General features: G+C 54.5%; 50 protein-coding genes and 2 pseudogenes (1 of these 52 cut by a window edge). 12 read left to right on the forward strand and 40 right to left on the reverse strand.

Annotated features, from left to right (window positions below; all coding sequences use genetic code 11):
- Positions 1-826, forward strand: partial view of a Rid family hydrolase gene (locus OS189_RS14055; RefSeq protein WP_267167959.1) — the 3' portion only. It extends 89 nt beyond the left edge of the window; the window shows 826 of its 915 coding nt (coding positions 90-915); its start codon lies off the left edge, out of view; its stop codon occupies positions 824-826.
- A 414-nt stretch (positions 827-1,240) separates the two neighbouring features.
- Here the strand turns inward: OS189_RS14055 and OS189_RS14060 are convergent, their stop codons facing one another.
- From OS189_RS14060 to OS189_RS14095, 8 genes are all read right to left on the reverse strand, one after another.
- Positions 1,241-2,197 carry a DUF5996 family protein gene (locus OS189_RS14060; RefSeq protein WP_267167960.1) on the reverse strand — a complete coding sequence of 319 codons (957 nt, stop codon included), beginning with the start codon at positions 2,195-2,197 and terminating at the stop codon, positions 1,241-1,243.
- A complete protein-coding gene (locus tag OS189_RS14065; RefSeq protein ID WP_267167961.1) occupies positions 2,197-2,823 on the reverse strand; it encodes a glutathione S-transferase family protein in 627 nt (208 codons plus the stop codon). The genes OS189_RS14060 and OS189_RS14065 overlap by 1 nt, the downstream gene beginning before the upstream one ends.
- A gap of 115 nt (positions 2,824-2,938) precedes the next feature.
- The gene (locus OS189_RS14070) at positions 2,939-3,499 is read right to left on the reverse strand and encodes an NADPH-dependent FMN reductase (RefSeq protein ID WP_267167962.1); all 561 of its coding nucleotides are present in this window, start codon (positions 3,497-3,499) and stop codon (positions 2,939-2,941) included.
- Positions 3,500-4,015: 516 nt separating this feature from the next.
- Complete coding sequence (locus tag OS189_RS14075) at positions 4,016-5,608, reverse strand: MFS transporter (RefSeq protein WP_267167963.1); 1,593 nt, start codon at positions 5,606-5,608, stop codon at positions 4,016-4,018.
- The gene (locus tag OS189_RS14080; RefSeq protein ID WP_267167964.1) at positions 5,595-6,716 is read right to left on the reverse strand and encodes an amidohydrolase family protein; all 1,122 of its coding nucleotides are present in this window, start codon (positions 6,714-6,716) and stop codon (positions 5,595-5,597) included. The genes OS189_RS14075 and OS189_RS14080 overlap by 14 nt, the downstream gene beginning before the upstream one ends.
- On the reverse strand, positions 6,713-6,910 hold the full coding sequence (locus OS189_RS14085; RefSeq protein WP_267167965.1) for a hypothetical protein: 198 nt from the start codon (positions 6,908-6,910) through the stop codon (positions 6,713-6,715). The genes OS189_RS14080 and OS189_RS14085 overlap by 4 nt, the downstream gene beginning before the upstream one ends.
- 272 nt (positions 6,911-7,182) lie before the next feature.
- Positions 7,183-7,314: a hypothetical protein gene (locus OS189_RS14090; RefSeq protein ID WP_267167966.1), complete on the reverse strand. Its 132-nt coding sequence runs from the start codon at positions 7,312-7,314 to the stop codon at positions 7,183-7,185.
- A gap of 12 nt (positions 7,315-7,326) precedes the next feature.
- Positions 7,327-8,259: a VOC family protein gene (locus OS189_RS14095; RefSeq protein ID WP_267167967.1), complete on the reverse strand. Its 933-nt coding sequence runs from the start codon at positions 8,257-8,259 to the stop codon at positions 7,327-7,329.
- 113 nt (positions 8,260-8,372) lie between these two features.
- Here OS189_RS14095 and OS189_RS14100 point away from each other — a divergent pair, with 113 nt between their 5' ends.
- Positions 8,373-9,281, forward strand: a complete 909-nt coding sequence (locus tag OS189_RS14100; protein WP_267167968.1) for a LysR family transcriptional regulator — start codon at positions 8,373-8,375, stop codon at positions 9,279-9,281.
- A 19-nt stretch (positions 9,282-9,300) separates the two neighbouring features.
- On the opposite strand, the gene OS189_RS14105 is transcribed toward OS189_RS14100, so the two are convergent.
- From OS189_RS14105 to wrbA, 8 genes are all read right to left on the reverse strand, one after another.
- The gene (locus OS189_RS14105; RefSeq protein WP_267167969.1) at positions 9,301-10,605 is read right to left on the reverse strand and encodes an NAD(P)/FAD-dependent oxidoreductase; all 1,305 of its coding nucleotides are present in this window, start codon (positions 10,603-10,605) and stop codon (positions 9,301-9,303) included.
- Between the two features lie 34 nt (positions 10,606-10,639).
- Positions 10,640-11,209, reverse strand: coding sequence for a cytochrome b (locus OS189_RS14110; RefSeq protein WP_267167970.1), 570 nt, complete (start codon positions 11,207-11,209; stop codon positions 10,640-10,642).
- A 6-nt stretch (positions 11,210-11,215) separates the two neighbouring features.
- Positions 11,216-11,401: an SDR family oxidoreductase gene (locus OS189_RS14115; RefSeq protein WP_323380232.1), complete on the reverse strand. Its 186-nt coding sequence runs from the start codon at positions 11,399-11,401 to the stop codon at positions 11,216-11,218.
- The gene (locus OS189_RS14120; RefSeq protein WP_267167971.1) at positions 11,398-11,619 is read right to left on the reverse strand and encodes a Rossmann-fold NAD(P)-binding domain-containing protein; all 222 of its coding nucleotides are present in this window, start codon (positions 11,617-11,619) and stop codon (positions 11,398-11,400) included. The genes OS189_RS14115 and OS189_RS14120 overlap by 4 nt, the downstream gene beginning before the upstream one ends.
- A gap of 137 nt (positions 11,620-11,756) precedes the next feature.
- Positions 11,757-11,888 (reverse strand): hypothetical protein, encoded by a 132-nt coding sequence (locus tag OS189_RS14125; RefSeq protein ID WP_267167972.1) that lies wholly within the window; start codon positions 11,886-11,888, stop codon positions 11,757-11,759.
- A gap of 123 nt (positions 11,889-12,011) precedes the next feature.
- Positions 12,012-13,823: an amidohydrolase gene (locus OS189_RS14130; protein WP_267167973.1), complete on the reverse strand. Its 1,812-nt coding sequence runs from the start codon at positions 13,821-13,823 to the stop codon at positions 12,012-12,014.
- A gap of 84 nt (positions 13,824-13,907) precedes the next feature.
- Positions 13,908-14,690 (reverse strand): isochorismatase family protein, encoded by a 783-nt coding sequence (locus OS189_RS14135; RefSeq protein ID WP_267167974.1) that lies wholly within the window; start codon positions 14,688-14,690, stop codon positions 13,908-13,910.
- 88 nt (positions 14,691-14,778) lie between these two features.
- Complete coding sequence (wrbA, locus tag OS189_RS14140; protein WP_267167975.1) at positions 14,779-15,369, reverse strand: NAD(P)H:quinone oxidoreductase type IV; 591 nt, start codon at positions 15,367-15,369, stop codon at positions 14,779-14,781.
- Positions 15,370-15,712: 343 nt separating this feature from the next.
- Between wrbA and OS189_RS14145 the strand changes: the two genes are divergently transcribed.
- Positions 15,713-16,177, forward strand: coding sequence for an alpha-hydroxy-acid oxidizing protein (locus OS189_RS14145; protein ID WP_267167976.1), 465 nt, complete (start codon positions 15,713-15,715; stop codon positions 16,175-16,177).
- On the opposite strand, the gene OS189_RS14150 is transcribed toward OS189_RS14145, so the two are convergent.
- On the reverse strand, positions 16,107-16,739 hold the full coding sequence (locus OS189_RS14150; protein WP_416237483.1) for an AAA family ATPase: 633 nt from the start codon (positions 16,737-16,739) through the stop codon (positions 16,107-16,109). The genes OS189_RS14145 and OS189_RS14150 overlap by 71 nt on opposite strands.
- Positions 16,740-17,364: 625 nt before the next feature.
- On the opposite strand from OS189_RS14150, the gene OS189_RS14155 reads away from it, so the two are divergent.
- Genes OS189_RS14155 through OS189_RS14165 form a run of 3 tightly spaced genes read left to right on the forward strand, consistent with a single transcriptional unit; the run spans position 17,365 to position 20,577 of the window.
- The gene (locus tag OS189_RS14155; protein ID WP_267167977.1) at positions 17,365-18,429 is read left to right on the forward strand and encodes a glycosyltransferase family 4 protein; all 1,065 of its coding nucleotides are present in this window, start codon (positions 17,365-17,367) and stop codon (positions 18,427-18,429) included.
- Positions 18,416-19,600 carry a carboxylate--amine ligase gene (locus OS189_RS14160; protein ID WP_267167978.1) on the forward strand — a complete coding sequence of 395 codons (1,185 nt, stop codon included), beginning with the start codon at positions 18,416-18,418 and terminating at the stop codon, positions 19,598-19,600. Before OS189_RS14155 ends, OS189_RS14160 begins: the two co-directional genes overlap by 14 nt.
- Complete coding sequence (locus OS189_RS14165; protein WP_267167979.1) at positions 19,597-20,577, forward strand: polysaccharide deacetylase family protein; 981 nt, start codon at positions 19,597-19,599, stop codon at positions 20,575-20,577. Before OS189_RS14160 ends, OS189_RS14165 begins: the two co-directional genes overlap by 4 nt.
- 28 nt (positions 20,578-20,605) lie before the next feature.
- Here OS189_RS14165 and OS189_RS14170 read toward each other — a convergent pair whose 3' ends face one another.
- Both OS189_RS14170 and OS189_RS14175 read right to left on the reverse strand, forming a co-directional pair.
- Positions 20,606-21,856: a glycosyltransferase gene (locus OS189_RS14170; RefSeq protein WP_267167980.1), complete on the reverse strand. Its 1,251-nt coding sequence runs from the start codon at positions 21,854-21,856 to the stop codon at positions 20,606-20,608.
- A 99-nt stretch (positions 21,857-21,955) separates the two neighbouring features.
- Positions 21,956-22,786: a VPLPA-CTERM sorting domain-containing protein gene (locus tag OS189_RS14175; RefSeq protein WP_267167981.1), complete on the reverse strand. Its 831-nt coding sequence runs from the start codon at positions 22,784-22,786 to the stop codon at positions 21,956-21,958.
- 28 nt (positions 22,787-22,814) lie between these two features.
- On the opposite strand from OS189_RS14175, the gene OS189_RS14180 reads away from it, so the two are divergent.
- Positions 22,815-24,404: a hypothetical protein gene (locus OS189_RS14180; protein ID WP_267167982.1), complete on the forward strand. Its 1,590-nt coding sequence runs from the start codon at positions 22,815-22,817 to the stop codon at positions 24,402-24,404.
- Between the two features lie 163 nt (positions 24,405-24,567).
- Here OS189_RS14180 and OS189_RS14185 read toward each other — a convergent pair whose 3' ends face one another.
- Together OS189_RS14185 and OS189_RS14190 are read right to left on the reverse strand one after the other, a co-directional pair.
- On the reverse strand, positions 24,568-27,216 hold the full coding sequence (locus OS189_RS14185) for an aminotransferase class III-fold pyridoxal phosphate-dependent enzyme (protein WP_267167983.1): 2,649 nt from the start codon (positions 27,214-27,216) through the stop codon (positions 24,568-24,570).
- Positions 27,217-27,788: 572 nt separating this feature from the next.
- Complete coding sequence (locus OS189_RS14190) at positions 27,789-28,499, reverse strand: VPLPA-CTERM sorting domain-containing protein (RefSeq protein WP_267167984.1); 711 nt, start codon at positions 28,497-28,499, stop codon at positions 27,789-27,791.
- 312 nt (positions 28,500-28,811) lie between these two features.
- Between OS189_RS14190 and OS189_RS14195 the strand changes: the two genes are divergently transcribed.
- From OS189_RS14195 to OS189_RS14205, 3 genes are all read left to right on the forward strand, one after another.
- On the forward strand, positions 28,812-29,438 hold the full coding sequence (locus OS189_RS14195) for a rhomboid family intramembrane serine protease (RefSeq protein WP_267167985.1): 627 nt from the start codon (positions 28,812-28,814) through the stop codon (positions 29,436-29,438).
- A gap of 259 nt (positions 29,439-29,697) precedes the next feature.
- Positions 29,698-32,166 (forward strand): tetratricopeptide repeat protein, encoded by a 2,469-nt coding sequence (locus OS189_RS14200; protein ID WP_267167986.1) that lies wholly within the window; start codon positions 29,698-29,700, stop codon positions 32,164-32,166.
- Between the two features lie 268 nt (positions 32,167-32,434).
- Positions 32,435-33,559, forward strand: coding sequence for a polysaccharide biosynthesis/export family protein (locus OS189_RS14205; RefSeq protein ID WP_267167987.1), 1,125 nt, complete (start codon positions 32,435-32,437; stop codon positions 33,557-33,559).
- Between the two features lie 463 nt (positions 33,560-34,022).
- On the opposite strand, the gene xrtD is transcribed toward OS189_RS14205, so the two are convergent.
- The 5 genes from xrtD to OS189_RS14230 all read right to left on the reverse strand — a co-directional run bounded on the left by xrtD (position 34,023) and on the right by OS189_RS14230 (position 40,738).
- Positions 34,023-35,627 carry a VPLPA-CTERM-specific exosortase XrtD gene (gene xrtD, locus OS189_RS14210; RefSeq protein WP_267167988.1) on the reverse strand — a complete coding sequence of 535 codons (1,605 nt, stop codon included), beginning with the start codon at positions 35,625-35,627 and terminating at the stop codon, positions 34,023-34,025.
- 260 nt (positions 35,628-35,887) lie between these two features.
- Entirely contained in the window at positions 35,888-36,577 is a 690-nt protein-coding gene (locus tag OS189_RS14215; RefSeq protein WP_267167989.1) for a VPLPA-CTERM sorting domain-containing protein, read from the reverse strand.
- Positions 36,578-37,090: 513 nt separating this feature from the next.
- The gene (locus OS189_RS14220; RefSeq protein ID WP_267167990.1) at positions 37,091-38,194 is read right to left on the reverse strand and encodes a hypothetical protein; all 1,104 of its coding nucleotides are present in this window, start codon (positions 38,192-38,194) and stop codon (positions 37,091-37,093) included.
- A gap of 123 nt (positions 38,195-38,317) precedes the next feature.
- The gene (locus OS189_RS14225) at positions 38,318-39,331 is read right to left on the reverse strand and encodes an EpsG family protein (RefSeq protein ID WP_267167991.1); all 1,014 of its coding nucleotides are present in this window, start codon (positions 39,329-39,331) and stop codon (positions 38,318-38,320) included.
- Positions 39,332-39,592: 261 nt separating this feature from the next.
- On the reverse strand, positions 39,593-40,738 hold the full coding sequence (locus OS189_RS14230) for a glycosyltransferase family 4 protein (RefSeq protein ID WP_323380233.1): 1,146 nt from the start codon (positions 40,736-40,738) through the stop codon (positions 39,593-39,595).
- Between the two features lie 274 nt (positions 40,739-41,012).
- On the opposite strand from OS189_RS14230, the gene OS189_RS14235 reads away from it, so the two are divergent.
- Positions 41,013-41,564 (forward strand): ElyC/SanA/YdcF family protein, encoded by a 552-nt coding sequence (locus OS189_RS14235; RefSeq protein WP_267168016.1) that lies wholly within the window; start codon positions 41,013-41,015, stop codon positions 41,562-41,564.
- A 108-nt stretch (positions 41,565-41,672) separates the two neighbouring features.
- Here OS189_RS14235 and OS189_RS14240 read toward each other — a convergent pair whose 3' ends face one another.
- The 5 genes from OS189_RS14240 to OS189_RS14260 form a co-directional block, all read right to left on the reverse strand.
- Positions 41,673-42,470 carry a sugar transferase gene (locus OS189_RS14240; RefSeq protein ID WP_267167993.1) on the reverse strand — a complete coding sequence of 266 codons (798 nt, stop codon included), beginning with the start codon at positions 42,468-42,470 and terminating at the stop codon, positions 41,673-41,675.
- A 295-nt stretch (positions 42,471-42,765) separates the two neighbouring features.
- Positions 42,766-43,584, reverse strand: a complete 819-nt coding sequence (locus tag OS189_RS14245) for a tyrosine-protein kinase family protein (RefSeq protein WP_267167994.1) — start codon at positions 43,582-43,584, stop codon at positions 42,766-42,768.
- Between the two features lie 28 nt (positions 43,585-43,612).
- Positions 43,613-45,154 (reverse strand): GumC family protein, encoded by a 1,542-nt coding sequence (locus OS189_RS14250; RefSeq protein ID WP_267167995.1) that lies wholly within the window; start codon positions 45,152-45,154, stop codon positions 43,613-43,615.
- Positions 45,151-46,032: an ExeA family protein gene (locus OS189_RS14255; protein ID WP_267167996.1), complete on the reverse strand. Its 882-nt coding sequence runs from the start codon at positions 46,030-46,032 to the stop codon at positions 45,151-45,153. The genes OS189_RS14250 and OS189_RS14255 overlap by 4 nt, the downstream gene beginning before the upstream one ends.
- 314 nt (positions 46,033-46,346) lie before the next feature.
- Positions 46,347-47,075: a hypothetical protein gene (locus OS189_RS14260; protein WP_267167997.1), complete on the reverse strand. Its 729-nt coding sequence runs from the start codon at positions 47,073-47,075 to the stop codon at positions 46,347-46,349.
- A 423-nt stretch (positions 47,076-47,498) separates the two neighbouring features.
- Here OS189_RS14260 and OS189_RS14265 point away from each other — a divergent pair, with 423 nt between their 5' ends.
- On the forward strand, positions 47,499-47,834 hold the full coding sequence (locus OS189_RS14265; RefSeq protein WP_267167998.1) for a hypothetical protein: 336 nt from the start codon (positions 47,499-47,501) through the stop codon (positions 47,832-47,834).
- 61 nt (positions 47,835-47,895) lie between these two features.
- Here the strand turns inward: OS189_RS14265 and tviB are convergent, their stop codons facing one another.
- The 9 genes and pseudogenes from tviB to OS189_RS14310 form a co-directional block, all read right to left on the reverse strand.
- Complete coding sequence (gene tviB / locus OS189_RS14270) at positions 47,896-49,164, reverse strand: Vi polysaccharide biosynthesis UDP-N-acetylglucosamine C-6 dehydrogenase TviB (protein ID WP_416237484.1); 1,269 nt, start codon at positions 49,162-49,164, stop codon at positions 47,896-47,898.
- Positions 49,165-49,416: 252 nt separating this feature from the next.
- Positions 49,417-49,866, reverse strand: coding sequence for a hypothetical protein (locus OS189_RS14275; RefSeq protein WP_267168000.1), 450 nt, complete (start codon positions 49,864-49,866; stop codon positions 49,417-49,419).
- Positions 49,841-50,613 (reverse strand): annotated as a pseudogene (locus tag OS189_RS14280) (NAD-dependent epimerase/dehydratase family protein); the annotation flags it as partial. The gene OS189_RS14275 and the pseudogene OS189_RS14280, both read right to left, overlap by 26 nt.
- A 170-nt stretch (positions 50,614-50,783) precedes the next feature.
- Complete coding sequence (locus OS189_RS14285) at positions 50,784-51,905, reverse strand: glycosyltransferase (RefSeq protein ID WP_267168001.1); 1,122 nt, start codon at positions 51,903-51,905, stop codon at positions 50,784-50,786.
- A 371-nt stretch (positions 51,906-52,276) separates the two neighbouring features.
- Positions 52,277-52,849, reverse strand: a pseudogene (locus OS189_RS14290) (transposase); the annotation flags it as partial.
- 302 nt (positions 52,850-53,151) lie between these two features.
- Positions 53,152-53,886: an SDR family oxidoreductase gene (locus OS189_RS14295; protein WP_267168002.1), complete on the reverse strand. Its 735-nt coding sequence runs from the start codon at positions 53,884-53,886 to the stop codon at positions 53,152-53,154.
- The gene (locus tag OS189_RS14300; protein ID WP_267168003.1) at positions 53,886-55,211 is read right to left on the reverse strand and encodes an FAD-binding oxidoreductase; all 1,326 of its coding nucleotides are present in this window, start codon (positions 55,209-55,211) and stop codon (positions 53,886-53,888) included. Before OS189_RS14300 ends, OS189_RS14295 begins: the two co-directional genes overlap by 1 nt.
- Positions 55,208-55,630, reverse strand: coding sequence for a GtrA family protein (locus tag OS189_RS14305; protein WP_267168004.1), 423 nt, complete (start codon positions 55,628-55,630; stop codon positions 55,208-55,210). The genes OS189_RS14300 and OS189_RS14305 overlap by 4 nt, the downstream gene beginning before the upstream one ends.
- Positions 55,627-57,045 carry a UbiA family prenyltransferase gene (locus tag OS189_RS14310; protein WP_267168005.1) on the reverse strand — a complete coding sequence of 473 codons (1,419 nt, stop codon included), beginning with the start codon at positions 57,043-57,045 and terminating at the stop codon, positions 55,627-55,629. The genes OS189_RS14305 and OS189_RS14310 overlap by 4 nt, the downstream gene beginning before the upstream one ends.
- Between the last annotated feature and the right edge of the window lie 626 nt (positions 57,046-57,671).

A 57,671-nucleotide genomic window follows, 5' to 3' on the forward strand; every position in this document is an offset into this window, starting at 1 on the left:
GCTTGCCTATAGCGACGAATTCGAAACTTCCGCATATGCTACCACCGACGGTGAGCGGCTGTACCGGACGCATTGTGCCGGATGTCACATGCCTGACGGAAGCGGCGCACAGGGTGCAGGGAAATACCCGGCACTTCGTGAAAATCCAAACCTAGAGTATGCCGCCTATCCGGTTTCTCTGATCGTTAATGGTCAGCAAGCGATGCCCGCGTTTGGAAGCATGTTGAACGACGAGCAGATCGTGGCGCTGACCGCCTACATTCAGGAGAATCTCGGCAACGGCTATGAGCCGGACGTAACACCGCAGTTGGTAGCCGACACGCGCCCTTACGAGGAAGCGGAGGAGAGTGCGGAGCATCAGACCGAAGTGGCAGAGGATGTCACGGCTCAGGGCAACGGCGGCGTAATACGCCACCCCATTCCCAATTCTGATTTTCCAATTCTTCAGGCCGTCGAAATCCCCGCCGACGCTGATCTCGTCTATCTCAGCGGTACAGTTCCGCAGGTGATCGACGAGAGTGCAGCCGCAGACGCGCCCGCGCGCTTTGGCGACACCGCTGCGCAGACGGTCTCAACATTCGAGTCAATTACGGCCAAGCTCGAAATGCTCGGTCTTGACATGGGCGACGTTGTTAAGCTGCAGGTTTATCTAGTTGCCCCAGATGGAAGCGACGCGATGGATTTCGCTGGCTTTATGGATGGTTACGTCCAGTTTTTCGGAACAGAAAAACAGCCAAATTTGCCAACCCGTTCTGTGTTCGAAGTTGCAGGTCTGGCCAACCCGTCATGGCTGGTCGAGATTGAAGCCATCGCCGTGCGCGAGTAACCAGCATCTCGGCGGGTGGTTCGCGCCGCCCGCCGTCGGCGCGCAAAAAATTTCAACGGCACGGACTCTGGTCCGTGCCGTTTGTGATCGCAGGCTTTAGTTGTGGTCCAAGCTTGCGGAGCATACCATCGCCGCATTTCACGGGAGCGAGCGATGCTTTGCCTGTGAGGGCACTCCATTGGCCGTTGTGGCGCTACCGTTTTGAAAGGCCGCTATCCGTTAATATAGATTCAGTCTGTTTCTAAATACCCATACTGCTCTGTCACGGGTTCCGCAGTTGGGGTGCGGATAACCTTTACGATTAGAAGGGAAGATTATTTTTGTTAGAAACGGTGGGTGCTACCCCAAACGTCGTGAAAACCGTAACGGATTGCCAGGCCTGCTGATTACAGGAACCGGCGCTCGACAGGTCCCCTAAGGCGGTGACATCTTCCGCGGCACACGCGGTTTTCCCAACCCACATTCCAGCGCGGGACGGTCCCAATCACCGGTGTTTGCTGCTGCGGCATATGTTGATTGAAGAAATGCCATTAACATCGCTTCGGGATCGTCGCTGGCCGCTACGTCATCGTATGACAGAATAAACTCGCCGAGTTTGCTATCAAACCGAGCCTCAGGCGGATCGACGGGCTGATCGGCGAAGGCTTCCGGCGCGGGATAGGCGTAGGAGTAGAACATCGCCCTATCCGCACCCGCGCCGCCCGGCCAGAAACCCGCCGACGATACCTCGTGACTGTAGGCTTCCTGTGCGACATCATCGGGCAGGTTCGGGATGCCCGCGGGATGCAGGGGTGCGCGCCTGCCGGAAAACCGCGTCACAGCCAGGTCAAAAGACCCCCAAAAGAAATGCGTGGGTGATACCTTACCGATAAACCCGCTGCGGAATTTTTCGAAGACCGGCACGATCCGCAGAAGCGCACCGTGAAACCTCTCGACCGCATCTGCGTCGTATGGACGGGCCTGCGTATCGTCCGCAAACGGCAATGCGTCGGGCACCTCGTTCGGAACACCGTGTATTTCGAAAGTACCACCAGCGTCTTCGACCGCAGTACGCGTGCGGTCGAAAAACTCTGCAATGCTCATGCTAGTTAGCGCAAACCCTTCCCGCGCGCCGCCATCCGCCTCGACCACCAGCCGGTGATCCACAAAATCGAGTGTCACGGTCAAGCAGCCGCCCGTTTCGTGAACCGCACCCGTTGTCATGCCGCGTGGCGTAACGTGCAACGTCGAGTGCCACGCGTGATTAACCCAAGGTGTATGAGCCACGCGGTACTTCCCGAGGATCTGCGTCCAAAGGTGAAGCGCCGCGCAGGTTTCAGCCCAGTCGCCATAAGGCAGGGAGGGCCAGCGATTAGCGTCCGGATTAGCCATCAGCCCAATGGTTCCATATTCTGACGTTTGAGGGCCAGTTTCACGCCGTCGTCCGCCTCCATCCGCTCCATGTGCTCCTTGAGCGTAGGATAGTCGTCGTAGGATAGGGGGGTCTGGTCCACCCAACGCATCAGGACATAAAGAAACGTATCCGCAAAAGACCGTCTGCCCAGATACCACTCGCCACCATTCTCGGTTAGCACTTCGTTCATACGGGCGTAGTGGCCGCCAAGCTTTTCGTAGGTTTTCTTCTTAACCTCTTCGACGGCCGCATCTGTAGCGGCGAAGTTTTGGGGGCCGAAATGGCCGCCGTAGGCCGCGTGAACCTCCGATGTCATGTATGACAGCGCCTCGGCCTCCTTGCGGCCCAATACGGTGTCGCGGCCAAAGCCTTCGGAGCCGTGGGTAGCGCCAAGCCAGGCCAAAATCGCTGAGGCTTCGGTCAAAACATCGCCATCCTCGAACTTAACTGCAGGGACCTTGCCCTTGGGGTTGATCGACAGGTAGTCGTCTTTTTTGTGATCGCCATAAGCCATCGTATGCACGTCAACTGGCGCATTGAGCCACGCAATTGCAATATTGGGCGAAAGCGAACAAGTTCCAGGCATGGTGTAGAGCGTTGGCATATCTGTGTTTCCTTGTGTGAAGTTCAACCAGTAAGACGGCCGGATTGCAGGCCACCGTTTGGTCATCTGAAGAAAAACCGCTGGCGCGCCGTGGAGTTCCGGACGCGCCCGACATTTATTCGGTTTTCTTTCCGGTAAACGCTGCAAAACCTGCGAGGAAGTCCTTCAGCCGGTCGCGCATCGTGTCATCCGTCATCCCGCCTTCGTCATCGAACACGCTGCCCGCACGCGATACCATGAGCCGACCCTCGAACCATGGGCGTGTACCCAAGGTCCGCAACACCGAAAGCCATGCATCCTGCGCAAGGATCGTTCCGAACCCGCCGGGTGACGCCCCGATCACCGCCACAGGCTTGCCGCCATAAACCCTGCCGATGTCGCTTGCAGGGCGCGTTGTCCAGTCGATCGCATTTTTGAAAACGCCTGGAATGGAATTGTTATATTCCGGCGTTATCAGCAACAGGCCATCGGCCTCCGCGATCTGCGTCTTCAATTTTTCGACGGCCGGGGGTAGACCGGACGCTGCTTCGTCGTCAGCATTGTAAAGGGGAATGCCGTCAATGCTGCCCACATGAAGCTCGGATTCCTCCGGCATCAAATCCTGAGCGGCGCGCAGCAAAGCGGTGTTAAGAGAACCCGTTCGCAGGCTTCCCGATATTCCCAAAAGTCGTGTCATCTCATCTTTCCTTTCATACGTTGAATTGTGCACCCTCAGACGCACGCATAGGCGGACGCACCACAAGACCGCCCGTCTTTCGCGTTATCCGTTGGCGTCACACCGGATCATCCCTGCAACGCCCAGCGTATTTTCCGGCGCCGCGATACCACTCTTGGTTGACCAAACATAACTGCCAAAAACCTACCGCGTGCCCGAGCCTGAAGCAACGTTCACGAACAGGCGTCGGGCGTCGTCGACTGCACAGGTATAAGTCGACGCGGTGACGCCATCCTTCCTGTTCCAATTCGACTGCGACCGACGAAGCCGTATCGGCAATGGCGCAGGTGCTGACCGCGATCGGCACGGTGCTGCTGGTCAAAGAGAGCTGCATAGCTGTCGCCATCCCTTTCGGCTTGTACGATCCAGATCGCGGGCGGGAGGGATGATCAGCGTCTCTAGGCCGCTTTCGTCCGCGTCAGGACATTCGGGGTTTTGCGTTGGCTGCCAGCTCAAGATCGGGGTCTCCTGATTTTTTCAGTCTGGTTTAAGGTAGTGTCGCACCACGGGTCCGCCATCGTGGCGGTCCAGTTTTTTGATCCGGTCCTGCAGATCAATGTCGGATTTCGTCGCGCGTGCATGTTGTTCCAGATGCTCCGCCCAGCTCGGCAGGTGGAACACTTCCGTCCACATCTCCGGCTCTTCGACGCATTGGGTGATGTCCCATCGCATTGCGCCATCGCGCATCCGCTCCTTCGAGAAGTCTTGCAGAAGGGCAACAAATTCATCTCGGTCAGAGGGCTCAATTTTGTAGGTCACCAAAACCATTGCCGCGCGGTCGCTGCTTTGCCCCTCAGCCAGCGGCGGTGCCTTCGGCCATGCGGAGGCTGGATCAAGATCCATACCTTCGCCCTGACCGACAGTGAATTTTCGGGTGACGACCATACCCAGCAGCAAGCCCGCTGAAGCCATAATCAACGCCGCCGTGATCGACAGGATCGTCGCAATCTGACCCCAGACAACGGAGCCCAGAGACATCGATCCGAAAAACACCATCAGGAAGACCGCCAGTCCGCGGGCACGTACCCAGTTCGGCAGGGCCGTCTGTGCCGAAACGTTGAAAGAGGTCAGCACAGCAATCCACGACAGCCCACCGGCAAAGGCCGCCAGCATAAGGGCGAAGGGGGCGTCGGACAGGGCCATGGCGAGGAGCGCCGCCATTGTGCCAACGGTCCCGATGCGCACGGTCATATCGGCATCAAACCGTCTGGACAGGCGCGGCAGAAGCAACGCTCCGATCACTGCACCGGTGCCGATTAGCGCCATCAGGATGCCGTAAAGTTCGGATCCGCCACCATTGGCATTGCGCGCAATCAGTGGCAGCAGCGACCAATAGGCAGAGGCAAACAGAAAGAATGCCAGCGCGCGGACCGCCGTGGCCAGCATCGCCGGATTATGGCGTACGTGGCGCAGGCCGGTGCGCATTTCCGATAGCAGGCTGCCGTGGGTTTTTCTGCTGGGCAGGTCCGATGGTTTCCACAGAATAAGAGCCGCAAGGATCACCATATAGCTGGCCGCATTCAGCGCGAAAGGCGAGGCAAGCCCGACACTCGCGATCAGGACGCCGGCAACAGCGGGGCCGATGGCACGGCTGATATTGATACCCATCGAGTTCAGGGCAATGGCGGGCTTGAGCTTGTCACGGGGGATCAGGCCGGGAACCACCGCCTGCCACGCAGGCGCCATAAACGCGGCACCGGTGCCGATGGCGAGGGTGAAGAGGATCAGCAGGATCGGCGTCATGCGTTCTTGCCACACAAGTATTGCCAACGCAGATACCACCACGGCCATAACCAGATTGATGATGATCAGCATGCGCCGTTTGTCGAACCGGTCGGCCAGCGTACCGGCCAGTAGGGCAAACAGGAAAACGGGCAGGGTGGTCGCGGCCTGCACCAACGTCACAACGGCGGGCGTGGGATCGAGCGTGGTCATCAGCCAGCCCGCGCCCACATCGTGCATCCAGGTCCCGATATTGGAGATCAGTGTTGCCGTCCACAACAGTGCAAAGGCCGTGTGCGCGAACGGCGAGAACGCCCCTACGATTCTGGTTTCATCACTGGATGACATTTGCCACGTCCTCGGAATGCTTCTTGGCGAAGGCCTTGATGTAGGGAGCGCCCGGCACAATGCGCCGACCAACCGCACGGGCGGCGGCGTGACCATCGATGCTGTCAGTGGCTGTCAGGATAACCTTGTCTGCGACACCGTCGACCCCACCAGGAGTGCCGCGATATCGGCCATTCGATTTTGTTTCGGCAAGCGCAATCTTTAGATCAGGCATTGTATGTTCCTTCAGTTCATTCGACAAAACATCAACAGCCCGACGCGCCCGGGAGCGCGCCCTTTTCGGGCACAGGGATCGGGTTGGCCCATGCGATGCTGTGTTCGTGACGGCGTTTTTGGTACCCCGATGCGCCGCCGTCGTGACAAGCGCGCATATCGGTGGAAGCCGGGGCAAGTGGTGCAGCGGGAAGATGGCGGCTATGGCCCAATCGTGGCTTTGCGCGGCGGATTCTGCATCATCGAAAGCAATCTTCCCACCTGGGATGGTCAGCACCGAGGTGATCGACCGGATATGGTCATACGGCACCGACATCAGATTATCAGAGAGAACGGCAAGATCAGCGATCGTGCCGAGCCTGAGAATGCCGTCCATACCCTGTTCGTTCGAGAACCACGCCGAACCTGTGGTCCAAATTGCCAGCGTTTCTTCGCGGATGAGATGGTTTTTCCCGCCGATGAGCGTCAGGCTCTGCACGATCCTGCCTGTTGTCGGCCAGTGCAACGCGACACAAGGGCCAGAGCCGGCCACACGGGTCGCATCCGTGCCTTTTTTCACGGGTTGACCGCCTCCTAGCGCCTTGAAGCGCTTGATGTTGCAGGGGCTGAGAGTTTCGTCAAAGGTTGCGCGGGTGGGTTTAACGCCTGACGCCGCAGCATCGTCAGCGCCAAAGAGCGCGTATTCCCAGCGCGACTCCATATCGTAGCTCATGTTATTGCGGACCTCGTGCGCGTGGCTGCTATTCGGCCCCAAAACAACACATAGGCTGTTGAGACTGGTCACCTGTTCAGCCTCGCTGTTCCGCCCTATGATAACGGTGGACAAGCCGGTCGCCAGCACCTTGCCATGGGCCATGGCTGTCACCTCCGGTCGGCCACTGTCGGTCAACTTCATGTCGCACCCTCCGGTCCGCAGGCCCAAAACCTCCATTTTCTTGCTCCTGTTGGCAGCCCCATTAGCCAGCGCACCAGACGCTTTCCGGTCGCGCCGCCACTTACCGGCATCGGCTGCGCCTCGTCCGAAGAAATCAGGGCGACATTGCCCTGACCGTCCTCATGAGGCAGCGTAACCTCAGCGCCGTAATTCAAGATATCTATATCCTCTAATTGCCTGTCGCAAATCCGGATTTTTGGGTGATGGTATCGCCGTTCAATATCTGCAGGGTTGCGGACTCTATCCGGTTGGGGATCTCAAGTGTGCTTAAGGAGAACGCAAGATTGCTGTTCAGCCAACTTAACGGGTTATGGCCCTTAACGGCGTTTTGATGGATGAGAATTATGCCAGCCTCCTTTGGCCGAGGTATGTGCCAACGCCGCGATCAGGCGGCGTTGAGCAGTTTTTGCAGTGTGATCAGTTCAGCCTAGCGCAGGTCATAGCCACCGCCATGAACTTCGGTCGCGACTTGTGCTCCTTGTTCACTCACGTCGCCGCGTCGCGAAACGACGCCCGCGTCGGGTGCCATGGTCAGTGCCTGATAGCTATCGGTCGACATGTCACCTTTCCTTTATGCATTCAGCGGTGGCAGCAGCGCCTCGATTTTGGCGCGGTGCGGCTCGTAGCGATCAGGCAACTTCAGCGCCTCACCCAGATGTTTGGTGTCTTCATCGCGGTCAAAGCCGGGCTCGTTTGTGGCCACCTCGAAAAGGATGCCACCCGGTGTACGGAAGTAGATCGCCCAGAAATAGTCGCGATCGATCACCGGCGTGACCTGATAGCCCGTGTCCATCAGCGCACGACGCACCTCAAGTTGCTTCTCGCGGTTTTCGACCGCAAAGGCGATGTGGTGCACCGAGCCTGCGCCCTGACCGGCGGTCTTGGCGCCTGATAGCTCCTCAAGGTCGATGATGTCGGCGGCATTGCCTCCCTCGATCCGGTAGCGTGTGATGCCGTCGGCGGACTCGTCCTTTTGATAACCCATAAAGCCCAGCAGTTCGCCCGTGGCTGCCGCATCGCGTAGCGAAAAACGCGCACCGTGAAAACCCAGGATGCCCGCATCCTCGGGGACGTCGGTTCCGGTCCATGGGGTGCGGCCGCGAACCTCGGACTCGACCAGCGCAAAGCCGTCGCCATCGGGGCCGTCAAACTGCAAGCGGTTCTCGCCGAGAAAATTGTTCTCTTGCAGGCCGGTAACGCCATAGTTGCCCAAGCGCTCTTTCCAGAACGGCAGCGCACCCTCGGGCACGGCAAATTCAGTCGTGCCAACCTCGCCAGTGCCACGACGGCCCTTCGGCATGTTGCCGAAGGGGAAATAGGTCATGACCGAGCCGGGAGTGCCGACCTCGTCGCCGTAGTAAAGGTGATAGACCTCGGGCGCGTCGAAATTGACTGTTTTCTTAACACGGCGCAGGCCGAGCGTGTTGGTAAAGAATGCGTTGTTCTCGGATGCATCCCCCGCCATGGATGTGACGTGATGCAGACCTTTGATGTCCTTGATCATGATAGTGCCTTCCCATTCAGCAATCTGTGTTGCTCAAGAGGTAAGGCAAGAACTGATTGTTCAGAATAGAAAGAGGATTGCATTCACTGTTGTTCACAGTGCAATAAAGCCAAATGCAGGATATCAAACCCGTTCGCGTTTTTCTCAAGGTAGCAGAGCTTAGCAGCTTTGCAGCGGCAGCGCGCAGCATGAATATGACGCCCGCGTCTGTCACACGGATTGTTGCAAAACTCGAAGAGGAGTTGGGCCAGCAGTTGCTTGTTCGCACAACGCGACAGGTATCACTGACAAGTGCCGGTGCGCTTGTGGCCGCCCGGTTCGGCCCCGTCGTCAAGGATTTCGACTTGGTGACCGATGAAATCACCCGCGCGGCACGCCCCGACAAGGGGCGGCTGGCGATCAACGCACCGATGTCACTTGGTTTGCGGCTGCTGCCGCCGCTCATCCAGAGTTTCCGACTAGCCTATCCGAATATATCGCTCGACATCACCTTAACGGACGAGCTGATCGACATTGTCGAGGCGGATTGCGATCTGGCCATCCGTGTTTCGGCGCCACCCCCTGACAAGTCGACGATCTGGCGCAAGGTATGCGAGGTTCCGCGGAAAATCGTGGCTGCCCCTTACCTGTTCGAGCAAACGCAAAAACCGTCAGACCCGGATGGATTGGAGCGGCGCTTTTGTATGTCTTACGCCTCGGACGGTAACGCCGAGACATGGGCGCTGAGCAAGGACGGGTCAAAACGCACGGTTCACGCAGGCTCTGACATCATCTCGAACAACGGGGATTTTCTGTATTCTTTGGCCAAATCCGGCAACGGGATGGCACTGCTGCCGGATTTCATCGTTAACGACGGTATCGCTGCGGGCGAGGTCGTGACGGTGTTGGAGGACTGGTCTGTCGCGCCGCTTTGGCTGACACTGTTCTACCCACCCTACGAGGTCCTGCCGCCACTGGTCGCCACCTTCACCGATTTTTTCGAAGCGCATCTGCGCGAAGTGTCGGAAATGAAGTTCGAATAGGAGAAACAGCCGCTGGCTGTTACAAGCGACCGTCGGGCGCATCCTTTCGATCGGCACTGCTCTCCGACTGCGTGATCAGTCGTGAGCCGCGCCGGTTGAGCGTATGTGTCCAAAGCCAGTTCACGGCTATTAACACACGTGCGCGCATTTCGATCAGGAAAAAGATATGCGCTACACCCCAAATCCACCATGCTAGCCAGCCTTTCAGCTGGACCTTGTCGAACTCGATGATCGCGCTGCGTTTACCGATCTGGGCCAGACTGCCCTTGTGACGGTAGATAAAGGGCTTGGTGTCCTGCCCGCGCAGACGCTTCTTGATCGTGCGTGCTACATACTGTCCCTGTTGTTTGGCCGCCGGGGCGATACCCGGTACAGGTCTGCCACCCGGCCCCGCGACATTGACGGTATCACCGATGGCAAACACGTCCGGGTGCCCTTGCAGAGTCAGGTGATCGGTCACCAGAACGCGACCCGCACGGTCGGCATCGGCCTGCATCCAATCAGCGGCGGGCGAAGCTTTGACCCCCGCAGCCCAAATAATCGTTTCGCATTCGATCCGTTCCGCGCCAACGGTAACGCCTGCTGCGTCGATCTCCGTTACAGCCTCCCCCAGCTGCACCTCGACACCAAGGCCTTCCAGCGATGTCTTGGCATAGTGCGACAGGTTCTTCGCAAAGCCGGAAAGAACTTGTTGCCCTGCTTCGAGAAGGATGATCCGCGCCTCGCGGGTGTCGATCCTGCGAAACTCTTTTGGAAGCGTGCTGCGCGATAGTTCTGCAATCGTGCCCGCAAGTTCGACACCCGTCGGTCCTGCACCGATGACGACAAATGTCATCAGGCTGGCGCGCTCTGCCGGGTCATGGCTCATCTCGGCCCTTTCGAATGCCGACAGAATCCGGCGGCGCAGGGTGGTCGCGTCCTCAATCGTTTTGAGGCCGGGTGCGTGTGGTGCCCAATCATCACGGCCGAAATAGGCGTGGGTCGCACCAGTGGCCAGAACCAGCGTGTCATAGGGCACGCGCATCCCGTTCATCAGCAGCACCTGGCGCGCATCAGCATCAACCCCCGTCACCGTGCCCAACATCGTTGTGACATCTTTCTTGCGCGCCAGAATGGAGCGGATGGGCCAGGCGATCTCGGAGGTCGCTAAAGAGGCCGTTGCTACCTGATACAACAATGGCTGAAAGATGTGGTGATTGCGTTGATCTATGACGCTGATCTCCAACCCGCTGCCGCTGAGGTTCTTGGCGGTCTCCAGTCCGCCGAAACCACCCCCCACGATCACGACCCGGTGTCCTGTATTTGTGCGATCTGTGTTTCTCATGGGAGATGGTCCTTCGACTGTTTGGGAGTGAGGGTCAGCGCGTCATGCGCTGCAATGATCCATCACGCTTGATGAGGTGGTGCCAGCCGACCGCCATCGTGATATGCCCGACGATCAAGAGAGCGAGGATCCAGCCCAACTCACCGTGCCACTCCGAAAAAGACGTGAGCCAGGTGATTTCGGGCTGTTGCGCCGGAAAAATCCGAAGCCCAAAAAAACTCAACCCCCGGTCGCTGCCCGCGGCTGCGATGACACGGATGAGGGGAACAACCACCATCAGCGCATAAATCGCCAGATGCCCGACGGTCGCAAGCCTGCCGATCAATCCGTCATGGACCGAAGGGCGGTTTTTGATATTCATCAGTCCCCAAGCACCTCGGAGCAGAACCAAAAGCAAAAGCGCGACGCCCAGATCCGTGTGATAGCTCCAGAAGAAGTCCCGCACGGCGTGATCCCGTGGTAGCCACCAACGTAAAGCGGCAGAAACAAACTGTGCCGCGAACAGTAGTGCCATCCCCCAATGCAGCCATTTGCTGATCGGGCCATAGCGGGCGGGTGTGTCTGATAAGGTCGACATTTCGGACTCCGTTTTCTGGTCTGCCATGGGAATTTACGCGCAACATAGCGTTCCGGCATTTGAGTATCCACCGTCCGCCGCGATCATGGCGCCAGTTACGGCACTGGCTGCGTCAGACGAAAGGAAGGCGATAAGGTTTGCGATTTTCTCTGGTTGGAGGTTGGAGAATGTGTTTGATCGGCATGGCCCCAACCCGTTCATTGAACATATCGGGATCATCCATTTTTTATTCCATCCGGAATGGATCTATCGACACAGGCGAAAACCATGGCATCCACACGGGTATTTCTGGTTACCCTTTCCACCCCGATTTGCGCCGCCTTGTGTACAACGGCGGCCTTGGACGCGCCGTAAGCGATATGCCGTACCGGATGCGCAATGGAAATTTCCGCAACGAAGGGTGTGAACACAATCGCGCCGCCGCCGCTCTTTTCCACGCGCCGCGCGGCCTGTTAGGCGGTCAGGAAAACGCCGGTCTGGTCGATGTCGATACCCTTGTCCCAAGTCTCCTTCAGGTAATTTGTCGTCGGCGCCGGTTACGTCCATCGCATAGAAGCTGACACGTTCGCCCAGATCATTTGCCGCTATCGTGAAGACTGGGTAAAGCGGCCTTTGCACCTAAATCCGCCAATACCTTGCCGGTCGTTGGGCCGGTTTCGCCGGCGGCACCGATCACGAAAGAGATTTTGTCGGTGAGAGAGATCATACCACACTCCTTTTGTGTCTCGCTGTGGCTGGTTCTTTCGTCTGGATGTTCGGCGTTTCTGTGTCTGCGGTGTTGATCTGCACCAGCCGCCCCTGCCGAAAGCATGAGGCGGCTGGTATTGCTTCAACGCGCGTTCAGACTTTCCTGATACGTAACGACCGGCGACCATTCTGGGCTCACCGCAGGCAAAGGCTCCGGCGCGTGATCGGCAAATGCGTCTGACGCATATACCACATTGCCTCCAGTCACGGTCAGTACCGCCTCCAGCGATTTGATCTCCTCCGCGGGAACCGAGAAGTAGTCGTCGGACAGGATAGCGAAGTCGGCGTACATGCCGTCCGCGATGCTGCCTTTCACGTCTTCCTCCTGCGAGAACCATGCGCTGCCTTGCGTGAAGATGCGCAACGCTTCTTCACGGCTCAGCGTGTTCGCTTCGTCCCAAAGCTGAAGGCCGCCCACCGTCTTGCCCGTCACAAGCCAGTACAGCGAGGGCCATGGATTGTAGCTGCTGACGCGGGTACCATCGGTACCGGCACCGACCGGAATACCCATATCCAGCATCTTGCGGATGGGAGGTGCGGCACTTGCCGCTTCGGCCCCGTAGCGTTCGACAAAGTACTCCCCCGCGAAGGCCATACGATTCTGAATGGCGATCCCGCCACCCAGTGCCTTGATCCGCTCAAGCTCTGTATCGCGGACGGTTTCGGCATGATCGATAGCCCAGCGAGGGGCGAATTTCCCCTGCTCCTCTGCGACCTGTTCGAAGACATCCATGATCAGCGCGATGCTGTCGCCATAGGTCGCGTGTTGGCGTAGGGGCCAACCGGCCTCGACCAGCATGGTGGTCACCTCATGCAGATCGCCCCGTGGATCCTGACCGTTGGCAGCACGTTCGGCGAGGTCGGGAGCGGGGGCGAGAAAATTCTCCCAGTCTCCGACGCTGTGGACAAGAAACTCGCCCGCGCCATCCAGTTCATAGCCGTGATCCAGATGCACATCCGCGTTCTCACCCACTTCGTTGTTCGCAATCCACTCGGAAAAATCCTCGGCTTCTTTGCCGGCTTCTTGCGCGAAGAGGTACGTTGTGATGCGCAGAGGCAGGCCATCATTTTCCGCGATGTTTTTCGTGGCGATGTAATCCTTAGGGAAGACATGCCCGCCGCCGCCTGCGTCAGTCGCGGATGTCAGCCCGAACCGGTTGAGGTCGCGGTAAAACTGGCGGGTGGAATTCACCATATCGTCTTCGGACATCTGGGGTAGGGTGCCGATGGTTTTATAAAGGATCGCGGGGTTCGGTTCCGCGTGCAGGATAGCGCCGCCGTTGTCGAGGATCTCGATGCGCGAGCCGTCTGCTGTTTCCGTTTCGGCCGTATAACCCAAAGCCTCGACACCCGCCTTGTTCAGGAACCCCTTACTATACAGGTACAGGACGAACACTGGCGTGTCCGGCGCCGCCTTGTTCAGCTCATCCACCGTCGGCATTCGACTTTCGGCAAACTGAAACGGTGACCAGCCGCCGATCACGCGAACCCATTCACCTTCCGGCACGCGATCTGCTTCGGTGCGGATCAGGTCCAGCGCGGCCTCAAGGGTAGGAATTCCGTCCCACCGCGTTTCGAGATTGAAGAAACGGCCGCCGCGCACCTGATGCGAGTGCGAGTCGTTCAGGCCGGGAATGATGGTGCGTCCGTCGGCATCGATGATCTGCGTGTCTTCGCCCCGAAAGGCTTCGACGTCCGCGTCGGTGCCGATTTCGACAAAGACGCCGTCGCGCACGGCAAAGGCTGTGGCGTTCTGTTCGTCGTCTGTAAATACCTGACCTGCGTTCAACACGATCATGTCTGCCGGTTGTTGGTCCTGTGCAAGGGCGGGGAGGGCCGCAATCATGGCCGCCGCAGCCACCGATTGAAGTCCGAATTTTCTAAATTGAAACATGCTCTTTCCTTCTGATGACCGTAGGGGTGGCCGCGAGGGGTCGCGGCCACATTTTCATTTAGGTAATCTTAGGCCGCGCCTGTATTACTCCGACGCCTGTGCGGCCTGCTGTGCGCGGCCATAGCTTTCGTTCACCGCGAAATAGCCGGGTGACACCTTGCCATAGAGCTTGGCCCATTCGCCCGCATCGGGACGGTTCCAGGTGCGGTGTGTCTCGCTCAGGATCGTGTTGGTGGTCATGGGCACGATGCCTTCGTTTGCCATACGGGTCATCGCAGCATCCGACGCCATCTTGCTGACGTCGCCCGACGCGTCCATCACGACAAAGACGTCGTAGCCTTCGGCTTTGGCCTGCAGCGCGGGAAAGGCTACGCAGACACTGGTCCAGACACCTGCAATGACGAGGGTCTTGCGTCCTGTCGCCTCGACCGCTTCAACGAAGTCGGCGTTGTCCCACGAGCTGACCTCGCCCTGACGCGCGACGTATTGCGCACTCTCGTCATTCTCGAGCAACTCTTCCAGTTCCACCATCAGCGGGCCGTTGGGACCGTTTGGTTCGGAGGCGGTGTAGATGATCGGAATGTCGGCCTGTTGCGCAATATTGGCAAGCGCCATCGTGTTGCGGCGCAGGTCGTCAACCGCGATGTCGTTCACGGTCTGGAACAGGCCCGTCTGGTGGTCAAGCAGCAGCAGAACCGCATCGGTCGGATCGAACAGCGCGTTGTTCGCGGCCTCCGTTGGGGTCTTGCTGAGCCCTTCGAGGTGCAGCGGCTTACCTGTTTCCTGTGCGTAGGCAGGCTGGAGCATCATGGCCGCACTTGCTGTCACAGCAAGCATTGCATTTTTCAAATTCTTAAGAGTTTTCATGGTCTTTTCCTTTGCCATATTGGGGTTTATCGATGTTTTCCCCGCCGACCTGCGATGCGGGGCAGGCGGGAGCGTTAAGGGAGATGGATCAGGCAAGCTTTGCCGCGGTCTCGACAAGGCGTCTGACCTGATGTCCGATGGCTGCCTTGGCATTGTCGTCAAACTCGGCGCCCTGCGTGTGGCTATAGCCGTAAGGGTTGCCGCCGGTTTTAAAGATCACCTCGTCGGTATAGCCGGGCGCGACAACGAAACCGCCCCAGTGCATTGCGGTGATGTAAAAGGATTGCAGCGTGGATTCCTGCCCGCCGTGGGGATTTTGCGCGGAGGTCATGGCTGATACGGGTTTATTCGCCAGCCCACCCTTGCCCCAGAGGCCGCCAAGCGTGTCAATGAACGCGCGCATCTGGCTGGCCATGACCCCGAACCGTGTCCCCGACGAAATCAGATAGGCGTCCGCCCATTCCATATCCTCGGCGGTTGCTTCCGGAATATCGGCGGTCGCTTCGAGGTGATTTTTCCACGCATCCTGACTGTTGACGGCTTCGGCGGGCGCGGTTTCGCGGGCCTTAAGTAAACGCACTTCAGCGCCGGCGGCCTTTGCTGCATCGGCGGCGATGGTGGCCATCTGATGGTTTGTGCCATAGCTGGAGTAATAGACGATTGCGAGTTTGACGGACATTTGTAGCTCCTCTTTGCTGTTTTCCACCTTCGAAGGGGATGCGCGATTGCGGCTGAAAAAAGGACCTCGGTCCGGTCTTTCACAGCACCGAAAGGAGCGCGTTCCCAACGATGATTTCTCATGTGCAACTACATCTAGGGCGCAAAACTGTTGTTCAAGTGGTCATTTATTTGCATATACTATTGCATAAATCGCAATTCTGGGATTGCGACCAACGAGAGCCCCAGAGAATTGCTCGGGCAAAGCGACGAAATAAATATTACTGACTGGAATCTGATTGTTGTCCTTTAATATCTGAGATCTACTTTTTTGTTGTCAAAAACAGCAATGGGAAGGATACGTCATGCAAAGCACAAGACGTGGATTTCTCGGAGCGACAGCTCTGGGATTGGGTAGCTTGCCATTTTCCGGCGCGGCACTTGCGCAAACAGCAACACAGGATGCCGGTACTGCTACTACTGCTACGGCAACGGTTCAGCCAACAGCCTATGGTGCGTCAGTTGCCGACAAACCTGTCGATATCATCAGCCTCGAACGTGTGAAGGAGGCAGCGCGGGACGTTATTCCGGAAGCCGGCTACGAATTCGTATCCGGCGCTGCGGGAGATGAATGGGCGTGGCGCGAAAACCGCCGCGCGTTCGACGATTTCCGTATCGAACCCAAGCGATTGCGCGGTGTATCCCCTGATGTAGATCTGTCTATCGATCTGCTGGGCAGCAAGCTGCCGTTCCCGTTTTTCACTGCGCCGATGGGCGCACACGGCATGGTTTACGAAGAGGCGGAAGTTGCCACAGCACGCGGCTCGTAGCGCGTGATGACATAACGCCGCCGGCATTGGCCACGACGCGCAAGAGGTTCGACATCATCAAAAGGAACTGACACATCGACATCACGTCAAGCTTTTGCGGATGCGCCGTCACAAGTACGGCAGTTGCGGCTGAGAGAGCAGACATGGTCAGATATCCCAAGGTAGGGGGGCAATCTCTTATCACCACGTCATAGTGATCCGGCACCTGCGCCAAACTATCTCCAACCCGTGCGAAAAACAGGTTGGCGTGCCGCTGCATAAGCGCGCGCGGCGTGTCATGCTCGACTTTCATAAGGTTCAGATTGCCAGTAATGGTGTCAATATTGATGGGATAGGTCTGCTGTATCACATCACGCGGCGGCACGGGGTCATCGTACCGGATCGCATTATAGAGTGTCCCACCGTCCAGCAGGTCAAACTCGGGCTGAAAACCGTGCAAGGCTGACAGGCTCGCCTGCGGATCCAGGTCGATTCCCACCACCCGATACCCGTCCAGCGCGATTTTCTGTAACAGGTGTGCCGCGATTGTGGTCTTCCCGCTGCCGCCCTTGAAGTTGATCACGCAGATTACCTTCACGCCGCCACGGCAGCTAGGTTCCCGGCTGTTTGGTGCCGGTCCCCAGCATTTCCCTTAAGGATTGGATGTCAGCCGGAGAGCAATAGCGCCGTCCACCAGAGGTGAATTTCCGCAGTTCCCGTTTTGCATTCGGGAGAAAAGCTCAGCACGATGCGCCTGTAGACGCTCGCTCAGTTTTAGAGCATGATCCCCAACAAGAAAGTCAATTCGGCCTAGCTGGTTCGCCATTGTGCCTCACGTCAATACCGTTAGTTACGGTTTTTTTGTTAACTGCTTTTTACCATGTGTTGGATTACCCACAGAAGACATTCGATCAGTTCCTTTATGTAAATCTTGTGCCTGCGAAAAGCTTCGCCACAAGCAGCGGAGTGCCGCAATATATGTATTTGCGCTTTGATGTCTCGCCATGCCGATTTTATCGGCACGAAACAAAGGAAATATGCCTGTCAAAGCCAAATTCTGACCCGCAAAAGCGGGCAAAATACCTCTTTTTAGCCCTGAAAAATTACCAATTGCGTTGCAGAATCATAGCCGAAGTCCGATCTATGCGCAGGGCCATGCCCCACGGTCTAATCCTCTTTCCAGGAACGAAATTTTGAAAATCCTGTTTTTGACAAAGTACCCAGAGCAGGGAGCGTCCAGCCGCTACCGCGTGTATCAGTATCTGGACCACTACAGGGAACTTGGAACCGACGTCGCCGTTCAAAGCTTCATGGATGCACCTCTTTACCGATTGAGCATTTCGCGCGGCAGTCAGGCCAAAAAATTCTGGATGGCAGCCAAGGCAACTGTGCGCCGATTGGCCGTTGTGTGGAAGAACCGGGATGCCGATGCGCTCTACTTGCAGCGCGAGCTTTTGCCCTTCGGCCCGCCAGTCATCGAACGGCTGTTGAAGCGCAGGGGGATGCGGCTCATCTTCGATTATGACGATGCTCTGTTCATCAAGAAGGCTAGCCGTTACAATCGGATCGCATCCTTCTTTCGGTCGCCGCAAAAGATTGCCGATATCATTCGAATGGCAAATTTGACAATAGCGGGCAACGACTGGCTTCGGGATCAGGCCAATTCTCTTGGCGGACGGGCGATCACGGTGGAAGTGGCCGAAGACACCAATCGCTACTTGTCAAAAACGTATGGCGACGGGCAGGTGACGATCGGCTGGTTGGGCTCGCCCTCAACCTCCAAATACCTGCACCTGATTTCCGATCAGCTGCGCGAGGTGGCCGAGGCGCAGCCGCTTGTGAAGTGGGTCATGGTGGGCGGGGGGGACTTTGAGATGGACGGGGTGCCTTGGGAAACACGGGATTGGTCTTTTGAGACAGAAAAGAAATCGCTGCACGAATTTGACATCGGCCTGATGCCTCTGCCGAACGAGCAATGGTCATTGGGCAAATCCGGTGGCAAAGCGCGCACCTACATGGCCGCCAGCGTTGTGCCGGTTGTCTCGGCCATGGGCTATAATCTGCAACTTGTCGATCACGGGCGCACAGGCATTTTGATCGACAATGAACACTCTTGGGCCGATGAATTGACCAAACTTATCCAGTCGCCCGACAAACGCCAACGCATGGCTGAGGCTGCGCTGCAAGATGTCAAAAACCGGTTTTCCATTGACGGTCAGGCAGCTAAAATCCATGATGCGGTGAAAGCACTGGTTAATGATGCCCCGTCCTGATCTTCCTACAGCAGTCGTGATGGGCCTGTCGCCCACCGGCCTGCATATCGCGCGCACTGTCAAACGCTTGGGCGCTTGTGTGATCGGCATTGGACGGCCGGGGGAGGTGGGGCTCTCGTCTTCTGTCCTGTCGCAGAAAATTGTGGACGACGGATCTTTTGACGTCTTTGAGCGTCTGCATCAGATTCTCGGCGAGCAATCCGCGGTCCTGCTGCCCTCCTCAGACGAATATGTCGAACTGATCGCGGCGACCCCGCGGCCGGACTTTCTGGCCCAGAAAAGCTATCATTCCGGTGCAGCCGATCTCTTGCTGACGAAATCTGCATTTTACGAAAAATGCGATGAACTCGGCCTGAAATACCCGCGCACCCTGACGCTTGCGCCCGGAGCACCGCGCGAGACGCTGAGCAAGATCAATCTTCCCATCCTGCTCAAACCCTCCCGCATGCATGAACACAAAGCGATGATGCGGGGCAAAAAAGGTTGGGTGATCAATGATGACGCTGAATTGACAGCGCTGTGGCCCCTGATTGCGTCTTTTCCGGGCGAACTGGTCGCGCAAGAATTCATTCCAGGCCCAGAAAGCGAAATCCGCCTTGTCTGCGGAAGCCTCAGGGCAGGGGGGGAGGTCACCTCGCTCTTTACCTGTCGCAAGCTGCGCCAGTATCCTCGCGGGATAGGCTCGGCTTCGGTTGTGCAAAGCAATGAGGAGCCGGACGCCGCCGAGATGGCTTTGACCTTCCTCAAATCTATCGATTATCAGGGAATATTCGGGGCTGAGATGAAAAAACACGCCGTCACCGGCGAGCTCTACTTCATCGAAATCAACCCACGCACATCGCTCTGGTTTTCGGTATCCGAAGCGGCGGGATGCCCTGTCGTACAACAATCCTACCTTGATGTAGCCGACCCTGACGGCCCCCCGCTGGGATGCGCCCAGCAGCCCGGTGTGCGTTGGCGCTATTGGCTCAAAGACAAGGTGACACAAGCCGGATATGTCTTCAAACCGCATCCGGTCTTCCCCAAACCCCGGATGAGCGACGCAGGCCCCGTGCGGAAAAGATGCTGGGCGGTGTACGAGCCGGCCGATCCATGGCCTGCAATCGTGGAACCATTGGGGCTCGGTCGCAAATTCCTGCGCCGCGTGTTCAAAAGACCGAGTTCAAAATGACATCCAGTTTCACCATTTCTCTAGATTTTGAGCTACGCTGGGGCATACGCGACAATCCGAATGAAGAAGCCTACGCGCATGCGATCCTCGGAGGGCGTCGCGCCATACCGCAGATGCTCCGTGCGTTCGAAGACTATGGCGTAGCCGCCACTTGGGCCACGGTCGGATTTCTCTTCGCCGAAACCCGCGAGGACCTGCTCAGCCACTTGCCCGCGACACTGCCAGACTATGCCAATCCTCACTTGTCACCGTACGCCGATGTGCAGAACAGGGTCGGGCAGGAGGAGGCAGATGACCCGTTGCATTTCGGGCTGTCTCTGATCCGTCAGATCGAGGGCACGCCCAGACAGGAAATCGGATCGCACAGCTTTTCCCATTTCTATTGCCTTGAAGACGGAAGCACCGCAGAGGCTTTTGGTGCCGATATGGCCGCAGCACAGAACATTGCGCGGTCCAAGGGTATCACAACACAAAGTCTTGTCTTGCCACGCAATCAGCAAAGCGAAAGCCACCTAATCGCTGCCCAGAGGGCAGGTATCACTGTGTTTCGCGGCCATCCCAAAGTGGCGTTCTATCAACCGCGTGCGCGCACGGATGAACGCCCCCATTGGCGGGCCTTGCGGCTTTTGGATAGTGCTATACCACTGACATCGACGCTGGCAACGCCGACGCATGATTTGACCTCAGACCTCATCAACACACCTGCCTCACGGTTTTTGCGCCCCGTGCGTTCAACGTCCTCTTTCTTGGCCAAGGCGCAACTGCGCCGGATAAAAAGTGAGATGACTGAGGCGGCCCGGCAAGGAAAGAACTATCACCTCTGGTGGCACCCGCATAACTTTGGATGCGCGACCGAGGCCAATATGGAAAACCTGCGCGCCATTTTGCGCCACTTCGTTTCCCTGCGGGACAGTCACGGGATGCAAGCGATGACCATGCTTGACTTGGCCCAGAACGTTTCCGCCTCCAAAGGGTGATGCCCCCTGAGACTTCGGGCACGATTTGTTACCGGTTTTTAGCGACAGCCCGGTAAACAGCGTCATACCGCGCAACGGCCTCGGTCAATGAATAGTGCTTGCGCCCCTGCGCCTTGATGTCCGCGCGTTTACCAGATTGCGCCAAACCAACCAGCACGCGCGCAACGCGGTTCACCTCATCCTGACTGTCATTCTGCAGCACAGCACCAAATTGACCATCCTGCACAATCCTCTCAATGTCACCCACCCCATGATTAGAGGCCACAGGCAGCCCACAGGCCATGTACTCGCCCACCTTGGTGGCAGACACGCCAAGGCTCGACGGGGTGGAGACCTGAAAGGACAGTCCGATATCCGCCGCGTTGAGGTAGTTCGGCACCTCCGCATGGGGAACGCGGCAGGTAATAACCTCACTCTCCTCCAATGTCACACCGTGTGCAGTTGCAGCCCGAACGTGTTCGGCACTTTGGTGATTGCCCATGAGCAGCAGTCTGGCCTGAGGGACAAGCCGACGGGCCGCCTCATAGACACGGTTCACAAGGTCCATTCGATAAACACCACTGCTGGACCCCAGATAACACACCACCATCGCATCATCCGAAATACCGAGGCTTGACCGGACCCGCGTCCGCGCCTCTGCTGAGATATCAAATGCTTCTTGATCCACCGAACAGGGCACAACCGTGATGGGGCAACCGCCATAGCTTGAGGCGGCCGCGATGACGCCCTTGGCATCTTCGGTAAGGGTCACGATCTGCGCGGCCTCAGTGTAGGCACGGGCCTCAAGCTTGCGGAAGTAAGCGATCTTGGCACGGTCCAGGGGGTTACTCCTCGACCACGCGCCACCCTCAATCCTTTGGTCAATCCAGAACCCGCGCACATCGCACATCAAGGCGGCGCCGTGGTCCCTGGCCGCAGCGAGGCTGGGGCCAAGCGGCATGTAGCTTCGGCAGTGTATCAGATCGGTCGCGCGCGTTGTCATTTCCCGCCGCAGCCGTTTGAGCATTTGCATGGGCACGAAAAACCGTTGCGCCCGACCCACCATACCGCTGCGGCGAAACACCGGAGAAAATCGCAATGCGCCTGCACAGGAAGGGTCATTTTCAGCCGAGAGCGGGGCAGGGGGGGTGACCGCCCATTTCGCCGGATCTTCAACCGAAATCACCGTGATGTCGTGCCCGTTCCGCGCGAGCCCCTGAAGATACGGCAAAACCTGCGCTACTCCGATGTGATCCGAGAGGCCGTTGTTGGTGATGAAGATGCTCGTCGCTTTGGTCATGGAACCTACAGTTTGAATGTGAAGCCGATACTACGGTGTATTGTATAACAAAAGCCGCCCACAGAATGGGCGGCTGTACTTAAAGTCAGATGTGGGTTTTTAGGCTTTGCGCCGCTTTACGAGAGCAAAGGCTCCAAGCCCCGCCAGCAGCAGTGGGAGACCAGCCGGCAGCGGGACCGGTGTGGTAGGGTTGCCGCCCGGTATGACAGCACCCGCGCCCGCGACGTTGCTGAAGCCCGCTTGTCCGAAGATAATCGAACCATGTTCTACGTTGAGAAAAGCATAGACGCTATCGGGGACATTGATAAACCCACGGGGAAGATAACCGTCCAAATTTTCGTAGATCGACGTACCGATATCTAAACGGAAGCCCAAGTAACCGCTGTCGCCTACAGTAGGGATTGCGTTATTTGCGGTAGAACCAAACAGGTCTTCGAACCCGCTATCGTCACCGAACGAACTAGCGCCAACCACGTCACCAGCCTCGAACAGATCCGCGACACCATTCGTCGAAGAAATATACACCTCTTGATACGCAGCCTCGAAAGAACCTTGATACGCACCGTCCGAAATACGGGCTGAAGTTATTCCAACGGGCCGTGGAGGACCATCCATAAAACGGTAGTCAAGGAGTGCGTTTACAAAACCACCGACGTCAAAATAGCCACCGATGCCCAGCTGGATATCATCAACACCATCTTGGTTAAGATCCAGATTAGTGAAAGTCGAAAATCCGAAATCTGAGATCGTATCAGCGCCGGCTTGGCCTGGATCGAACACAATTGTATCCGCGCTTGCTCCAAAAGTTCCAGCAAAAGACAGCAAAATCGCGTAAATGGACGGTTTCTTCATAAAGTTTTCCCAACTATAAGTCTCTAGTTCGTAAGATTCTTGCCAATTTGTCAATCGAATTCTTGTGAGGATGGACATCCCGGATAGGTTTTGCCAATCTAATGACATGCATCGATGGCTTTCCCTGTTCAGTCTCACACTTGCCGCCGTTTGGCTTGCGCCGCCGACCTATGCTGATGAAATAACTATTACCAAACAGGGGCTTACACGAATAAACCAAGGCATTTGGGCTGCGACAGGCCTCACCCTGCCCGAAACTGATACAAACCTGCCGATCCTCGGGCCTGCAAACAAGCAAGACGGCGTGCGTCTACTGAGATTCTTGATGAGCAAAAACGCCATCAATGGGTTCAATCAGATCATCTACGACAACAGGGATCGGGGTCATTCCAGCCTCAAGCTTGCAGATTATCCCGCCCTTGCGCATCTTAAATATGGCCCGGAGCTAAAATCCGACAATTTGGATGCTGGCCTGGCCGGACGGATTGTCTTTCCGGCGGTGGTATTCGGAAATTCTTCGACAGCGGTCACCAATGGGCCTGCGCCGCGAAGCCTGCCGCGTCTTGCCATGACTAATCCGTTTTGGCGGCAAATCACGCCCATGCTTTATGCGAACAATCACATCTATGTTTATCCCGAACATCGCGATCACGACGATGCGGACCTCTATCCTATCAACTGGCCATACACGATTATCAGTCAGGGGTCGTCGGGGTCTGACAAGGTCTTTCTCAATGCCATTGCTTTGACTCTTGCAGCTCTGCCTGCCGACACGTTTGTGTTCCTGCGTGAAACCGGTCTGATTGCGCCAACCGTGCAGATGATCCTGCGCCGCAATCTAAAGTCAGTTTCGTCGCGCGAAGATTACCTGACAGGCACTGCCCATCCCGCAGCATTCCAGGGCCGGCTTGTTCAGGCAGGCCGGATGGTTGAGCAGGCATCTAAACTGCGCCCCGAAGATGTTCCGCCACTTGTCCAGTTGCGGGTCATCCAAGAGGATTTTCTACCGTCTGCGGGGCTAGCAGGGCTGGATGAGCGCTTTTTAGACACGCCCGCCGCGATCGGGCGGATATGGCGCAGCTTCGCTTCGAAAAGAGAGCTTTTGGTGACCGCCGAGGACACAAAAGCGCATACAGACAAACCGCTGACCTTCGAGTGGCGACTGTTGCGGGGAGACCCAGAGCGGGTGTCGATTGAGCCGCAGGGGCCGGGTGGCCGCGAGGCGAAAATTCGTATCGACTGGCATGATCCATGGACGGAACCCGACCCGCTTGGGGATCAGAGTAAAACACGCCGCATGTCGCGCGTCGACGTTGGAGTTTTCGCAAATAACGGTGTCCATGACAGCGCCCCGGCAATGATCTCGATCGATTTTCCCGAACATCAGCTTCGCCAGTATGAAGGTCATGAAGATGGTCAGATGCGGCTCTCAAAAATTGATTATGATGCAAAGGGGCGCGGCGCTTATTTTGACCCGCTGATTTATTGGACGGCCGCATGGGCTGATACGGCACGCTACGACGAAAGCGGAACCAAGCTGCTGGGATGGGATCGGGTTTCTGCGGATGGTGTCAGCGCTGACTTTGTTTCCCACATTCCGCAATATAAATCAAAAGACTACGAGCTTGACGTCAGCGACATCAGTGCGCCCATATTACGCGCTCTGAAAGACGTGGCACCGGTTGAAACGGAATGACCTCTTGAGCTGTTAAGCCTAAACAGGCTTTTATAAATGCCTTTTGCGTTTCGCCTTTCTTGTGAGACATATCACGAAGGGCGAAACGCTTTGGCGCATCTATTTCAAATACCGCTCAGCTCCGGATGGGCACAAGGGCGCCTGGTTCCGGCATTAGACACAGTCAATGTGCGGCCAGACTGACTTCGACAGCGTTGTTAGATGCTTCTTCTTTCTGGCGCCGCGCATAGGCTTTGGCCACGCGTTTGAAGTCATCATCGACAAGCATGGTACCGTACCATTGAGGCTCGGCAGGCTCGAACCCGTGTCGGCGGGCCATTTCAGACATACGATCCGCCTGTGTCAAGCTTAGATCACGACCAATGCTGTAATCATCAGTTTCTCCTTCCAGCGCCAGCAGCATCGTCTCTCCAAGACATCCCCAGCACAGGTTATCCGGCAGGTTTTGGAAGGGCCCAAGGTTTACCGGGAAAGGTGGGTTCACCAGTCCACCATCAAACACTAGCACACCATTGTCTGACAAATCTGCATGAGCCACGTTGGCAGGCCGCGCAACATCACACACAACCGTACCCGGGCGAAGCTGGGTTGGGTCGAGGAACGTGACATCTGCGCTGGTGGCGACCAGAACCATATCGGCAGTCTCCAGAGCATCTCTGAGATCTGTTGTTACCTGAATTGGTGCGCCTTGCCCCATTCGCGTACAGGCTTGCTCAAATTCTTTCGCCGCGCCTTTAACGGTATCCGCGTTTTTCCCAGACATCAGGTGTCGCACGGTTTTGCTCAGACCACCGCAGCGGTGGGTAGGCTGCTCCGAAGCCAGGGCATGTACGACTTCATCAGCAACCTTGTCCAAGAACTTGTGCGCCTGTACATTTCCGCCATTGCCAACCAAGGTCAGGCGCTTTGCCTGCCTGGACAGCATCAAACTAGCCAAACGACCGATCGCTCCTGTCGCACCGACCACCACAATATGCGCATTGGCTGGATCCATCCCGACACGGCGTGCGGCGCGGGTGAGCGCAGTTACACCCGACACTGTAGTGAGTGTGTTGCCACTGGTGACAGGCACGCCCTCACCCGTAACGGCTGCGCCGCCACTAGTGACAATGGATGTGAACGCACCGAGGCCAAAACGGCTCGCTCCATATTCGGCTGCCATACCGGCCGAGGCTTTGATCATGTGGCGCGCGGCTTTGCGGTTTTTACCCATCATATCCTTGGGCAGCAGAGGCACCGACATGATCATCCCTTCCGCTGAGGCCCCGGCTCGCGAGGTCCCGCCTTTTACCGGCCAGGCAAAGCCCGGACCGACACGCTTGACCCATTCCATCCAGTTGGCCCTTTCCTCTTCGCTGAAGCCAGCGAAGGACGGATCGGAACGCAGCACATCCTCTTCTTCAGTGTAGTGGATTAGGAAACAAAAACGCCCCGGAGTCGGTTCGGGCAAGCCTCGCGCTGGCCCTTGCTGAGGCAAGAAAGGTGCCTTGTCCTTAAGCTGCTCAGTGCGCTTGGATGACACCAAATGCTGCATAAGTCTGCGATAATCTCCACGGTCGAGCACATCACAAACGGATTCAAGTGCGTCAACGCAGCGGTCTATGTCAGATTTATCTGCGATCAATGGCGGCTGCAGGCGCATTACACTGGTATCGTTAAACACCGGCGCGGTCAAAACGGCCTCAACATTGAGCAGATACGAGCTTAGAAGTCCGACAAACCCGCCATTCAAGCCACAAAACGCCATCGCCGCCGAATCGCCCCGTTCAAAAGGCTTGTGAAACTCGATCGCCCGCATATAGCCGCTACCACGAACCGAACTCACAACACCCGGATAACGCATCATGAGCGACTGCAGACGGCTGGAAAAATGGGTTCCGTTTTCAGCAACCTGCTTGATGAAGGCCTGATCGTCTTTCAATAGCAAATCAATTGTCGCATTCGCCGCTGCGCAGGCCAAATTATTGTTGGCGAACGTTGAGCTGTGTAGCAGACCAAACCGGTCATCCCAGACTTCTGGGCGCACAATGACCGCTGAGATTGGCATCAAGCCACCGCCCAATGCCTTGCCAAGAAGCAGCATATCGGGGGCTTCACTGCAATCTTCGCAGGCGAAAAGCTTCCCGGTTCGTCCCAGGCCGGTTTGAATTTCGTCAATGATGCTGAGCACACCGTATTTTCGGCAAAGGCGGATCACCGCGTCAATGTAGTTATCCTCGGCGGGGCAAACTACGCCGGCTTCGCCTTGGATCGGTTCGACAATAAAGGCCGCGATGTCATTGCCCGATTCAGCGAGCTTGCTTTCGAGGGCGTTGAGATCACCGAAAGGGATGTATTCGAACCCACGCGCTGGTCCGCCAAAGTCCTTTTGATACAAAGACTTACCGGTAGCTGACAGGGCGCCCATTGTTTTACCATGAAAACCATTGTGGGTGGAGAGAATATTGTCGCGTCCACTGCGTGCGCGAGCAAGCTTAATAGAGGCTTCAACAGCTTCTGCGCCTGTATTGGCCAGCGTTACGATCTCAAGATCGTGCGGTGTGATGCGCGCCAGTGTTTCGGCTAATTTCTCTGCTTCCGAGGCACGAAGAGGTTGCACCATCACGGGGGTTAGCAAATTTTGTTGGCGGTTTAACGCATTCCAGATTTCTGTTGGATTGTGACCAAAGGGCAAAGCACCATATTGAGAAAGAAAATCCAGATAGCGGCGACCGCCCGCATCGATAAGAGTGCTGTCCACTCCATGTGCTAGGTCTAGATCTAAGCCGAATGTTTCAAGCAGGTGCCCACGTGTCGGGTTCAATTTGTTCATAGTGCTCTCCATCAATTGCCCACGTTCACAAGAAGGCATTCATCTTAAGTGACTATGAAATCAGGGCGCAAATTGGGCGGAAACAGATTGTTAACATGACTGAAGGTGTCAAAAGCTTGGTATTTTTGTCAAATTGATCCATTTAGTGCTCCGTCGTCTAGGTTTGAGGGTGATCCGAAAGGCACTACACACAACATGAGTCGTGCCTCCGAAAAGGGTCTTTGATTGATTTTCAGATGAAGAATATTACGTGATACCCGTCCATGACGGTAATTTCACTTAATGTACTGCCCACATCCGCCGCTGACGAAGTAACTCAGCAAACTGGTGAGGCCAAGGATAACACTTCCTATGCGGCGAAGATTCGCGCAATGTACAGTGGTTCTCCGCCGGTTGGTACAAGTAGGCGGTGCGGAGATCAGTAGAGTTTGGCGCTGCCTTGCTGCGAAAGCAGGGCTTGAAAGCAATCCAGCAAGAGAATGAGCCGACAGTCAGACGCAAAAAGCCGCGACTACTGTCGCGGCTTTTCAATTTATCACTATCAGGAGCCTGTGGTCCCTGTAGTCGCTAAGTTACGACTTGCGACGACGGCGTCTGCCGACCGCTGCCAAACCACCCAGACCGCCAAGCAGCAGGAGACCTGCCGCAGGAACCGGCACTGCAGAGACTGAACCAATCGCACCGTCAAAGGCCTCGACACCATTGGAGTCCAGCGTAAACGTCAAAGACGCCACGGATGACAAATCAACACCGACAAAGTCAGAAAACGCCTGGAAAGGAGAAAATCCTGGGACTAGAAGTTCTGTAACCGTGTGCGAATTCGCCAAGGTATCTTCTACAGTAGCTGTGTAGACGGTCCCTGGCAAATCCCCGCTGACAACTTCGAAGAAGAACTTATCGTTAAGGCCGCCATCGGTCAAATCACCCAGCGCTACGCCACCAGCGGCCAGACCATAAACTACAGTCGCCAAACCTCGCTGAAAAGTGTCGTTGGCAAATTTCAGAACACTGGGGGCAGGAAAGCCTGCAGCACCAGTGCTTTCCAGTGTTGAGCCAGCTATAGGGTTCGTACCATTGTTCGGGGAAGTCGATACGCTCATCGTACGCGACCCACCCAGGACGGTCGCAGTCGCCAAGGTACTAATGTTGGTTTCGGTAGCCCTCGGTACATCTTCGACGTACTGCTGGGCATTAAAATCGTCGATCATAACTGTTGCTGCTGTCGCCGCGGATGCGGAGAACGCGACGATCCCTGCAGCTAGAGCACTATTAAAGAACTTCATAATATATCTCCCCCTTTGTGTAGAGTATAAACACGCAAACACCACATGGGTTCCGTGCTAGCAATAATATTAACTATTACGCCTAGCACTCCGGTGAGTCAACTGAATTAGCCTCAGAACTAAGTTCTTCTGGTTTCTCATGAAAATACACAAACTGACTGTTTCCCAGATGGAAACAAAGCTCGGATTCTGCCAAGCTTATCCGTGATGAAAAAGAAATCGTTGCAAATTCCGGTTTTTTTGGCGAGAAGCCCCGGACCCTGCGGGCGGCTCCGTCACAAAGCGACATGCTCAATGCTGAACAGAGATCATATGTTCCTTTATGCACTCGTGACGGTGTGTTGCACCTTTGAAGGTGTGCTCACGCTCAGCGACATTGACATGATTCTTCCAGAGCATCTGAGATCGTTTGTCTACTACTATGGAGCATTCTGGCCTGGTTTGCTCGACAACTGGAAGCCAAACTATGCCGCTCAGCCTTACTTAATGTTTATCACACATGTTTTTTTGCATACCGGATTGGTGCATCTTACTGTGAACATGATCACGCTCTGTTCTCTAGGCTCGGTGGTGCTGAACCGTGTGGGGCAGGGCAGGTTCATATTTCTTTATACAATTTCCGCTTTAGGGGGTGGAATCGGGTTTGCCTATCTGGCGGAGAACCTGCAGCCGATGGTGGGTGCTTCGGGCGCGTTGTTCGGCTTGCTGGGCGCTATTTTGGCATGGGAATTTCAGGACAGTCGGGAAGATCGCGAGGCCCTTCGATATCTTGCAGTGGCAATCTTCCTCCTAATAGTGCTGAATTTGGTTTATTGGTGGGCCATGAAAGGCCAGCTCGCCTGGCAAGCTCACCTTGGGGGATTTCTTTTTGGCGGGATCGCGGCAATTGCCATCGGCCGGCGGACACCGGATGACGAAAACCCGACAAAAACTTCGTAGGTCAGGGTGACAGGACACACCATATGCACCGAATCGATCTGCCCGTATCTAGCAGCGCACAGTTTCGGTATGAAAGAAAATCACTTAGGATATTGCCCTTTGTGCACGGCTCAGCCGCGGCTGATGCCTGAATTAGTAAAAAAGCCCTCGGTTCGTGCGCGTTGACTTGCTGTCGACGGCAATTTCCGCGAACATTGAGTACCTGCTCTAAGTGCCTTTTGGCACCGGCGGATTTTGCATCTGAATAGGGAACGTAACTGTGCGGATTTATAAACGACTTTTTCCAGCCGTAATTTTGCTTTCAGGCACGTTACTTCTCGCGGCCTGCGATTCTCCCGAAGAACGTGCCGAGAAACACTTTCAAAACGCGATCGCCTTGATTCAGGACAACGATGTCGATCGCGCCATCGTGGAATTGCGTAACGTGTTTGAGCTCAATAGCGGACATATTAAGGCGCGCCAGGCTTTGGCTGAACTGCATATGCAGCAAGGCAATGAGCGTGCCGCTTTCGCCCAATATTCAATTTTGGCAGAGCGCGACCCGGACGATTACGAAAGCAGAATTCAACTTGCGCAGTTGGCGTTCAACTTCGGGAGCTGGGACGAGATGGATCGGCTTGGCACGCAGGCGATGGAACTGGCCCCTGACGACCCGCGCGTAAAGGCAATTGCCCTGACCCTCGCCTACAGGGAGGCTGCTAATGACGGCGAAGCGTCAGACCGTCGTGAAATGGGCAATCAAGCTATCAAAATGCTTGAGCAAAACCCTGAAAGTCTGCTCTTGCGCAGTCTAATTATGGATCATTCGATCCGTGAGCAGGACTTTGCCCGAGCCCTTGCCGAAATCGACTGGTTGATTGGCAACGATCGCAAGAGAGCCCGATATTACCAAGAGCGTCTCCGTATTCTGGCGATGATGCAAGATAGCGAAGGTATCGAGACCCAACTTCGTGAAATGGTTAAGATTTTTCCAGAAGATTCCGGGCAGAAAGCCACGCTTATACGCTATCTTGTCTCTCAGAATGATCTGGATGGTGCGGAAGCCTTCCTCCGTGAACTGGTGGACGAAGCCGCACCCGACGAGACAGGCGCGAAAGTCGATCTCATTCGCTTTTTGGCAGAGACCGGCGACCTTGAGAAAGCCCGCAAAGAAACAGCGAAAGCCATTTCCGAAAGTAATGATCCGCTCCCATTCCAAATAATCGGAGCAGGGTTTGATTTCACTGAGGGCAAACGCACAGAGGCGATTGCAGCTTTGCAAAATGTGCTAGAAACATCCAAGGCTTCTGGGGAGGGCGTGACCTCCGAACAAACGGACAGCGTTAAAGTGCTTTTGGCGGAGATGCTGCTGAAAACTGGCAATGAAGTTGGCGCACGCACCCATGTTGAGGAATTGCTGGCCGAAAATTCGACACATCCCAAGGCGCTGAAGATGCAGGCGGCCTGGCAGATCGACGCTGATGAAACAGGGCCCGCCATCGCGGCGCTGCGTCTGGTGCTTGACCAAAATCCGGATGACGCGGATGCGATGACCCTGATGGCAAACGCGTACAGTCGCACAGGCGAGGCCGACTTAGCCAAAGACTTTCTGGCTCAAGCCGTGCAGGCATCCGGCAATGCGCCTAGTGAATCTCTGCGCTACGCGAGCGTCTTGATCGATGATGAAAGGTATCTTCCCGCTGAGGATGTTTTGATCCCGGCTCTGCGTCTAGATCGGACAAACACGCGCTTATTATCGATGCTGGGCCAGCTTTATCTCCGCATGGAAGATTATGGCCGCGCGACTGGTGTGATCGACTCGTTGCGCCGAATTGGTGGGGAACAGGCCATCCAGGTGGCTAATGGGCTGGAGGCAGAGCAGCTGAATCTGCAGAAGGGACCGTCCGAGGCGATGGCCCATCTTGAAGGTCTTGCCAATGAGACCGATGCGACTGTCGGAACTCGAATCGCGCTGGTTCGCGCCCGGATCAGCACAGGCGATCTTAACGGTGCTTTAGCCTTGGCGAAGGAATTGAGAGAAGCGGACCCCGATAGCAAGGCGCTGCTGGTCGTTTTGGCAGTGGCCCACACTGCCGCTAGAGATTACGATGCCGCAGCTTCACTTTATAAAGAGCTTATCGATGATGCGCCTCGTAACGCAGGCGCTTGGCTGAGATTGTCGCAGGTTGGTCTGTTGAAGGGTGACCGTGAAGCGGCAAAATCAGCCATTGATGGCGGACTCACACACGCGCCCGAAGACCCTGACCTGTTGTGGGCAAGGGCCTCGATTGCGGAAAGTGACGGAGATATTGAAACGGCCATCAAAATATACGAGATTCTCTACGAGCAAAATTCTAGCTCCACCGTCGTTGCAAACAATCTAGCAAGTTTGCTCTCCACCTACCGTACCGACGAAGCAAGCCAAGCGCGCGCATGGACAATTGGGCGCCGTCTTCGCGGTTCCGACTTTCCTGCCCTGCAAGACACTTACGCCTGGCTTTTACACCAGCGAGGCGACAGCGCAGAAGCCTTGCCAATTCTCGAGAGCGCTGCTGAAGGCCTGCCAGCAGATCCGATTGTACAATATCATTTGGGACAGGTTTATCTCGCAGTGGACCGTTCGGAGGAGGCACTTGAACAATTTCGAAAATCGATCGAGATCGCCGGGCCAGCCGATTCACGGCCGCAGATTGAGGAGGCCCGAAAGCTGATGCAGAGTCTTCAGAACCCTGACCCCGCTCAAGAATAGTATAAAGCAGCGTTTTGCGAAAAATTCCAGTTTCAGGGGTTCGCAAAGCGCCCTATAAGCATACCGAGCCGGCGCATTTTTTGTGCATTATCCGTTTTCCGCTATGATCCACTAATGCAACAGGTTTTCTTAAGTGTGACAGAAATGTCGAATAACGTTTCTTTAATCTTCCATGCCCCATTAGATTTTCGCAAAATGGCGCAGCGGTGTGTTAACGGTCACGCCTAGTGCTAAAGAAACAAAACATACACGCTCGTGAGGTCGCAAGATGGGAAATCCAAAGCTTACAGTACTGAAAGTGGTTGGGATCACCTTTATTCTGGGCGCTTGCACTATCGCTCGACCAGGTCCAAGCAAAAATGAGCTGTTGAATGTTAAATTTGACGAAGCGGAGCAAACCCAAATCGTCTTTGTCGATAAGCGCATCACCTCGTTGACCGCTGCCAGGACTGGGTCGTCATTTCCAAATGAACTTCTGTCGGCATCGGGTCCGTCTTCTGATGTGATCAGACCAGGCGACACGTTGTCACTCACTATCTTTGAAAATATAGAAGACGGCGTTTTGGCGCGTGGCAATGCGGGTTCAACCAATCTGAATTCCATTCAAGTTGACGGTGCAGGGTTTATTTTCATTCCATATGCAGGACGTGTTAGAGCAGCAGGAAACTCCCCTAATCGCCTTCGTGAGATCATCACAAACAAATTGAGTGCGCTGACACCTGAACCTCAGGTTGTCGTGACGCGCGCACCAGGCGACGGTGCCACTGTATCCGTTCTGGGAGACGGCGTGGCCACTCAGGGCGTCTACCCGATCCAGCGATCCAACGACACCCTAACCGAACTTTTGGCGGTTGCAGGCGGAATGACGGCACCGTCCGAAGTGGTGCGTATCTCGCTGTTGAGAAACCACAAAACCGGGGATTTCTGGTTCGAAGATATTTACAAGAACCCGAGGTTGAACTTTACATTGCGGTCTGGGGATCAGGTGCTCGTGGAGCGTGATCCGCGTACCTTCACCATATTGGGCGCAATTGGCGAGCAAACCAACCAACCGTTTCAAAGTCGGCAACCCTCCGCACTTGAGGCCGTTGCACAAGTCGGTGGTCTGGACAGTGAAAGAGCGGATCCAACCGGAATTTTCGTCGTTCGTGAACATTCGGCCGGATTTGTGAACACGTTGTTGCAGCGCACCGATATCGTTACCGAGCAAAGCGTGATTTATGTGATGGATTTGACCAAACCAAACGGGATCCCGCTGGCACGGCAATTTGATATCCATGACGGTGACACGATCTATGTGACGGAAGCTCCGTCAATTAAGTGGCGCAAAACGTTCGAAACGATTAGTGCACCAGTGAGCAATCTCTTAATCATCGACCGGCTAACCCAATAGAGCGTCTCACCTTGAGACTGCTCGACTAAGAACAGTATGCGCGGCTTTGTACATTTGCTCGCACTCATAGATTGGTACAGCCGCAAAGCTCTCGCTTGGCGGCTGTCTAACAGCATAAAAGCGGGCCGCTCCGTCGAGGCGCTACATCCGAGCGCCCGCATTCGGCCCACGGCATATTGGCCCCCCGATGAGGTTTTGACAGCAAAAAAGAGCCAATGAGGTTAGCAGACCAAACGAACCTATAATTCATTCAAAACGTCTGCATACTGGTGGTCTGGAAGCTAGGACCAGTTCTTTCTATGGCGCGTAGGAGTAGACAGGCCAGACGCTTAGACTTGTCGATTCTTAATCGGCAAGGCGCTGATTTCGAATACGGCTTTGGGCACTCGTCGTCGCAGATCAAACCGAGTACGCTTGATAGCCCGCGGAGATTTAGCAGGCCGCACAAAGCACTTGGTTCAGATCAGGACGGGACGAATCGAGGCAAATCCGTGAGCATCTCTCTGAGAAGATCATTCATCTTTTCTTCGGCCACCGCTTCCGGCTCGTCTTTGCCGATCGGACTGATAATTCGCACGATTGCACCGTCATAACGCCCAGCCATGACACCGCCCGTAAGCACATTAAATTTAGCCCTGGTGTTGCGTGGAATGGCCACGCCCATATGCTTGAACCAGTAATAGACTAGACGTCGTTGCTCGCCTTTCTGAATAATCACGCGGTTGACTTCATAGGGTTCACTGAGGCCAAGTGCCCCAGAGATATCAACGCGTTCGACTTTCGCAATCTCCCAGCCCGCGCCGGGGAGACAGATCTCGGGCGTATGCACCACGCCATCTTCGGCCAGATCCCGATACCAGGCTGAAAAGAAATCAACAGTGGGTTCGCCGGGCGAGCGACCGTACTGGACGTTTATGTAATCATCCGCAGCAAGGATCCGCTCTACTAGTGGTGAGAACCGCTGCTCATCCCCGTATTGGCGCCAATCACCGATCTGTTTCGGAAAGGCCGTGAAATCCAAGCGGTCCGGTGCCTGCGACTCGCGGGACGGCATAAACGGCCACGCGGCTGCGACAGCGATGACAAACACTGACGCGGTGATCAGCGCGCGCGACGGGTAAACATACTGCAGGCGGGCCAGCTGCGCCATGAGCCCATCTGTTTCGAGATCAAGCGCCTCGGTCAGCGACATCTTGCGGGGGTTAAGCTTGAGCATCACCCAAGCAAGAACGAAAAGAAGAAAAACACTAGCCATGAAAATGACCCAGCCTTCGAAGAAATGCGTGAAGCCTTCCAGCCATTCGGGGCCAAAGTACTGCATCAGAATTCCGGCCATCGCGATCCGGACCGAGTTCATCAATATCGCGATAGGTGCGGCCGCCAGTAGGAGAACCATCTTGTGCCATTTCGGTCCTTGGTACAGCACTGCGAAAATGTATGAAAAACTCATGATCGGGAACATGTACCGAAGGCCAGAGCATGCCTCGGCGACATGCAACTTGAGGACACCCAGATCAATAATGTTACCGTCCAGATATACAGGTACGCTAGCCAGCCTAAGAAACCAGACGCCTAATTCGGATGAAACGAGCTGCAGGATGGTCGAGACCTCGTAATAGACCATCCCGGGCAATGGCAGCATAAAGACCAGATGAAGCACAGAGGGCCAGAAGAACTTGCCAGTCTGCCATCCAAAACTGATGAGGATGATGCCTGCCACCCATACAATGATGGCATAGGCCTCGAAGGAGTCGATTTTCAGCAATTTGCCCATTGCAGCCAGCAAAATCGCCAATACGACAACAAGAACACCCTGCCAGCGATCATTCTTAGGGCCCGGCTGCGGCGGAAACAGCTTCATCTCGCGCAAGAACATGAGCGCAGACAGCACAGGGATCAAAGGACCATGGCTGTATTCCGGTTCACTCCACGCATCGAGCAAGATGACGAAGCCATGACTGAAAAAAACACCTGCCGCGATCGACATAGCCAGAAGCCAGAACAGACCCCAGGTCATGAACCCCTCGGCGAACTTGCCTAGATGGCTTTCATCAGCTTTCGTTGTCATAATAATATGTCCTCAAGACATTCTTTGATTACCCGCGGCACAATACATGCTGAGCGGTTCGAGGCAATTCACAAACACCATACCGAAAGTTAAGCAGTTTGTCACTCTATAGCGATACTGCCTTGGCGGGTTGCAACTCAATCGTCCTGAAATCGATTGCGCCGTGACGTCCTGTAGATAGGTTGCGGATAATTAGCTGTTGGGCAGGCAATGTTTAAACGGACGGCACGGACTGTCGGTTTCGCTTCGGATGTTGCGGATCAGCGAAGTGACGGCCGGGTTTTGCGGCGCCGGGCAAAGCCGAGGGCACCAATACCGGCCATCATCAACCAACCAGTTGCAGGCAGGGGCGTTGGTATTATCTCATACTCAAGAGCCTGAAGCTTCCAGTCATCGTTTTTGTGATACGCTCCGAATGCAAAGGATGAGTCTGACCCCACGCTGAAATTGGAGACAGTGCAGGTCCAACAATTGTTGGGCAAAGACATCCCAAGATTATATCCGCCGCCGTTTCCCATAAAGACTTCGTAGTCGTCATTCCTACTGACATAGGCAAACGTCGCACTGAGCAGATTCACCTGCCGACCGACGAAGTTTAGGATAACAGCCTCGTTGGAGCCTTTACCGTCGACTTGGTGATTGTCATTACAGCTCGAGATGCTGTTTGTGTTTGTCTTTACTTTCTTGTCACCGCTGCAAATGCCGATACCGCCAAACGATCCGGCCCAACTCGAAATGTATGGATCACCATAAAACAGTGGATCCGTCCGCTTGTCATCGTAAAGCGAGCCTTGCGCCGTCACGGTGGTGCCGTCTGACCCGGTGAAGGATAGAGCGCCTTTAGTCCAATTGTTGTTTTCGTTGAACGACACAACCGCAGCATTCGCCCCGGCTGCAAATGCAGCCAACGAAAGCGCTAAAACCGCGTTAAAAATGGATTTATGGATCATCTAAGCCTCACTAATATATCGATAATATATCGATCGACGAGTACCATCGTTTCGTTAACTTCTCTAGTCCTACAGCGCGGCGAAAAATGCCATGCGACCGTTATCATTCATGAATACCAGTTTTTTGCGTAGATAATTACGGGGAAAAATATTCTTTCGGCTGCAAACACTTTTAACCTCCATAGAAGTCAATTGATTGATTACATGTCAAATTATTAACATTTATTGTTTGAAAAGTAAGGATCGCTTTTGGATGTCACGACATCCAAAAGCGAAAGTAGTCGAATGGCTAGCTCAGCAAAGAAAGAGCGTTGACCGCGCGGACAAAGGGGCTGAATGCGTCTTAACTGTCTCCAAATAGTGCAAAATGGCGCCAAATGGCAGACATTGTTGATTTCACTAAAGATTTTCTAGCCTTGTGATTCGAACCCTCATCAACAGCTCACTCCTCTTTTTCGCATGTCATGCGTTTAAAGCGAAACGATTTGAAACAGAGGGAGAGACCCGTCTGGCTTATGAAGGCCACAGGCTTTCGACCACAAAGGAATGAAGTGGAAACGGTCGTTCCAGTTCGGCGGCCCCGAAAGGGGCCAAAAGGCAACAAAATGCCAAAATCAAATTCCATTTTGATGTCTCGTCACCCTCACGCACTGCCAGACGCAACGTCAGCAGCAGAGCCATGTTTGCCCCCATGCCACCCCATCTATGGAAATCATTTGCTAGGAATGACGCCATCAAGGGCGCAACAACAGCCGCGATCACCAACATAATTTCGCCATTGCCCCTCACATATTGCAAAGCCCTGAGTGTCAGAAGTCCGACATAAAGTAGAACAGGCAGTAGAAAAACGATCCGACCTTCTTTCACCGCGAGGAAAAGATGATGCGATTCACTTATGCTCCGCGCGACCTCGGACCCAACTTCAAAATACCCGCTCCAAAGTGGGTGTTGTTCATTCGCATTGGGCAGGTGCGCGCGCATCAACTCCTCAAACTCGGCTTCCGGGATTCCGACCTGACCAAAAAGGACAACAAACAGCGTCGATAACAGGACCGTTAGGGCAGGTACCCAATATGCGAGGTCAAGAGCTGGCGCTTTAGACCGATAGTTCAGGTGAAGCGCCAAGAACTGAGCTGGCAACGTGAAGATGAAGAGTTCGTGCGTGAGAACACCAATCAGGATCAACACACTGAAAACCGCGTAATGACGAACATACAAGATATTGGCGAGCACAATGAGCAGCACAAAAACGTCAAGCGTGCCAGTGGCATATCCGGAATGCGTCAGAAAGGCGGGGGAAAATGCAATTCCAAAGAGAAAAAGAGGGTTTTTAAGGCCGTTTGTAATACAGTACATCGCTGTGAGCAGAGCCAGCGCAGCTATCGCGAGAAACTGTATGAGATGGGCAAACACATACTCATTGGGAAAAAGCGTATTGACACCTGTTTCAGAAAGAAGTGTTCCGATAAACCCACGGCGCATGAACCCGAAATCAGCATAGGAGATATAGAGCTGCCAGACCCGACCAAATGAAAGAAGCCCTAAATCGGACACAATCCATCTGTTTAAAATAAGCGTCGCGAACACTGTCGCTGCCGCAAAAATCACCCAAGTCATTATGTGAGATTTTGCGCCATGTGTCCTGCTCATACCTTACCCAATCAACGATTTATTGTGGCATCACAGGCGCATGATACACGCCTTGGCCGAGCAAATTAGCTGCGGTTATATAGGCCAAAGTCAAAAAACGCTCCAAAAATTCTGATACGGGATATAGCAGTATTGCGCATGGAACGAAGTGAGAAACCAGATTACTGTATAAAATCCGTAAACCAGCACCGGAAGAGTAAGAACAAATGTTCGGTTCAGCTTTGGAAAGGCGACGTGAGCAAGAGCGACGAATGTCATAATGCTCAATGGCATGACGTAGTAAATTACCCGGTGCAAAAGAATAGACGAGAATATCGCGACCGGAAGCAAAGAGAAGGTCACTGCTGTCGTCACGCGCATGAGTTCGAATGATTCAGGGAATTCTGTTTTCAATTTCTCTTTGTATTTTAAGTAAAAGACCGCCGGAAACAGCATTAGAGTGTATCTGATAAGCGCGCCATTTGATGTGATATCGGAGTTGTCGAGATACCTGTCACTGTAGGTTTCGACCCGATCGCCCATGAGAAACACAACCACCGGGCTCAACACAGCGGCCGCACCAAAAAGCCATTTGGTCGTGACCTTTCGCCCTGCCAGAGGCACGAGCGGCAAGAACATTATGACACTGGCATGGAACATTGATCCGGCAAATAACCATACCCCCGTCCAGATTCTGTAGCCACGCATCCAGGCCACCGTCGCTACCATAAGAAACCCGACAGCCAGGCCTTGCCGAATTCCTGACATCGCAAGTTGAACGATGACCACTGGAAACAGCAATGCGAGGATCAGCAGGCTGTTGCGATGCGCCCGGCAAAACACAACAAAGCACACGACCATAATGGCCGAAGCAATGAAATTCAGCCACATATAGTGCAATTCGTTGTCACGCACGAACTTCATGAGAAACCAGAAACCAGGTTCATCAAAATCAGCAAAGATCGCCGAAAACGGCTGATCAAGCCCTATGACTTGAAAACGATGGAGATATCCCCACCAATCACAGCCGACTGTATTTCGAGCGCCCATGTACCACAGCAAGAAGACCCCGAAAAAGACGACAAATTGCTTTTGGGCGCGGTCGTTAGCAATCAGGGCTGTCATGGACATCCATAAGTAAACTCCGACGTATGCTAGCATGACATGTTTCCCAAGCGATTATAGTTCCTGTAAGTTCTGTCGAGGTAACGTTCATCTTTTCTTTGGGGCGCCGCTGACAGACCAAGACGCTTGTTACTGTGCAAAAAAGTTATCAAGCTCTTTCCGGCATCTGTCTCAAAATTGCAAGGTTCCTGCCAATAAATGAAACGTTTAGCAACCAGGCCGGGGGCGCAGACATAAGGCTCTGCTTGTTTGGTGGCCTTATCATTCAGAGGGCTGGCGCAGAGCACGGCTCAGGTCTTGGAAGGCTTTGCGATAGGCGTCGACCACGATATTGTACCCAAATTCACGCTCCATCTTGATCCGGCCAGCCCGCCCCATGTCGGCGCGCTCGTGTGGCGTCAGGGCGATGAACGCTTCGCAGGCTTGGGCCAAGCTCTCTGCGCTGCGCACTGCACATAAAAAGCCCGTTCTGCTATCCTCGACGACAGCCCGACATCCTGGAACATCCGTGGCGATCAAGGGTCTGGCCATCGCGGCCGCCTCGATCAGCGTGCGCGGTGCACCTTCACGGTAGGAGGGCAGCACAACGCAATCAGCGGACATGATCTGTGGTCGCACATCACCGGTCACTCCAAGATACTCAATTATCCCTTCACTCTCCCAACTCTCGACAGTTTCGCGATCAATGGCTGTACGATTTTCGGCGCTCGTGGCACCAAGGAGTTGAAATCGCGCTTGCGGTTGGCGTGCCCTCACAAGGCGTGCGGCATCAACAAACTCAACAACACCTTTGTCACGCAAAAGCCGGGCAATCATCAAAAAAACCGGGGCAGGGGCGTCAGAGGGAAGCGGGGCCGCAGCGAACCGATCAAGATCAATGCCCGATCCAGGCACACACCGCGCCTGAGCCGGGGTGACGAGCCTTCGATCAAGGAACAGTGCCTGATCGTCTTGATTTTGAAAAAACACAACCGGCAGTTTGCGGAACGCTGATTTGTAGAGGACCGTCGCCGCCCGTTCGAGAACAGCACCTGAAAGGAACGCCGTGCCCAGCCCGGTGACGTTTGGAATAAAGGGGATACGCAACGACTTTGCAGCGATTGCGCCAAATAGATTGTTCTTGATGGTAAAGCTGAGGATTGCGTCAGGTTGAAAATCGCTAAAATGCTTGCGGAAACGGAGGGTCAGGCGGCCATCCTGAACAGGATTGAGGCCCTTAACACTCATTTCTAGATGACTAAAAGAGCACCCCATCGCCTCTAGTTGTGGCACTGCATCGTCTCTTGGAGCTAGTATTCTGACGGTATGACCATCTGCCAGAAGCGCCTCAACGAGCGGACGCCGAAAATTCCAGATATTCCACGCTGCATTGACTGAAAGAAGAATTTTCACGCAGAAAGATCCCACAAAGCATCAGATAGCTTGGCGCTATCATCCAAGCCTGATGCTGTCCATAGCGGTAAGATCTAGATCTGCCAGAGCGTTCGAAACACCAGGTCAGAAATACTAGTGGACGACTGCTTTTTGCTTGAAGCGTTTCGCGATCAACTGTGCTAAAGGTCTATCGCGAAACACCATATCTGAATGGAGAAATGAGTTCGTGTACCTTATTCGCGCGATAGCTCGCTTGCTAACTAGGGTGCTTGCGATTTTGGGGGTTGCTGCGGTTCTAATAGCGGTGATGCTGCTTGATCACATCCTTCGTACAGAAACGGATGATCGTTCGGAAAGGCCACCTCGCACCGTTGTCGTTTTTACGGGTGCCTACGACCGGATCTATCTCGGGCTTGATATGATTGCGTCGGATGAGGCTGATTACTTGCTTATTTCCGGGGCGAACCGGACTTCGGGGCTTATACCACACAAGTTTCCTGCACTGTTTGACCCAACGCCAGAACAGGCCGAGTGGGTAACCAGCGGGCGCATCGTGCTGGCACCAGATGCTCATTCGACCTTTGAAAATGCTTTGGAAACGGATTGCTGGCTGGACACGCTTGCGGGGGTAGATGAGGTCACCATCATCACGTCCCGCAGGCACATGGCGCGCGCCTCTCTGGCGCTGGAAAGGGCGACCGGGTCTGTTTCCGTCGTGCGCATGGTATCAGATCCGCTTGAGCCTTATGACAGACTTACAATCGACCTTGACGAGTTCAGCAAGTTTGGAGCGACGTGGCTGGTCACGCTGCTGCCAAATCGCTTTTGGCCGGGAAAAAAATCTGCTCTTTGCAAGTGATCCGCCTCATCTCGAGTGACGGTTCATATCTCACGCAAAGCGCTTTGGACGCCGTGAGAGGTAAAGCCCTCTCGCTTGTTGACAAATTATGCGCGGACGCCGGATTGATTATCGTTGTCCGAAACCAGACAGTACAACACCAATCGTCGCACCAATGATCGAAAACTCAAAAAGAATACTGCGGTGACGGATGTAATAGCTATCGTAGCGTGCCTTGCGGCGAACCGACCGCAGGTTGTCTGCATACCCGCCGCGGACCTGAGCAAGGCCGGTGATCCCCGGGCGCACAGTGAACCGCTTGCGATAGCGCGGCACGCTCAACGCGTATTCGGTGGCATGCTCGAACGCGTCAGGTCTTGGTCCAACGAGGCTCATGTCCCCGGTCAAAATGTTAAAAATGTTTGGCAACTCATCCAGCTTAGACCTACGCAACAGCCGACCAAGCGACGTGATACGATCAGCGTCAAGCGGTGCGTTGGCATCTCTCACCGCGGCACCATTGTCGGCCATCGTGCGAAACTTCCACATAGTGAACGCTTTGCCGTGCCGCCCCATACGCCGTTGACGGAAAAACACTTTACCTGGGTTCCAGAACGGATTGGCCACACATATCAGGACGGTCAAAATCAACAGGAAAGGAAGGCACAGCAGTGCAAACGCGAAATCCATCAGGCGCTTGGTAAGAGAAAAATAAAATCTGTTATACTTAAAAGTTGCGCCATCGGTCCACACATTCAAATCAGTGACAACGGTCCGACCGGACGAAACAAATGCTTCATGTTTCACAATAAAATCCCCAAAAATAAACTGCTCAATGCAGCTGCCCGACTCGTGCCTCTGATGTCGGTATTGCTGGATTTTCCCAACTTGCTTTAATGGTACTATGACCGTTACACCGGCTACCATCAAGGTATTTCAAATTATAGTCGAGTTAATCGTGAAAACATCAGATTTGTCGTATCTATTGTTTCTAGCGCGTGAACAAACTCACGATTTCAGCTGGATAGGCCAGCCTCGGAATTGAGTACAAGCGAGTTAAAGCAGAATATTCTACCTATAGGTGTATGTTGATTTATAGTGATTCGCAATAGCGGTGTTGACCAATTGCCAAGGCATCAAGCAAAGTCCGCGCCCGTGCTATGTCGGAATGGTGTTCGGTGTTCAGCCAAAGGCCAGGCAAGAAATTGCACCACCGAACACTCTAGGCAGTCAAAAACGCCCGTTTTTCGTAACGGTAAGCATTCAACACAACACCTAACAAATTTGTTTGTTCAGAAACCTCTCTTTTGCAAACCTCGAATTGGTTGAACTGGGTCTTATCCGCCCTGGCCACGATCAACGCACAATCAGCGTTTTTGAGAAACGCCCGTGTGTCGTCATTCACCAGCACTGATGGCAGGTCGAAGATGATCACATCTGGCTTGTAATATTCCTGAATGATATCAAGTCTTTTCATTGTTTCATCAGCGAGCAGAATACGCGTCGGATCAGCTTCTTCGCGCTGCGCCATAGAAACGATCAAGTTATCTTGATAACGCACGGCCTGCTTCTCGAACGGGACTACACCCGTCATGGCCTCACCAATCCCATATTCGGGCTGCACGTCAAAAAAGGAGGCGATTGTCGGATCCCGAAGATCAAAATCGAAAAGCATGGATCGCAGCTCGCTCTGACGGCTCAGCGCGAGCGCCAGATTGCAAGCCAGAGTGGATTTGCCAGATTGTGGCATCGGAGAGGTTATCGCAAGTCGGGTCCATCCATTCTTGCGCATCTGCAAAAGTGCTTTAGTGCGCAGAATATCGAACGGCGTAGCGGTTTCTCGGGCCGTGCGCGTAACGATGCGCCGCTTAACCAGCTTACTATCTTTCAGATTCAGAGACGGCAGCACCGCCCAACGATCCGAAACAGGCCCATGCGCCCGTGCCGTGTCCTTGGATGACGACGGCGTGGTATTCGACACATTTTCTTGTGCAGTACGCGACTTTCGCGCCTTATCCAGAGCCGCTTGTAGTTTTTCCATGTGGGTTCACCCTAACCGCAAACTTTAATTAACCAAGCCCAAGCTTGGCCATACTTTTCTGAACGATCAGCTCGAGAGGCATATAATTTGTATCGACATACCAGAGCCCTAACGGAACACCAATCAACACGGCAAGTGTCGTTGCAACCATTGTGATGCGACGTACCCCGCGCTTGAGCCGGCTTTCCATATAAGGAATAACTGCCATTGGCACAGTATCAAAAAGCTCGGAAAGTTCGGTCGGACGTCGAACAGTCCGGTTCAGTGCTTCAAGCAGAACAAAGTACCCCACAGCCAGAGCTATGCCGAAAAAGAGGCTGATCGCAGCGATGCCAATTCGATTGGGGCCGCTGGGAACGCGCGGGACATTCGCGTTTTCAATCACGTTCATCCTCTGGCCTTGCGCGGAGGCCTCCACACGCTCGCTTACTTGTGCCGAGTTAAAGTTGGCCACCGCAGCATCGTAGCGCGACTGGATGCGACCCAGATCGCGCTCGAGCTCCTCAAGTTGAAAAGAGTTCGCCGTCGTTTCCGATATGCTCTCCTGCGTCTCAATTAAGCTGACTTTGGTGGTTTCGATCTGATTTTCCAGCGCTTCAACGCGCTCCTTGGCTTCTTGAAGTGCAATTTCGCGAAGGACGCCATCTTCTGAGACATTTTCCTCATTGTTGACCGTATCCATTGCGGAGTTGTCTGCAGCAACTATCACTTCCAACTGCTCTATTCGGTTTTTCAACCGAATAATCCTTGGATTGTTCTCGGAGTAGGTCTCTCTTAGGCGTTTGATCTCTCCTTTAAGGATAAGTAACTGACGCCCACGATCATCTTCCGCTTCGGGCTCTACCGGAGTTACCGTAAGTCGCAGTTGCAGATTGCTCAGATGCTGCCGGGCACGTACGAGCTCAGTTTCGAGATTTTGAAGACGATCTTGCAATCGGGTCTCAAGCTGCACTCGGAATGCGCGATCCTGCGGCAAGGCATCCGCGTTATCTGTTTTGAACGTCGCTATTTCGACCGCCTTTCGAGAGAGATCAACACCTAGCCGTTCGACCTCTTGCTCGAAAAACTCTAGCGTGTTTTCAGCGCGTGATACGCGAAACCGCGAATTTTCCTGCATAACCAATGTGACGTATTCATTGACAACATTAGCCACAACTTGAGGGGATCGTCCCTTAAATGAAATTGTCATCAGTGTCGCGCCGTTCAGGCCACCACTCCTGCGTACAATTTTCGTGGCCGCTCGCATATCTGAGGCAACTGTATCCGGCTCCTTGTCGCGGATGTTTACAAACACGTCGAACCGGTTAGCGATATCAATCATGTTGCTTCGCGTCATAAGTCTTTGCTCGATGACCTCGAGCTGTTCCGCGGCGCTGGTCTGGACAGTTGTGGGGATCATGCTGACCGGGATTTGTGGGGCTTCCAGCATAAGTCTTGCCGATGTCGAGTATTCGTTAGGCAGCTTGAAAGCAGTTGCAATCCCGATGCCCGAAATGAGCAGGAAGAACAAGATCATAACCGGGAGTCGGCGAAGTACCAACGCCCGGTAAAAGCCAATGTCGATGCTCATTCTGCTGCCCTATCGATAACATCAATTCTATTCGTCATGAAATACGTCTCATTGTACGGCTTCAAGATCAACCCGTCGTCCATGAGCTCTTGGATTGTATCTGCGTCTACCGCTTTCTTTCCCGCACTCGATGCATAGACAAGAGCCAGATCGCAAATTTTGTTGATCATGCGCGGGATGCCTGATGATTCACGATGAACAAGTATTATCGCGGCTTCTTGGATCTCTTCACCAGACCCGCCGGCATGTTTCAATCTGTGCCTAACGTAATCCGTCGTAGTCTTCAAATCCAATGGGTCCAAATGATATGTCGATGTGACACGCTGCGCAAACTGTCGCAATTGAGGCCTGCGTATCAAGTCCCGCAGTTCGGATTGCCCTACCAGAATGATCTGCAACAGCTCGTCTTTGCCCGAGTTGATATTTGTCAGCATGCGCAACTCTTCCAGAGTCTCCATGCCAAGGTTTTGAGCCTCATCCACGATCAGCGCGACATGGCGGCCGCTCGAATATTGTTCCACAACAAAGTCTTGGAACTGCTGGAACAGCTGCACATAGTCGGCACCGCTATCAACCTCGAGATCAAATGCGCCCAAAACCCAACGGAGCAAATCACCGCGATCGCCACGGGCATTTGAAATCAACCCGATCGTAATATCCTTGTCGGCATTGCGCAGCAGTTCCTGGATCAAGGTTGTCTTCCCGGTCCCAACCTCACCAGAAACCACGGTCAGCGGCGCCCGGGTCACAAGGCCGTATTCAAGAACCGATCGGGCGCGCATATGCGCCTTTGACCAATATAAAAACTCTGGATCGGGCGACAGAGAAAACGGTCGCTCGTTGAATCCGAAATGATCGTTATAAAGTACAGTACTCATTTTTGATTAGGACCACGTGGGGATGACCGAGCCAGCCCTTGTTAAGTTTAAGGTGTATGGATGCGTTTCGCAATGAATGCAACCTGTGACGAAACTATGACGATCACGCGCGGCAATGCGGTATCTGATTGGGTTATTCCTGCTCTGATGTCATTCTTGCGGCCTTTTCCTCTTCCCTGCACTTTTATCTCAGAAGCTTCAGGCATTTGACCGAAATCCGACAAGGATGATGGTATCTGGATCAAGCTGAACCTTTTTATCATCATGTGGACGGTACTGGATTGAAGAGGCCCAACGACGCTGTCGCCAAAATGTTATGAAATACCTAAGCTTCTGATCAGACGGTCCGACGACGGCGCCAAAAGGCCAATGCACCCACCCCCCCCAAACAACAGGACAAATCCCGCAGGCAGTGGTGCTGCCACTAACAGTTCTATAGAATCCACGCCACCTGACCCGGCAAATCGCACGTCGAAACTGTCACCGATGCCAAGAAGTGATGTTAGGGAATTTTCGCAGCTCGCATAGCCCGTATCACGGTTGCCCGCGTTGTTCACTGGCCCACAGGTCTGCGTGCCTGCGTCGATCCACATGGGCTGTTCGTCTACCGCGCTAAATCCGTGGATCCAAAACGGAGTGCTGGATTGAAGTGTGAAGGTGATGATGCCACTTGTCGCCGCATCATCATCAAGCGCACCATTCTTATTCCCGAAATTGTGCGATTCCTGCCGGATGAGTACGTTTCCCCCTACACCGTTTTCACCTTGGGTGCGCGGCACCAGATCGCCGTCATCATTCCCGCCGCAGCTCGCGGCATCACCGGTTCCATCCACACAGAACATCGTGTTAAACAGGTTCGCTCCGATGGACCCCGCCCCGGTTTGGGTGATCGAAAAAACCAGACCCTCTTGCGCGTATCCAGACATCACGTTGCCCGAAACAACGGCAGTACCACTGTCGAAATCGAGCGTCGTGGAAGATGCAGATGTCGCTGCGGCACATGCTGCTGTTGCTACGACAAAAAGGAGCTTATGAATTCTCAAAATAGGCCCTCACAATGAATTAAAGACTACATTGCCAGATTATTAACGATTCTACAAATTTCAGCGGTCTGGCGTTTCGGAAGTAAGTCCAACCATCAAGGGTTCCGGTCATTGTTCACGATCTCAGGACAAGCCGTCGTTTGCGCACAAAGAATGATCCTCCGAGAGGCGTTCATAACTTCGGCAAAGTGGCCAGATACACGTAAAGCGTGCGCGATGCTCGGATAGAGTGCTGCGTTGATCCAACAGCTGTGAGCAAGGTCCTTTGTCAATCGCTTCAGGGTCAGCGGACAGTACGAGCGTGCGACTTAACCGGTTTTCGCTCAGGGCGGGTGCGTCTCAAAGCTTTTCCATTTTCGCCATATGGTTGCCACAGTGTCGATAGACTAGAAGTTGTGCTGTATCGAAAGCAAACAAGCCAGCATGATCCGGGCAGGGCCGAAGTTTTCCGGTCCTCAAAAAATTAAGGTTTTGTTAACTAGAGTGGAGTACTTTGGACCGATGATACTTGGATACCTCATACTTGCAGTCGTCGCGGGATCGCTGTCTTCTTCTTTGGCCCTGTTGTTTGGCTTTTCCTTTCTATTTGCTTTTGGCGTCTACACAGCGGTTGGTACAATCACGCTCATTGCGCTGCCTCTGACATCCATGCTGATTGGGGCTCTCTCTCCCAATCAGAAAAAGGCCACGCCCCCCCGCAACCTGCGGACAGGACGCAGGACAGTAAATATCGGGGAAGGATCGATTGACCACGTTTAACCGTACGTGGCCCGTGTGGCATGACGGACAAAGCAGGTACGCCGTCTACGTTATCGCGTTATCAAAGCCTTAGATCGGTGTCATCGGCGTCGAACAAGTATTTAATATCGTAGACCATGTGGTCAACAGCGCCGAGGGCGCGAATACCTTCAATCCCTCGATCCCGAAATTCGTCATGCGCCACGGCTAGGACAATCGCGTCATATGTACCAGCATTTGGGGCCTCGACCAGATCAATGTCATATTCCGTCTTGGCTTCTTTCGGATCGGCCCAGGGATCGTGGACATCCACATCCACACCGTATTTCCAGAGTTCCTGCACCACATCGACCACGCGTGTGTTGCGCAGATCAGGGCAGTTTTCCTTGAAGGTAAGTCCAAGCACCAACACGCGTGCCCCATTGACTGGCATGCGCCGTTTGAGCATCGCCTTGATCAACTGTTCGGCCACATGGGCACCCATGCCGTCATTGATGCGACGACCGGCCAGTATAACCTCCGGATGATAGCCAATAGCCTGCGCCTTGTGCGTGAGGTAATAGGGGTCAACACCAATACAGTGGCCGCCAACCAAGCCCGGACGGAATGGCAGGAAGTTCCATTTCGTACCAGCAGCTTCCAACACGGCCTCGGTATCGAGCTCCATCTTGTTGAAAATCAGAGCCAGTTCGTTGACCAGCGCAATGTTAAGATCGCGCTGTGTGTTCTCAATCACCTTGGCCGCCTCGGCCACGCGAATGCTCTGTGCTTGGTAGGTGCCAGCGGTGATAATCTCATCATAAAGGGCGGTTACTTCGGCCGCGACCTGCGGTGTGGACCCGGCCGTGACCTTGCGAATGGTCGGCAGCCTGTGTGCCTTGTCGCCCGGATTAATTCTTTCGGGACTGTAGCCGCAAAAGAAATCCTGATTGAAACGCAATCCTGACACCGCCTCCAACACCGGCACGCATTCTTCCTCCGTGGCACCGGGGAAAACGGTGCTCTCGTAGATGACGATATCGCCTTTTTTTAGCGCCCGCCCCACCGTTTCGGATGCTTTGTGCAGCGGCGTAAGGTTGGGGCGTTTGTGGGCATCAATCGGCGTCGGCACTGTCACGATGAACACCGTGGCGTCTTTCAGATCATCCGCATCCGAAGAGAAACGCAAATACTTGGCGCCGGCCAGCTCATCGCTGTCCACTTCCAGAGTGGCGTCATGGCTATCCTTCAGCTCGGCAATGCGGGTATTGTTGGTATCAAAGCCAATCACCTTGCGTGTCTTGCCAAATTCGACAGCAAGTGGGAGACCGACATATCCAAGGCCGATAACGGCGATAAGGGGTTTCGACATAATCATTTTCCTCAAGTGTTTCTGGCTTCAAATCCGGACGACAGACACTGCCAATTTTAAGCGGTCTTGACGACCGCAGTGCATCCGCACGAGACGCGGGGCAAAAGATGACATTTCTATCGTCGTACTCGCGACCGGCATCCAGAGCGGTTTTTTCTCCAGTGACCGGATCAATAACGACATAACCAGCCTCCTCCGGAAAGTCACGCGCGGCATCATGTTCAGCTGGATTTCGGGTCCATTCGCAGACGATCAGCCATGTAGCGCGCAGTGATCATGGATCAGGACTTCACCGACCTCATCTGCCACGGCTTGCTGAAAACACTTCACATCAAGACCGGAAAACTTGCAGTTTACACTAATTCCTTCCGCGAATCGCCTGACAGGCTCAAACGCATGCACGGTAGCATCAAGGTTAAGTACTGTTTTTGCATCAAGCACCAGACGCGCCCACCAGCGCATGACCTTCGGTTCATGGCCGATCCAGCCTCGCCAGGACAACTCATTTTCAACACGGTCGCCCCAAGACATCAGCGTTAGTGTCCCGCGACTTTCCGGCATGCGGATATCAAGCGGGCCAGACTTGTGCAAATGCTTGAACACTATTTCGGAGGGCGTGACACTAGGGCGCGCATCGCCAAAGCGGATGGGCCCATCGGGCTGGGGGTCAGTTCCTTTAGGGGTGTTTTCCATAATAATCACGGAACCATTCCAGGAACAGATCGATCAGGTCACGAAAGTCTGTTTCAGGTTTGTATCCCGTTAGACGTCCAAGCAGGTCGGCGTTGGCCCAAGTGGCTGGCACGTCGCCCATCTGTATGTCCATGTAATTCCGCCGGGCTTTCTTACCCTAACTGTCTTCGATAGCATCAATGAATTCTAGCAGGCGTACCTTTTCGGAAGTGCCAATATTCACAACGCGGCAAGGGGTCGCCAGGCTGAGGCTGTCTCCCTCTTCGAGGTCCTCGGGCATCTCCGGCCCTTCCGGAACAGCTGCAGCAGGAAGGGCGATGCCACGCCCAAGGTAGTCGACAGAGATAAAATCGGGATACATCTCACCATGGTTGTAGAAGTCGATCGGCCGATCATCGAAAATCGCATTCACAAACTTGTAAAGCGCCAGATCCGGACGCCCCCACGTGTCTTGGACGGTGAAGAACCTGAACATTGTTTTCGGCAGGTTCCACAAATGTGCATAGGCGTGAGCTATGTTTTCATTGGCCTTCTTAGTCGCGGCATAGATTTTCAGCTGGGTGTCTGCCTTTTCTGTTTCGTCAAAGGCATCTCGGTATTGGCGCCGTAAACCGAAAATGTGGAGGCCATCAGCAGGTGATCCACCTCATGTCGCCGGGCCACCTCCATGACGTTGAACGTCCCGATCACGTTTGAATCGATTTAGACGCGTGGATTTTTCAGATTGTAGCTAACCCCGGCTTTCGTTGCCAGATGAAACCCAATGAATTCGGCTGTTCCAGTAATGAGAGTTTTTCATCAAATTGTCGTGGTAATTTGATGTTCGACATCGTGATAAAGCTTGGTTTCCAACCCGCTGATGCATCGAGATGCCATCGATTTGTGATCAAAGGAAAGCAGTCAGCGGGTTTTGTCGCGATTGATGTCTATTTCCCAACTGTCTGGCCCCGGTGGGGGAAAAGCAGTGCGAGGTAGGCCTCGATCGCAATGTCGGGTCTGAACGCGGCGGCCCGAGATTTTTGACGGTCCGGGTCAAATGGGCTGGCGAGCGCTTCGCGCAATGCAGCAGCCATCGCATCATGATCACCGGGGGGGGGCAGCCACCCATATTTTCCATTCTCCAAGATCTCTCCGGGTCCTGTCGGGCAATCTGTCGACACGATTTTCAGCCCGTGATGCATCGCCTCAACAATGACATTGCCGAAGCCCTCCCGCCATGAGGCAAGCGCAAACACATCCGCGCTGGCATAGAAGGCATCAAGCTCGGTCTGAAACCCTGCAAACTTCACGCGATCCATTACCCCCATTTCCTGCGCCCGACGTTCAAGATCACCGCGCAGATCACCGTCGCCCACCAGCATGAGACGGGCTTGAGTATCACCAAGTCCTGCCAGTGCATCAATCAGCAAGGCCTGGTTTTTGACCTGCTTGAAGGTCCCCACTGTGATGATCCGCTTGCCCTGACCACCCTGCCACAGGTTCTCGACATGGTCCCGCGCGCGCGCAGTTACGCGGCCCGAAAGCGGGACGGGGTTGTAAATTACGTTGAACCGGCCCCGATCAAGCCCGGTTAGGTTTGCGAGATCGTCTGCCACGCCCTGAGAGACGCCAACAACACCCTCCGCACGTGTGGCGGCATATTCCAAGGTCTTTTCCAGCATAAGTTTATGAAGCGAACCCCGGCCGTTGTATTGACGCGACAACATGCCGTGTTCGGCCAATACCACCGGACAGTAGTGACGTGATCGTGCGCGCGCCCATATCGTGATTGCAGTCAACGGCCACATCGACGAAAGGATCGCATCAGGGCGTCGTTCCGCAATGTAGTTTATCAAGGGTTGTACCGCTGACCTGACCCGCGGCGCATTCAGCCCGACAATCTGCCCGATCTCATTTGCTTCTTCCAGCAGCTCTCCGCGTGCCATGCGCAAAACGAATTCAATATTGAAGCCGCGCGCTCTGAAACCTTTAGCAAGATCAAGGTTCACACGCTCCGCGCCGCCGCCGCGAAGATCTGGTAGTACAATCGATATGGTCTTTTCTGACAAGACAGTCCCTTTGTTCCCGCTGCATGACCAACTCAAGCCGGCGGCAGGTTCACTCGTTTTCTTTGATGGTCCGGATCACCCGTGCTGGCATACCATGTCCGTCGTCATATAAATTTGGACATCAGAGCGGCTTGAGCATTGGAGGCTCTGGCTTATTTGTGTGATCGATTATGCGGGTTGTTTTTGATGTTGCAAGCGGCGATTTTAGATTGTCGGTTTCTTGATCTTCACCCTTTCTCTTAGAGTGGCTTTGTCGCGCCCAAAGTAGACGTCTACTGTTGTGACGTTGCTCAGGCTCTTGGACCTGTCGCGCTTTCGTGCCGCCCCAAGTGCTCGTTCAGGCCACTTTATTTTCGAAAGCGACGGGGCTTTTCCAACAACGTCTCAACAGCCGCATTATCGTAGCAATTAGCTTTGCCAGACATCGATACCTTGAACCCATGCTGGCGCAGGATTTTCTCATAGTCATGAGAACAGTATTGTGGCCCGCGATCCGTGTGGTGAACGCAGCCTCTGGGCGGTGTTCTGAGCGCAATGGCCATTTTCAATGCACGGATCACCAAGTCCCGTTTCATCCGATTGCTGCACCACTGCCCGGCAGTGCATTGCGCAGCAATGTCACGATAGGGGTCCAGCCAATGACACGGCGAGAGTGTAGGTCCAGGATCACGGCGAAGTACAACCAACTTTCGGGGGTCCAAACAAAGCTGACATCACCGGCCCATTTCTGGTTAAGCGCGTAGGCGTTGAAGTCGATGTTTCTCTTTGACGAGGGTCAAATCTTCTTTCGACACTACAACTGTGGCCCGATGGGCTGTGATCCATTTGTTCGGCGTCAACATCCCGACACCCAGATCATCAGCTACCTACTTACGCGCAAGGCCACTGGGAAGCGCAATACGCACCGCATCCTTGCAGAATTGGTCTCCTCGTTCCAGTCCCATAGTTAGTCTCCTTTGTTGCAATAAATGCTATCAAAGGAGCGGCATCAAACCGTGACAGGTCCAGTACCAGAAGGGTTTCGAGCAATCTCATTTCGACGTTCACCTTGAAAATGAGAAAGTCATTAACGTCCATGTCCGTTCGGGTGTTGAACCGACCACGCGCGACGACACTGACCAGTACTTCGTTTTTCCGAAATCAAAATGGCCTGCCTTTCGGCCGGCAAGTGACAGTCAAATCAAGAGACATCAGGTGGCCGATTAGTCTGACCCGTGGCAGTACATCCAACGCTTGAAGACGCCACTTAAATCTTACGGGTCTTGAATATTCCTTCTGGAATGGCGCGGATGATCATCATGATATATCGCCAAGTGCGCTTAATATAGATTATGTTAACTCTTCTCTCCACCGCATCGACCACCGCCTTCGCCACATTGTCCGGCGTGGTGGTCAAAGGCGCGGGCAAGTCCATACCTTCGGTCATCTTTGTCACGACAAATCCGGGCAGCACAGTGACAACATGCACGCCTTTTTGTGCCAACCGGTTGCGCAAACCTGACAGGAACGCCGAAAATCCTGCTTTGGCGGACCCATAGACATAGTTGGTCGCCCGACCTCGCTCGCCCGCGACAGAACTGACACCCACGAGCGTGCCAGACCCGCGCACCTCAAACCGGTTAGCAAGCTCGGCAAGAATGTGTGCAGGACCCTCATAGTTGCTGCGCATCACGCGGATCGCAGCTTCCAAATCTTGCTCATTTTGCGATTGCTCGCCCATCAATCCGACGACACAAATGGCCACCTCGGGCATCTCGGACAAACCGTCAACGAATGCCGCGTGTGACGCAAGGTCCAGCGCGTCAAACTCATGCAAGGATACCGCAACATTATATCTGAGCGCTATGTCGGATTGATCGGCTTTCAACTTGCCGGCGTTGCGTGCCGCAAGCTGGATCGGATGACCAAGTGCTGCGAAGGCGTGCGCGATGGCTTTGCCAATGTCTGAATGCGCGCCTAGAATAAGAACAGAAGGTTTCATCATAAAATAAGTCTCTGAGATTGGGCAGATGCAAACGAATTTTTCCAGCCATTGTCTTGACGCGCAGCACGAAAGGCCTCGATCCGCTTATCGGATGCAGCAAAGACATCCGCAGACATCCGGGCATCCTTGGCGAGATAAAAGCGCCCGCCATGGTCAAGTGTGATGCGATCAAGTTCGGTCAGCAGGCGCAGAGATCTGGGATTGATCGGAAAATCAAGGGCCAGCGTGTAGCCCTCCATCGGAAAGGAAAACGCACTTCTCTGAGGTCCAAATCGTTTAAGAACGGCCAGAAACACCCCGGCCTCCGCCTTGGCGATCGCACTGAGCAGAGCCGAGATGCCAGCTTGGGACGCACCCAGCGGCAATACGCATTGAAACTGGGCAAACCCTTTGCGCCCATAAATACGGTTCCAGTGCAGGATGGCGTCAAGCGGAAAGAAAAAGCTGTCCCAGTTGATGATCTGTTGACCTGCCTTGCGCGAGCCTGTCCGGTAGTAGAGCGCATTGAAAGCGCGCGCCGTGACCTTGTTAAGCGCAAAGCCCGGTGCTTCAAAGGGGACCGTCCACGTCCTCTTGTTGGGCACATCGAAAGGCGTTTGCGCACGATCTTTGGGAAGATCATTCAGGCGGGCATGTTCACCAAGCGTCACCAATGAACGCCCTTTCGTGCTGCCGGTCGCAAGGCAATCAATCCATGCTACAGAGTAGCTCGCCTCAAGGTTGGCCTCAAAAATATCCATCGCTGCCTTGAGATTGGCGGCCGGATAGGTGGTCTGCACCATCCACGCCGTTTCCACAGAGCGCAAACGGATCGCTGCCCGCGTGATGACCCCGGTCAGCCCCATACCACCAAGCGTATGATCGAACAGGACAGGATTTTCCAAGCCCGAGCATCGCGTGACCGCGCCTTGGGCATCCATGACATCAACCCAATCAACGCAGTTGCGAAAACTGCCATCCTTGTGATGGTTCTTGCCGTGTACATCGGCGGCAATCGCTCCCCCAAGGCTGACGAACTTCGTGCCCGGCGCAACCGGAAGGAACCATCCACGGGAAAGAAAAGCAGCGATGATATCCCCAAGCAGCACACCCGGTTCAGCGATCAGCTGGCCGGTTTCAGGATCAAATGCCAGCATTCGGTTCAGATGCCGTGTCTTGATGGTTGCGGCGGTATTGATAGCACTGTCGCCGTAAGCACGCCCATTCCCGCGCGCGATCACGCTCTGGGCGGTGCGTACGTCGTCCTGAAGTTCGGCAAAACTGCGCGGCGCGTGGACAGAGGCGTTCAGCACCGGATAGCGCCCCCAACCCGAAAGGATCATGCCACCACCTCAAGACGTTTGTCGGTGAACACAAACCGCTGATCGAGATGGAATTTGATGTAATAGCCGATGCTCAATCCGATGATTGCTCCAAGTTCGCGCATGGCATCCGTTTGCCAAATGAGCCAGAAAAAGGTCTCAATGCCCCAGAAGATCACTGTCGTGACAAGTCCCATCGCCGTGTAGAGCGAAAACTTGTGACCATGGGCTTTCACGCCCGTGCCATCGTCATAAAATATCCACTTCTTATCGAGGCTATATTTTGTGACCAAACCCACAAACGTCCCTGCCCCGACCGCCAGAGCAAAAGTGACCCCTTCACTGCCCGGAGCCAGAACAAGACGTTGTACGCCCAAATTTGCAAGCGTCGCCACAATCGCGAAGGCTGCGTATCTGAGGACAAGGCTGCGGACGGTCACAGCACGGCACCTGCAACCACAAAGGCCAGACTACCAAGGAAACACGCTTGGCTTATCCGGTCCTTTGCAGCGTAGACCAGCGGGTCGTCATGCATAGCGCCGCGATGCGCGAGCAGTACCGTGCGGGTAATCCAGTACAGTAGAATGGCGCAAGCACCCCACAACGCCTCAGGGTGATTATAAAGTTCCGCCACCGCAGGCGAGTTCACATAAAGCGCCATCACAAGGACCGCGACATATCCCGCGCTGATCGAAATCATCGAAACGATTGGCAGGTCTTCTATGTGATAGCCGCGTCCAGTCGCCTTGAGCTGGCCCCGCCTCGCACTGTCGACGAGTTCTGCCTGCCGTTTTACCGCGGCCAGAGATAGGAAAAAGAAGATCGAAAACGCGAGGAGCCAGACAGACAAAGGTATGCCCGTCGCCGCCCCTCCTGCAACGATACGCGCCGTATAAAGACCGGCAAGCACACAGATATCGACGATAATCCGCCGCTTGAGATAAAGCGAATACCCCGTGGTTAAAATGTAGTAGCCAACCAATACGCCAAGAAAAGCCGGCCCTAGCAAAGCGCCGATCACCACGCCAGCACCCAGAAGCCCCGCCGCCATCCACATACCCGATGCGATTGGAAGACTGCCCGCAGCGAAGGGTCTTTGCCGCTTGCGCGGATGGGCCCGGTCGGCGTCCAAATCAAGCAGATCGTTTACGATATAGACACTCGAGGCAATGAGGCAGAAGACGACAAATGCGAGCAAGGACACCATGAAGGTGAGACCGTCCAGCTGATGAGCGGCGAGCATAGGCAGGAAAATCAGAGCATTCTTGAGCCACTGATGGGGTCGGATCACCTTGAAATACGCAGTTGGTTGGGGGGTATGGGTCGCAAGGTGTTCCACCTCATCGGCAACGCTGGACGCTCTTGCCTTCACAGCGTCCGGGAGATTGACGGTGATGGCCCGCTTAGCATGTTTCCAGACGTCCAGATCAACTTGCGAATCCCCCATATAGGAAAACTGCTTTTCCCCATAACTCTCAATCAGAAATCGAGATTTGTTTGGCCCTTTCAGATTCTCGGACCCATTTGATCCGTACACTTCATCAAAGAGCTTGAGGTGATGTCCGATAGACTGCGCAATTTTATCATCGGTCGCCGTAACAAGAGCTGTGCGTCCACCCGAAGCGCGCCAGGCCTCGATATAGGCAATGACCTCGTCATCATAGGGAAGCAGGGTGACATCAATCTGCGCCACATCGGCCAAATAGCGCTTCAGGGCTGCTTTTCCCTGGGACAATGCAAGCATCGACCTGAACGGGCTACGCCAGTCCCGACTAAAGGCGGACCAGAAACTCTCCAATAGCATATCGCTTTTCAGGAGCGTCTGATCCAGATCGACAACAAGAATTTCACGCATAAGCATAATCGGAAAACAATTCCCCAAACCAATTGTTACCTGTCTTACACAAGAGTTAAAGCTTTGTCGCGTCCCAAGAGATAGAGCGCATGTCTGGGAGACCAACTCTGCGACTGAACGCAATAGTTCACCTAGGCCATGTCCCGCACGGGACTGGCATCATCCGTCTAACTGGTCTTAGGTTTCAGATGCTTTGAAATAAGCTGTCAGGCGGAATTTTATGGAAAAGTGTACTTCTTTTTGGGAAACAACATGACCAGCCCGACAGGGTGCATGATAGGCTTCTACATCGCAGACTAATGTGTTTCGCAGAAACCTGAAGTGATGCTTCTCGTTGTGCGCTTTGATACCCATCTATTTTACGTGTACCGTATTTGATGAGGTTTGGGATACACCCTCAACCTTCTTTGCTTCAGCACTAATGGCGTAGATTTCAGCGTCACTGCTGTACCTGTGCCGGCTGGTTGCCGCGTGCTCCGCGTGGCGCTCCTGGTGCAGAGGGACAGCACCGTCGCAAGTCAACCTGAGCGTTTCCATCATTGATAATATAAAAGAGCGGCTCGTTCCCGCCGCTCTTTTCTGGTCACAATGTTTGACGATTATGGCGAGGTCCTTGCGATGGCATT

This window comes from Sulfitobacter sp. F26169L, from assembly GCF_026410285.1.
Lineage (GTDB): Bacteria > Pseudomonadota > Alphaproteobacteria > Rhodobacterales > Rhodobacteraceae > Sulfitobacter.

What these genes read in the sequence shown, in the direction of transcription:
- OS189_RS14135 (WP_267167974.1), bottom strand. Translation starts at nt 14,690, where the DNA reads ATGAAAACTCTTAAGAATTTGAAAAATGCAATGCTTGCTGTGACAGCA.
- OS189_RS14090 (WP_267167966.1), bottom strand. Translation starts at nt 7,314, where the DNA reads ATGTCGACCGATAGCTATCAGGCACTGACCATGGCACCCGACGCGGGC.
- OS189_RS14195 (WP_267167985.1), top strand. Translation starts at nt 28,812, where the DNA reads ATGTTCCTTTATGCACTCGTGACGGTGTGTTGCACCTTTGAAGGTGTG.
- OS189_RS14160 (WP_267167978.1), top strand. Translation starts at nt 18,416, where the DNA reads ATGCCCCGTCCTGATCTTCCTACAGCAGTCGTGATGGGCCTGTCGCCC.
- OS189_RS14245 (WP_267167994.1), bottom strand. Translation starts at nt 43,584, where the DNA reads ATGGAAAAACTACAAGCGGCTCTGGATAAGGCGCGAAAGTCGCGTACT.
- OS189_RS14265 (WP_267167998.1), top strand. Translation starts at nt 47,499, where the DNA reads ATGATCCGGGCAGGGCCGAAGTTTTCCGGTCCTCAAAAAATTAAGGTT.
- OS189_RS14145 (WP_267167976.1), top strand. Translation starts at nt 15,713, where the DNA reads ATGCAAAGCACAAGACGTGGATTTCTCGGAGCGACAGCTCTGGGATTG.
- tviB (WP_416237484.1), bottom strand. Translation starts at nt 49,164, where the DNA reads ATGTCGAAACCCCTTATCGCCGTTATCGGCCTTGGATATGTCGGTCTC.
- OS189_RS14125 (WP_267167972.1), bottom strand. Translation starts at nt 11,888, where the DNA reads ATGATCTCTCTCACCGACAAAATCTCTTTCGTGATCGGTGCCGCCGGC.
- OS189_RS14060 (WP_267167960.1), bottom strand. Translation starts at nt 2,197, where the DNA reads ATGGCTAATCCGGACGCTAATCGCTGGCCCTCCCTGCCTTATGGCGAC.
- OS189_RS14240 (WP_267167993.1), bottom strand. Translation starts at nt 42,470, where the DNA reads ATGGTAGCCGGTGTAACGGTCATAGTACCATTAAAGCAAGTTGGGAAA.
- OS189_RS14130 (WP_267167973.1), bottom strand. Translation starts at nt 13,823, where the DNA reads ATGTTTCAATTTAGAAAATTCGGACTTCAATCGGTGGCTGCGGCGGCC.
- OS189_RS14190 (WP_267167984.1), bottom strand. Translation starts at nt 28,499, where the DNA reads ATGAAGTTCTTTAATAGTGCTCTAGCTGCAGGGATCGTCGCGTTCTCC.
- OS189_RS14215 (WP_267167989.1), bottom strand. Translation starts at nt 36,577, where the DNA reads ATGATCCATAAATCCATTTTTAACGCGGTTTTAGCGCTTTCGTTGGCT.
- OS189_RS14225 (WP_267167991.1), bottom strand. Translation starts at nt 39,331, where the DNA reads ATGACAGCCCTGATTGCTAACGACCGCGCCCAAAAGCAATTTGTCGTC.
- OS189_RS14170 (WP_267167980.1), bottom strand. Translation starts at nt 21,856, where the DNA reads ATGACCAAAGCGACGAGCATCTTCATCACCAACAACGGCCTCTCGGAT.
- OS189_RS14070 (WP_267167962.1), bottom strand. Translation starts at nt 3,499, where the DNA reads ATGACACGACTTTTGGGAATATCGGGAAGCCTGCGAACGGGTTCTCTT.
- OS189_RS14185 (WP_267167983.1), bottom strand. Translation starts at nt 27,216, where the DNA reads ATGAACAAATTGAACCCGACACGTGGGCACCTGCTTGAAACATTCGGC.
- OS189_RS14115 (WP_323380232.1), bottom strand. Translation starts at nt 11,401, where the DNA reads ATGATCCCGATATGTTCAATGAACGGGTTGGGGCCATGCCGATCAAAC.
- OS189_RS14065 (WP_267167961.1), bottom strand. Translation starts at nt 2,823, where the DNA reads ATGCCAACGCTCTACACCATGCCTGGAACTTGTTCGCTTTCGCCCAAT.
- OS189_RS14300 (WP_267168003.1), bottom strand. Translation starts at nt 55,211, where the DNA reads ATGATCCTTTCGGGTTGGGGGCGCTATCCGGTGCTGAACGCCTCTGTC.
- OS189_RS14080 (WP_267167964.1), bottom strand. Translation starts at nt 6,716, where the DNA reads ATGAAGTTGACCGACAGTGGCCGACCGGAGGTGACAGCCATGGCCCAT.
- OS189_RS14205 (WP_267167987.1), top strand. Translation starts at nt 32,435, where the DNA reads ATGGGAAATCCAAAGCTTACAGTACTGAAAGTGGTTGGGATCACCTTT.
- OS189_RS14095 (WP_267167967.1), bottom strand. Translation starts at nt 8,259, where the DNA reads ATGATCAAGGACATCAAAGGTCTGCATCACGTCACATCCATGGCGGGG.
- OS189_RS14105 (WP_267167969.1), bottom strand. Translation starts at nt 10,605, where the DNA reads ATGAGAAACACAGATCGCACAAATACAGGACACCGGGTCGTGATCGTG.
- OS189_RS14255 (WP_267167996.1), bottom strand. Translation starts at nt 46,032, where the DNA reads ATGAGTACTGTACTTTATAACGATCATTTCGGATTCAACGAGCGACCG.
- OS189_RS14165 (WP_267167979.1), top strand. Translation starts at nt 19,597, where the DNA reads ATGACATCCAGTTTCACCATTTCTCTAGATTTTGAGCTACGCTGGGGC.
- OS189_RS14295 (WP_267168002.1), bottom strand. Translation starts at nt 53,886, where the DNA reads ATGAAACCTTCTGTTCTTATTCTAGGCGCGCATTCAGACATTGGCAAA.
- OS189_RS14110 (WP_267167970.1), bottom strand. Translation starts at nt 11,209, where the DNA reads ATGGCAGACCAGAAAACGGAGTCCGAAATGTCGACCTTATCAGACACA.
- OS189_RS14220 (WP_267167990.1), bottom strand. Translation starts at nt 38,194, where the DNA reads ATGACTTGGGTGATTTTTGCGGCAGCGACAGTGTTCGCGACGCTTATT.
- OS189_RS14100 (WP_267167968.1), top strand. Translation starts at nt 8,373, where the DNA reads ATGCAGGATATCAAACCCGTTCGCGTTTTTCTCAAGGTAGCAGAGCTT.
- wrbA (WP_267167975.1), bottom strand. Translation starts at nt 15,369, where the DNA reads ATGTCCGTCAAACTCGCAATCGTCTATTACTCCAGCTATGGCACAAAC.
- OS189_RS14175 (WP_267167981.1), bottom strand. Translation starts at nt 22,786, where the DNA reads ATGTCCATCCTCACAAGAATTCGATTGACAAATTGGCAAGAATCTTAC.
- OS189_RS14250 (WP_267167995.1), bottom strand. Translation starts at nt 45,154, where the DNA reads ATGAGCATCGACATTGGCTTTTACCGGGCGTTGGTACTTCGCCGACTC.
- OS189_RS14235 (WP_267168016.1), top strand. Translation starts at nt 41,013, where the DNA reads ATGCTGCTTGATCACATCCTTCGTACAGAAACGGATGATCGTTCGGAA.
- OS189_RS14180 (WP_267167982.1), top strand. Translation starts at nt 22,815, where the DNA reads ATGCATCGATGGCTTTCCCTGTTCAGTCTCACACTTGCCGCCGTTTGG.
- xrtD (WP_267167988.1), bottom strand. Translation starts at nt 35,627, where the DNA reads ATGACAACGAAAGCTGATGAAAGCCATCTAGGCAAGTTCGCCGAGGGG.
- OS189_RS14075 (WP_267167963.1), bottom strand. Translation starts at nt 5,608, where the DNA reads ATGTCATCCAGTGATGAAACCAGAATCGTAGGGGCGTTCTCGCCGTTC.
- OS189_RS14310 (WP_267168005.1), bottom strand. Translation starts at nt 57,045, where the DNA reads ATGCGTGAAATTCTTGTTGTCGATCTGGATCAGACGCTCCTGAAAAGC.